Here is a 55959-nt window from a genome sequence, read left to right on the forward strand (position 1 = left end):
CTCGGGAAAACGTGTCGCGCCCCAACTGGTCGGTACCCATCAGATGGGCGCCGCTCGGCCCCTGCAACCGGTCCGGCACGTTGAGCGCGATCGGGTCATAAGGCGCGATCCAGGGCGCGAAAAGCGCCGAGGCAAGGATCAGCACCACGATCACCAGTCCGGTCAGCCCCAGCGGGTCGCGCACAAGATGGTACAGGATTTCACCCAGTTCGGACCGGGGCTTTGGCATCGTCGTATCGGTCATGTCCCTGCCCTCATTTCCCGGCCCGGATCCGGGGATCCAGAATGGCGTTGACGATGTCGGCGAGCGTGGTCGAGGCGACAAAGATCAGGGTGGAAAACAGGACCGAGCCCATCACCACCGGGTAGTTTCGCGTGGTGATGCTGTCGATCACCAGTTTGCCCAGGCCGGGGCGCGAGAACACGATCTCGGTAAACACCGCCGCCGACAGCAGGAACCCCATGCCAACCCCGATCACCGTGACCGTGGGCAGGATGGCCAGCCGCAGCGCATAGCCGAACACGATCCGCCGCTCGGGCAGGCCAAAGGCGCGCGCGGTGCGGATATGCCCCTCGCCCATCACCTCCAGCATCGAGGCCCGCACCAGGCGTGCGATATAGCCCACCCAGCTGAGGCCGATGGCAAGGCTCGGCAGCACCAGATGGTGCAGCTGATCGCCCCAATCCCCCGCATCCCCGGCCCCGATGGCCGGGAACCATTGCAGTTTCACCGCAAAGATCAGCAGGGAATAGAGCGCCACCACGAAGGCAGGCACCGCGATCACCGAAACCGACAGGATACCGGTCAGCCGGTCACCCAGCGAATTGCGGTTCACCGCCGAATAACAGCCAAGCGCGATCCCCAGAACCGCGGACCATGTGATCGAGAACAGGATCAGTGTCAGCGTAAAGGGCACCTGGTTCAGCACGATCTCTGTCACGGGGCGGTTGGAAAACACATCCATCCCCAGGTCGCCGCGCAGCATGTTTGCAAAGAACAGCCCGATCTGCACGATCAGCGGCTTGTCCAGCCCCATCCGCGTCTCAAGCGCGGCACGCATCTCGGGCGTGGCGCGCGGCCCCAGCATGGTGGACACCGGATCGCCCGGGATCATGTGGACGATCAGGAACAGCGACGACACGGCCAGAACCGTGATCACCGCCGCCAGCCCGATCCGTTTGAAGATGAAGGACAGCATGGGGTACCCCGTCTTTCAGGGAAAAGAAGGGGGCACAGCTCTGACCTGCGCCCCCAACGGCCTTTGGGAGGATATTCAGGCCGTGCCGAAGTAGCGATAAAGCGGCAGCCCGTCGGGCCGCAGCGCCGGAGTGACACTGTCGCGATAGATCACCGGCGTCGCCTCGTGGGTCAGGAACTTGTAGGCGCCGCTTTCCTCCATCAGGTCCTGTGCCCGGGCATACATCGCCGCGCGCGCGGCCGGGTCGCCCTCGGATTGCGCCGCCAGATGCAGCTTGTCGAACTCTTCCGAGCGGAACCGCTCCCAGTTCCACACGCCCGCCTGCTCGGTGATGAACCACGAGGTCGCGTAATAAGGGTCGGGCGTCATCGAATAACGGTTCAGCACCAGTTCCAGCTCCTCGTTCGACCCCAGCTCCCAAAAGGTCGCGCCCTCGTGCAGGCGAATTTCCAGCGTGACGCCGATGGCCGCCAGATTGGCCTGGATGATCTGCGCCGCCGTCACGTTGGCCGATTTGTTCAACACGTCGATGGCCAACGAGACCCCGGCTTCGCCGGACTCGGCCATCAGCGCCTGCGCCTTTTCCAGATCCGCCGACATACCGGTCAGCGGCGCGTCGCGATGCCCCGACAGACCCGGCGCAATGATCCCGGTCGAGGGTTCCGCCGCCCCGAAATAGGCCGCCGCCATGATCGTGGGCACGTCGATCGCATGCTGGATCGCCTGCCGCAGCTTCAGATTGCCCAGCTTGGGATTATCGAGGTTCATGCCGACCCAGACATAGTAGAGCGACGGGAATTCCTCCAGCGTCGCCCCCGCGATCGGGTTCGACTTCAGCCGCTCGACACTGTCCAGGCTGACGCGGGTAAAGTCGATCTCGCCCGCCTCGAACGCGATCTCGGCGGCTTTCTCATCGTCGATGTGATAGATCTGGATCTCGTCAAACGCGGCCGCCTCCCCCTTCCAGTCGGGGTTGCGGCGCAGGGTGGTTTTCTGCTTCGGCTCCCAGCCCGCATGCAGATAGGGGCCCGAGGTCGCCACCGGCTGGGTGTCGATCTTGCCGCCGACGCTGTCAAACGCGGCCTTGGACACGATATTGCCCGCGATGTAAGGCAGCGTGATCGACCACAGCGGCTGGAACGCGTTCTTCAACACGATGGTGCCGGTCCGCTCGCCCGTCACCTCCACATGATCCAACGGCCCCCAATCGGGCTTGTTGGTCGATTCCAGCGTATCGTCGATGATCCGCTCGAACGAGAACTTGACGTCCTCGGCGGTCATCGCACCGAACCCGCCGGTGAACCCGATGTTGTCCTTCAGCGCAAAGTTGATGTGGGTGTCGTCCACCTGCTCGATCATCGCGGCCGCGTCCAGCTGCCAGCCCCATTCGCGGCCCGGCTTGTACTGGATCAGCTTGTTATAGATCGCGGCGTGGATTTCCTCGTCCACCACCCCCTGGCTGAACGCCGGGTCCATCGAGCGGATATCGGCATAGGTACGCGTTTTCAGCGTGCCGCCCGCGGCATGGGCCATGCGCGGCATCATCATGCCGGTGGCGGCCAATCCGCCAAGCGCGGTCGCGCCCTTCAGGAAGGACCTGCGCGGCAGGCCGACCTTGGTCCAGGATATATTGGGTTTGTTCATTGAGTGTCTCCCTGACTGAATGAGCGCCTTTGGGACGCCTTTGTTGGATGGGAGTTCACCTCAGTCGAACAGCCTCAGCAATTTAGCAAGCATGAGTGTCTTTTAGCGATTTTAAGCTTTCTTGGCGTCAATTCGCAAACTATGTTGGCATCAAACCTCTCAGTTGGTTGGCCAATGCAAATCGATGACTTCGCGAGCAACCTGCGGCTTCTGTGTTCTACCGAATCTTCGGTCTCGGCGGTCTGTCGCCAAATCGGTGTTAACCGGCAGCAGTTCAGCAAGTACCTGAGCGGCGCAGCCCGGCCTTCGCCCTCCAACATGCGCAAGATCGCGGTTCATTTCGGCGTGCGCCCGGCAGAATTCATGCTGCCTGCTGACGAGTTCGAAAGTCACCCCTCGGTGGCAGGCAAGCTGGTCGGCCCGAGCGTTACCCATTCGGACCGCGACGGGTTCGAGTCCGCGTTTCGCGGTCAGACCATCCCGCTGCGCCGCTATCTGGGCTACTATCTCAGCTATTTCCTGACCCAGAGCTGGGAAAACTCGATCATCTGCGCAATTGTCCGTCTGGATGAAGTGAACGGCCTGATCCGCTGCCGGTCACTGGAACGGTCCATCGATCCCGACGATGGCAGTCTCTACCTGTCGAAATACGACGGTCGCGTCGCAATGCTGGGCAACCGCATCTTTGTGATGGAATACCAGACGCTGGCCCGGGACGCGCTGGTCGAAACGGTGCTTTACCCCGTCGGGCGGGGGCAGTTGCAATATCTGCGCGGAACGACATTCGGCATCACCAGCCGCCAGCGCACCCCCTTCACCTCGCCGGTTGTGTGGCGCTATCTGGACGATTTTCCCACCCTTCGCGATGTCATGCGCAAGGTGGGACGCTACGACATCAACTCGGCAAAGCTGGACCCGACGGCTCGCTCCATCCTCTTGGGCGGGCACAACAAGGGCACAGACTAGGTCGTGGTAGAGACGCCGGACAACCGGGTAATGATGTCCCAGCGCGAGGTCTATCGCGGGCCATCCTTCCTTCGAAGTCGTGCTCTGCTTTTGCGCCGCCGCCGCGATATGGTAGGGGTTTGCATTGAAATGGGCCGAGAGGACAGTTCTGGATGAGCAAACCGGGCCGGGCAGCCGTCATCTGACGCTCCGGTTTCGTGGAGGCGGAACTGCTGCCTGACGGCGGCTCTACAGCTCAGGGGACGATGGGCGAAGAACTAGCCCGTTTTCTGTAAAACAGGCCCGGTTCCGCGTGCCGCCCAGTCGCGCACCGCGTCGCCAAAGGCGGCGAACAGCGGCCGCGAGACCGGATCGCTCGCCGCGTCCCATTCGGGATGCCATTGCACCGACAGGGTAAAGCCCGGCGCGTCGCGCACATAGATCGCCTCGGGGGTGCCGTCCGGGGCAAGGCCGTCAATCTCGATCCGGGCGCCGGCGGTCTTGATCCCCTGCCCGTGCAGCGTGTTGGTCATCACCTCGCGGGCACCGAAGACGCGGTGGAACACGCCGCCTTCGGTCACGCTGACGATATGGCGCAGGGCGAATTTCTCTTCCAGCGTGCCGTCGGGCGGCATCCGGTGGTTCATCCGCCCCGGCAGATCGCGGATCTCGGGGTAGAGCGTACCGCCCATCGCCACGTTCACCTCCTGAAAGCCGCGGCAGATGCCCAGGAACGGCTGGCCCCGCTCGACGCAGGCCCTGACAAGCGGCAGGGTGATCGCGTCGCGGGCACGGTCGAAATCGCCGTGCGCAGCGGTCTCGCATTCGCCATATTCCTCGGGATGGACGTTGGGCCGCCCGCCGGTCAGCAGAAACCCGTCGCAGACCTCAAGCAGTTCGGCCACCGACACATAGCGCGGATCGGCCGGGATCAGCAGCGGCAGACAGCCCGAGACATTGGCCACCGCGTCCGAATTCATCGTTCCGCCCGCATGGGTCGGATACTGATCGTTCAGCAGATACGAGTTGCCGATGATCCCTACAACGGGCCGCGCCATGTTTTCCCTCTTGTCACATGTCTGAAACAGAGGTTATCCCGCAGCCCCGCGCCCCGCAACAGCAACGGCGAACCCATTGGGGCGCAAGCCCCTGTTCAAATGCGCACAATTGCCGCGCCGCCTCAGATTTCACCGGCAAGCCCGGCGGCGTCGATCCCGGACATTGCCGCAATCGCATCGTTGTCCGAGGTGTCGCCCGTCACGCCCACCGCCCCGATCACCGCGCCCTTCTTGTCCCGCACCAGCACGCCGCCCGGCACCGGGATCACCTTGCCGCCATAGACACCGTTGACCGCCGCCATGAAATAGGCCTGCGCCTCGGCCCGCGCCATTTGCGCGGTCCCCGCCATGCCCAGCATGACCGATCCATAAGCCTTGCCCTGCGCGATACCGAAGCGACCCGGCGCCGCCCCATCCTCGCGCTCGAACGCGATTACATGCCCCCCCGCATCCAGCACCACCACCGACAGCGGCTTGAGCTGCATCTCGCGCCCCTTCTCCAGAGCCTTGCGGATGATCATCCGCGCACGCCGCAAACTGATTGCCATCTTTCCGCTCCCTGTTTCTTTCTGGTCGAAAATACTCTCGGGGGAGCGCGAGGGGGCAGACGGCCCCCTCGCTCCGCCCTCTCAATCACGCACCAAGGCTGGCTTTCAGCTCCAGCCGGCGGGCATGCAGCACCGGCTCAGTATAGCCCGAAGGCTGCACCCGCCCCTTGAACACCAGATCGCAGGCCGCCTGAAAGGCAATCCCGTCAAACCCGGGCGCCATCGGATGATAGGCCGGATCGCCCGCGTTCTGCTCATCGACCACCGCCGCCATCTTGCGCATCGCGGCCATCACCTCCTGGGCATCCACCACATCGTGATGTAGCCAGTTGGCGATATGCTGGGCCGAGATCCGGCAGGTGGCGCGGTCTTCCATCAGGCCCACATCGTTGATATCGGGCACTTTCGAGCAGCCCACCCCCTGATCGACCCAGCGCACCACATAGCCCAGGATGCCCTGCGCGTTGTTTTCCACCTCACGCCGGATCTGCTCGGATGACCATTTGCGGAAGCTGGCCAGCGGAATCTCCAGAATCCCGTCCACATGCGCCCGCCGCCCGCCGGACTTGAGCGCCCCTTGCACCGCAAAGACATCGACCTTGTGATAATGCAGCGCATGCAGGGTGGCCGCCGTCGGGCTGGGCACCCAGGCGCAATTGGCGCCCGCCTTGGGATGTTCGATCTTGGTCTCGATCATCGCGGCCATCCGGTCGGGCATCGCCCACATGCCCTTGCCGATCTGGGCCTTGCCCGACAGCCCGCAGTCCAGGCCGATATCGACATTCAGGTTCTCATAAGCGGTGATCCAGGATTTGCGTTTGATGAAATCCTTGCGGCTGAACGGCCCCGCCTCCATCGAGGTATGGATCTCGTCGCCGGTCCGGTCGAGGAACCCGGTGTTGATGAAACAGACCCGCGATTTCGCGGCGCGGATACATTCCTTGAGATTGACGCTGGTGCGCCGCTCCTCGTCCATGATGCCGATCTTGACCGTATTGCGCGGCAGGCCGAGGATATCCTCGACCATGTCAAAGGTCTCGACGGCAAAGGCGACCTCTTCGGGGCCGTGCATCTTGGGCTTGACCACATAGACCGAACCGGTGAGCGAATTGCCGCCCGCGCGTTTCAGGTCATGCATCGCGATGGCAACGGTGACCAGCGCGTCCATCAGCCCCTCGTAGATCTCGGCCCCATCAGCATCCAGCACCGCCGGGTTGGTCATCAGGTGGCCGACATTGCGCACCAGCATCAGCGCCCGGCCCTTGACGCTCATCGCGCTGCCGTCGGGAGCCAGATAATCCAGATCGCCGGCCAGCGCGCGGGTAAAGGTGGCACCGCCCTTGGTCACCTCCTCGCTCAGATCGCCGCGCATCAGGCCCAACCAGTTGGAATAGGCCTGCACCTTGTCCTCGGCATCGACACAGGCGACCGAATCCTCGCAATCCATGATCGCCGATATCGCGCTTTCCAGCCTCACGTCGGCCAGCCCGGCCTGATCGTGGCAGCCCACCGGATGGGTGCGGTCGAACACCAGCTCCACATGCAACCCGTTGTTGCGCAGCAGCACCGCGTCGGGGGCCTTGGGATGGCCGCGATAGCCCGCGAATTTCGACGGGTCGATCAGCGGCTGACCATCGACCAGCAGCGCGCCGTCGCGGATGTGATAGCGGCGGGCATCGGCATGGCTGACGCCCTGCACCGGGAACGCCTCGTCCAGGAACACCCGGGCCCGCGCCACCACCCGGGCGCCCCGGCCCCGGTCATATCCGCCCGCTGGCACCGGCCCCGCCATGGCATCGGTGCCATAGAGCGCGTCATACAGGCTGCCCCAGCGGGCATTGGCGGCGTTCAGCGCATAACGGGCATTGGTGATCGGCACCACCAGCTGCGGCCCCGGCACCGAGGCGATTTCGGGGTCGGTATTTGCCGTTTCGATCTCGAAGGCCGCACCTTCGGGCAGCAGATAGCCGATCTCGGCCAGGAAGGTCTTGTAGGCCTCGTGATCATGCGGCTTGTCGCGATGGGCGACATGCCAGGCGTCGATCTGCGCCTGAAGCGCCGCGCGCCGATCCAGCAGCGCGCGGTTCTTCGGCCCCAGTTCGGCCACCATCCGCGCCATCCCGGCCCAGAACGCGTCCGGTTCTACCCCGGTGCCGGGCAAAGCACGCGTTTCCACAAACGCCGCCAGTTCCCCAGCGATTTCCAGCCCGTTCCGTTCCACTCTGCCGCTCATGATCGCGTCTCCACCTTATCGCCTGTGTACAATTGCATACCCCGGTTATCGCGAATGCGCGCGCACAGGGCAACACGGCCCGGTCCGGCGATCCCGCTCTGTCAGAAGAAAGTTCTTCCCACATTTCAAGAAAATCACATCGAGGGCGCCGCGACTGAAACCGGAATTGAGTAAATTTGCAGGAAACCGGAACGCCACAGTTAAGAGCCTGGCAAGCAAGCCGTGCAGAATGGTCATGAAATCGATCGCAGGGCTGCATTGACGTGAGAATCAACACCCGCCGCAAGAAATGGGCCGCAGTGGCCGTTGTCACCCTGGTTTCGGTGATCGCATCGGTGATCGTCACAGTGATCGTGGTCGGTACACTCGATCCCCAGTCGCTGCGCCCCGCGATCATCGTGCCTTTGCTGGTGGCGCCGCTGGCCACGCATTGGGGCGCCGAAAGATTGCTCGAGATCGACAAGCTCAACCAGCAGCTGGCCCACCTCAACCGCATCGACCAGATGACCCAACTCTACAACCGCGCCTGTCTGCTCGAGAAACTGGAACAGGAGCCGGAAGAAGCCGGCATGATCCTGATCGCCGATATCGACCACTTCAAGCAGATCAACGATACCTACGGTCACGACGTCGGCGATCTCGTCATCATCGAGGTCGCCCGTGTCCTGCAAAGGTCCAGCTTGCCCGAAGGTATCGCCGCCCGCTTTGGCGGCGAGGAATTCGTGATCTACGTGCCCCGCCTCGACCTCGAAGCGGCCGAATTCCGGGCCGAGGCGATTCGCCAGGCGGTCGAAGCACAGTCCGTGATGATCGACGGGCGCAAGCTGTCCTGCACGATTTCGATCGGTATCGAAATACGGCAGATGCAAGAGAACGTGGGCGATGTTCTGAAACGGGCCGATGAGGCGCTCTATCGCGCCAAGGCCCAAGGCCGCAATCAGGTGGTCGCCGCCAGACGGCTTGCACGTGCGGGAAAGTCCCGGGAAACGGCCCAGGCGCGGCGCGCGCCCTGACGCCCCCCGGGCGCGCGAGGACGCCCGCAGGGCGGAGGAGCGCCGCTTGCGCCCCCGGCGCGTTCTACCTAACGTCTCGCCAAAGCGACAGCAGCCGAGGTTCCCATGCGCGACGCCGCCCCCACCACCATCCACCTCAAGGATTACACCCCGTTCGGATATCTGGTGGACGAGGTGCACCTGACCTTTGACCTGGCGCCCGATGCCACGCGCGTCACCTCGCGCATCGCCTTTCGCCCCAATCCCGAAGCCCCGGGTCACCGCTTCTTTCTGCATGGCGAAGAGCTGCGCCTGATCCGCGCCGCCATCGACGGCGCCGAGGTCACGCCCGAGATCACCGATGCCGGCCTGACCTGCGCCGCGCCCGATACCCCCTTTGTCTGGGAGGCCGAGGTCGAGATCGCGCCAGCCGCCAATACCGCGCTCGAAGGGCTCTATCTCTCCAACGGCATGTATTGCACCCAATGCGAGGCCGAAGGGTTCCGCAAGATCACCTATTACCCCGACCGCCCCGATGTGATGAGCACCTTCACCGTGCGCATCAACGGCACGCATCCGGTGCTCCTGTCCAATGGCAACCCGGTCGACAGCGGCGAGGGCTTTGCAGAATGGCACGACCCTTGGCCCAAACCGGCCTATCTCTTTGCGCTGGTGGCCGGAGATCTGGTGGCCCATTCCGACAGGTTCACCACCGTCTCGGGCCGCGAAGTCGATCTGAACCTCTGGGTCCGCCCCGGCGACGAGGACAAATGCGCCTTCGGCATGGAGGCGCTGAAAAAGTCGATGCGCTGGGATGAAGAGGTCTATGGCCGCGAATACGATCTGGACGTGTTCAACATCGTCGCGGTCGACGATTTCAACATGGGGGCGATGGAGAACAAGGGGCTTAACATCTTCAACTCGGCCGCCGTGCTGGCCAGCCCAGAAACCTCGACCGACGACAATTTCGAACGGATCGAGGCGATCATCGCGCATGAGTATTTCCACAACTGGACCGGCAACCGCATCACCTGCCGCGACTGGTTCCAGCTCTGCCTCAAGGAAGGGCTGACCGTGTTCCGCGACGCGCAGTTCACCTCGGACCTGCGCAGCGCGCCCGTCAAACGCATCCGCGACGTGATCGACCTGCGCGGGCGCCAGTTCCCCGAGGATCAGGGCCCGCTCAGCCATCCGGTGCGGCCCGAGAGCTTTCAGGAGATCAACAACTTCTACACCGCCACCGTCTATGAAAAGGGCGCCGAGGTGATCGGCATGCTCAAACGGCTGGTGGGCGATGCCGCCTATGCCGAGGCGCTGGACCTCTATTTCGCGCGCCATGACGGGCAGGCCTGCACGATCGAGGACTGGCTCAAGGTGTTCGAGGATGTTACCGGGCGCGACCTGGCGCAGTTCAAGCACTGGTACAGCCAGGCCGGCACCCCGCGCCTGACGGTCGAGGAGGCCTGGCAGGACGGCACCTTTACCCTGACCCTGTCGCAGGACACGCCCGCCACCCCCGGCCAGCCCGACAAGCTGCCTCAGGTGATCCCGGTTGCCGTGGGCCTGCTGAACCCCAATGGCGACGAGGTGCATGCAACCGAGGTGCTGGAGCTGACGCAGGCGCGGCAGAGCTTCTCCTTCGAGGGGCTGGCGGCGCGGCCCGTTGCCTCGGTGCTGCGCGATTTCTCGGCGCCGGTGGTGCTGGACCATGACCTCTCGCCCGAGCAGCGCGCCTTTCTGCTGGCCCATGACACCGATCCCTTCAACCGGTGGGAGGCTGGCCGGTCGCTGGCCGGGCAATGCCTGCTCGACATGATCATCGAGGGCACCGCCCCAGATACCGCCTATCTGGACGGGTTGGTGGCGGTGTTGCGCGACGATGGGCTGGACCCGGCCTATCGCGCGCTGATGCTGGGCCTGCCCAGCCAGTCGGAACTGGCCGCCAGCCTGCAGCAGCGCGGCCTGACCCCCGATCCGCAGGCGATCTGGGATGCAACCGAGACCCTGCGCCAGGCCACCGCCCAGCATATGCAGGATCTGCTGCCCCGGCTCAGGGCCGAGGCCCAGGTCGACGCGCCCTTCCGCCCCGATGCGGACCAGGCGGGCAGGCGCGCGCTGGGCAGCGCGACGCTGGCACTGCTGTCGCGGCTCGATGGCGGCGCGCAGGCGGCGGCGGATTTTACCCGCGCCGACAATATGTCGCTGCAACTCTCGTCGCTGTCCTGCCTGCTCAAGGCCGGCAAGGGCGAGGTCGAACTGGCGGCCTTCTACGATCAATGGCGCGGCGACCGGCTGGTGATCGACAAATGGTTCGGCCTTCAGGTGGCGATGGCCGCGCCCGGGCAGACGGCCGAGACCGCCCGACGTCTCAGCGCGCATGCCGAGTTCAACTGGCGCAATCCGAACCGCTTCCGCGCTGTGTTCGGCGCGCTGGCCATGCATCACGCGGGGTTCCACCATGCCTCGGGCGCGGCTTATCAGCTGCTGGCCGACTGGCTGATCCGCCTTGATCCCGTCAATCCGCAGACCACGGCACGCATGTGCGCGGCCTTCCAGACATGGCGGCGCTATGACGAGGGGCGGCAGGCGTTGATCGGCGCCCAGCTGGACCGCATTCTGGCGCAACCAAACCTCAGCCGCGACACCACCGAGATGCTGACCCGCATCCGGGGCAGCTGAGCGATGCGCCCGACCCTCCTCATCACCGGGGCCAGCGCCGGGATCGGCGCCGCAACCGCCCGCCTTGCCGCGACGCGCGGCTATGACCTCGCGCTCAACTACCGGCAGGACCGGGCCGGGGCCGAGGCGGTGGCCGAGGCCGCCCGCGACGCGGGCGCCCAGGTGATCCTGTGTCCCGGCGACGTGGCCGATCCCGAAGACATCCGGCGCATTTATGCCCGGGTGGATGAGGGCTTTGGCCGGCTCGACGGGCTGGTCAACAATGCCGGCATCGTCGATCACGCCGCCCGGGTCACCGATCTGACCCATGCGCGGCTGAGACGCATGTTCGATGTCAACGTGATCGGCGCCATTCTGGTCGCCAAAGAGGCGGTGCTGCGGATGCAGGCCCATGGCCAGGGCGGCGCCATCGTCAATCTCTCTTCCGCCGCCGCCCGGCTGGGCTCGGCCAATCAATATGTCGACTATGCCGCCAGCAAGGCCGCCATCGACATCTTTACCAAGGGCCTCGCCGACGAGGTCGCCGCAGAGGGTATTCGCGTGAACGCCCTGCGCCCCGGCCTGATCGAGACCGCCATCCACGCCAAGGGCGGCGAGCCGGACCGGGCACAACGACTGGCTCCGGGCGTGCCGATGCGGCGCACCGGCACCGCGACCGAGGCGGCCGAGGCGGTGCTTTTCCTGCTGTCGGATGCGGCGTCTTATGTCACTGGCACCACGCTGGATGTCAGCGGCGGAAGGTGACCCAGCGATGACCGAACCGCTCCGTTATGTCCGCCACGCCCGCAGCCCGCGCAATCTGGCCCTGCTGGCGGCGATCTGGGCGGGGCTGGTTGCGGCGGTGGTGCTGTTTGATGCCGCCTGGTGGCTGATCGCGCTTTTCGCCCTGCCGACACTGCCGCTCCTGTTCGAGATCCTGAGCGACCGCCGCGCGGGGCTCGATCTGGACGCCACCCGGCTCAGCTGGTTTTCCGGCCGGCTCGACGGCGCCGTCGCGCTGGACGAGATCGCCCAGGTCCGGCTCGACACCCGCTGGGATTTCACCGTCCGCGCCACATTGTACCTGCATTCGGGCAAACAGGTGCGCCTGCCCCAGGAATGCCTGCCGCCGCATCGCCGGTTCGAGGAAATCCTGACCGCGCGCGGACTGGTCGTTGTTCGGCATCATTTCGCCGGTCGTTAGCGGATTGATGCCGGTGCAGGCCCAATCGCCCAGGCTTGCCGCAAAACCTGTCCCGAAACACCCTGCCGCGGCCTTCTTTGTGCCGCAAATCAGCGTCAGCTTGAGACCAATTCGACACCAAACAGGCCAAGCGTTAACCAGTATGCTGAAACACTCCCGCACCTTGCTGAGTTCCTTGCCTGACCTGACCGCGCGGCTTTTCGGTCGCGCGGTCGATTTGTCAGCACAGAAACAGCCGCGCAGCCCCGTCCGGCTTGAAGATTTCCTCTCCATTCCGGTGGCCGAACATGGCCGCGACGAAGCCGATTGCGCCCGGCTGCGGGCACATGGCCAGTTTCTGGCCCGCCAGGAACGCTGGCAGGATCTCTCGGATGCGATCCGGGCCGCCGATGCCACCCGCGAGACCACCGAGGGCGGCACGCCGGTCGCCGATCTGCTGGCCTTTGGCGCGCGCTCGGATGTGGTGCTGGCGGTAGAGGAGGCCCTGCAAGACAGCCACCGCACCGACCAGGCGCCGCTGATCGACGGCATCCGGGCGCTGGAGTTCGTGCGTCAGGACCATCCCGACGACCCCTATATCGCACTGATCGTCGCGCTGACCCATATCGACCTGGCCTGGGCCTGGCGCGGCACCGGCTGGGATACCATCGTGCCCCGGCTGAACCGCGAGAAATGCGCCGCCCATTTCGACCGTGCCATCGAGATCCTGTCGCCCTGGTGCGGCGTCAAGATGGACAGCCCGATACTGCAGGCGGCCTGTTGCGCGCTGCTCGCCGGGCGCCGGACGTCGCAGCGCAGGGTCGCCGATTGTTACGAGGCGCTGATCGACCTCGATCGGCATAACTCCCGCCACATGCGCGCGCTGGGCAACCACCTGCTGCCGCGCTGGTTCGGTTCCTACGCGGAACTGGAGCTGGAGGCCCGCCGCACCGCCGCGCGAACGCAGGATATCTGGGGGGCCGGAGGCTATACCTGGGTCTACCTGGACGCCATCGCCCAGGACGAAGAGGCCTGTGCCCGTGTCGATGTCGACTTCTTCATCGACGGGCTGCGCGACATCGCCCGCGCCCGCCCCGAACAGGAAACGATCAACCTGCTGGCGGCCTATTGCACGGTGACGCTGCGCGGCAATATCGGCCTGCATGAAGAGGCCGACCTGAACCGCATGCAGATCTGCGATGCCGCCGACTGGCTGATCCGCGACCATCTGACCGAAGTGCATCCGATGATCTGGGCGCATGCCTCGGAAGGGTTCGACAACAATATGCGCGTCAGCTCTCCCAGCCGCTTTGCCGCGCGCGGGCGGGCGGATGCCTTGCAGATCATCGCCAGCCTGTTTCGCGACGAGATCCGCAACGGCAACCGGGTCGTGTTCACCCCCGAGGGCCCGCAACTGCACGGCGCCTGACCTCACAGGCTGTGGGTGACATCGTCAAAGCGCGGGCACCAGCCCAGCGCGCGCAGCCGGGGCGCGGCCAGCCTTTGATCCAGCATTGGCCCAACCGCGCTATCACCGTAGCGCGCCAAGGCCTCGGCCCGGTCGAGCACCCGGATCGGCACGTCCGGGCCCGCCACGGAGCGTGCGATCTCGCCCACCGGGCGGCCCGGTTCGGCGGTGGCCAGGAAATGGCCGCCCTGCCCCTGCATCCCCGCCAGCAGCAGATAGGCCTGTGCCAGATCATCGGCATGCACCAGCGGCCAGCGGATCGCCGGGTCTCCCAGGATCTCGACCTCGGGCACACGGAACCGTTCCAGCATGCCACCCCCGTCGCTGTCATAGACCGCGCCGGGGTGCAGCACCGCCAGATCGGTGGCATCGCTGGCCTCTAGCATCGCAACGGTGCCGAGCATCCAAGCCCAGGGGGTGGCGGGATCAAAGGGCGCGCTCTCATCCCTGATCTGCCCGCAAGTATCGCCGTAAAGCCATATGCCGCCAGTATAAATCAGACGTGGACGGCGCCCGGCCCGGCGCGCTGCCCTCACCAATGCCTCCATCGCGGCGCGATCGACGTCGCCCATATCCGGGCCGAACGTGGCCGCGGCATGGATCACCGCATCCGCCGCAACCGCCTCTGCCACCCAACCCCCGGGCAACCGCAGGTCGCCGCGACAGACCTGCCCGCCGTCGCCGCTGACCTGCTCCGCCGCACGGTCGGACCGGGCCAGTCCCGCGACCTGATGCCCCGCCGCCACGCCAGCGCGCAGCACCGCGCCCCCGACCAGCCCGCTGGCCCCTGTTACAAACAGCTTCATTCTCATGCCTCCTATCCGGATTCGGTCCAACCTGCCGCCTCAACCATGATTGAGATCAAGCCCCTTTCCCCTTGCCCCCTTGCCCAACGCCGCGCGCGGGCCTAGAAGGCGGTTTGAACCAAGCGGACAAGAGGCACACCCATGCTGGACCTGACCTTCGAGACCCCCAAACCCAAGACCATCGCCGGTGCCAAGCACGACTGGGAACTGGTGATCGGCATGGAGGTGCACGCTCAGGTCGCGTCACAGGCGAAACTGTTCTCGGGCGCCTCGACCGCCTTTGGCGCCGAGCCCAATTCCAACGTCTCTTTTGTGGATGCGGCGATGCCGGGCATGCTGCCTGTCATCAACGAGTTCTGCGTCGAACAGGCGGTGCGCACCGGGCTGGGGCTGAAGGCCGAGATCAACCTGAAATCGGCCTTTGACCGCAAGAACTATTTCTATCCCGACCTGCCGCAGGGATACCAGATTTCCCAGCTTTATCATCCCATTGTCGGCGAAGGCGAAGTGCTGGTCGAAATGGGTGACGGCACCGCGCGCCGGGTCCGGATCGAACGGATCCACATGGAGCAGGACGCGGGCAAGTCGATCCATGACATGGATCCGAACATGTCCTTTGTCGACCTCAACCGCACCGGCGTCTGCCTGATGGAGATCGTCAGCCGCCCCGATATCCGCGGCCCCGAAGAGGCCGCCGCCTATATCGCCAAGCTGCGCCAGATCCTGCGCTATCTGGGCACCTGTGACGGCAACATGCAGAACGGCAACCTGCGGGCCGATGTGAACGTGTCGATCTGCCGTCCGGGCGCCTATGAGAAGTATCAGGAAACACAGGACTTTTCGCATCTGGGCACGCGCTGCGAGATCAAGAACATGAACTCGATGCGGTTCATCCAGGCGGCCATCGAATACGAGGCGCGCCGCCAGATCGCCATTGTCGAAGCGGGCGGCGAGGTGGATCAGGAAACCCGGCTGTACGACCCGGACAAGAACGAGACCCGCTCGATGCGGTCCAAGGAAGAGGCGCATGATTACCGCTACTTCCCCGACCCCGACCTGCTGCCGCTCGAGATCGAGCAGGCCTGGGTCGATGACATTGCGGCCAGCCTGCCGGAACTGCCGGACGACAAGAAAGCGCGCTTTATCAAAGAGTTCGGCCTGACAGACTATGACGCTTCGGTACTGACCGCCGAGGTGGAATCGGCGCGTTACTTCGAAGAGGTGGCACAGGGGCGCAACGGCAAGCTGGCGGCCAACTGGGTCATCAACGAGCTGTTCGGACGGCTGAAGAAGGAAGACCACGACATCACCGACAGCCCGGTCAGCCCAAGCCAGCTGGGCGGCATCATCGACCTGATCGCGTCGGATGCAATCTCGGGCAAGATCGCCAAGGACCTGTTCGAGATCGTCTATACCGAAGGCGGCGATCCTGCTGAAATCGTCGAGGCGCGCGGCATGAAGCAGGTGACCGACACGGGCGCCATCGAGGCCGCACTGGACGAAATCATCGCCGCCAACCCGGCGCAGGTGGAAAAGGCCAAGGTGAACCCGAAACTGGCAGGCTGGTTCGTGGGTCAGGTGATGAAGGCCACCGGCGGCAAGGCCAATCCGGGCGTCGTCAACCAGATGGTTTCAAAGAAACTGAATGGCTGACACACCCCGCGCGGTAGCATGATCCAGAGGATCGTGCGAGAGCGCGCCAAGGCGGTCAACGATCTGGTCAGCAGGAAACTGTCTGACTGTATCATCAGACCGTCGAAGCGCACGAGGCGCGGAGCGAACCGCGTTCCGGCACCAATTGCAATGGAACGCGAACACTCGGAAACACGGGCCAGAGCGCGTTGAACGCCGCCTTTGAGCCGTCTCGGGTAGGGGCCGGCGAGACATCGCTCTGCCCGTCCGCCGCCTCTGGCCTTTTTGCATCCGCCTGGAGTAGTCTGCGCCCGATCCAAAGAGGCTCTGAGCATGATCCGCTACGAATACAAGGTTGTCCCCGCCCCCGAAAAGGGCATCAAGGCCAAGGGCGTCAAGACCGCGCCGGCGCGGTTCGCGCTGTCGGTGGAGCAGGCGCTGAACCAGCTGGCCGCCGAGGGCTGGGAATATCAGCGGGCCGAACTGCTGCCCAGCGAGGAACGCTCGGGCCTGACCGGGTCGACCACCAACTGGCGCAACCTGCTGGTGTTCCGCCGTCCGCTGCCCGCCGGCCCCGAAGTGCTGCCCGAAACAGAGGCAAAGGCAGAGGTGGAGGCGCCGGCCCCCGCGAGTGACAGCGCCGATACCCCGCCGCTGGCCCGCCCGGTCCCCGGCCCGGCCGAGGCCGATCGCCGCGCCCCAGCACCCATCGCGGCCCCGGTCAACGACCCGCCGATGCATGGCGCCAAACCCGCAGACACGCCCAGCGCCGAGCCTGAACCCGATCGTGAGGCCAAACTCGACAGGGACTAGGTGCCGATATCGAGCGCCAGCGCATGGATGCGCGGCACGATATCGCCCAGCGCCGCATGTACCGCGCGGTGCCGCGCCACCCGGCTTTGCCCGGCAAAGGCGGCGGCGCGGATGCGGATGTTGAAATGGCTCTGCCCGCCCTCGCGAAACCCGGCATGGCCGCGGTGGCTTTCGCTGTCGTCGACCACCTCCAATTCGGTCGGCGCAAATGCCGCCTGCAACCTTGCGCGCATTTCCTCTGCGATCGTCATGCCTGTCTGCCCTCTCGTTGCCGCGCAATCTGCGCTCTTTTCCGCGCGGAGGCGATTTTCTTGCCGCCGCCCTCTTCTATCTGGCGTGACTTAGACTAAACTCCTGCCTCCGAGTCGAGAAGCCGCAACCGAAAGGGCCCGTCATGAGCAAATCAGATCCGTTCGGATTCGATATGTCCGTCTCTTCCGCCAAGAAGAAGAACCCGCGCGGGCGCCGGGGCATGTCGGGCGCCTCTGAAACATCGGTCCGGGTCTGCGAACACGAGGGCTGCACCGAGGCGGGCAAGTTCCGCGCGCCCAAGGCGCCCGATGTGCTGGACGACTATTTCTGGTTCTGCCAGCAGCATGTGCGCGAATATAACCAGAAATGGAACTTCTTCGACGGCACCACCGAGGCCGAGATGAACGCCCAGATGTCCAAGGACAAGGTGTGGGAGCGCAAGACACGTCCCATGACCGACCCCGAGGCACGCGCATGGGCACGGCTGGGCATCGAGGATCCGCATCAGGTGCTTGGCGCCAACGCCACCCAGAATCCGGGCCGCGCCAATACCGGCCGCCGCCTGCCGCCCACCGAGCGCCGCGCCATCGAGATTCTCGAGGCAAAGGACAGCTGGACCAAGGCCGAGGTGCGCGCCGCTTACAAGAAACTGATCAAGGTGCTGCATCCCGACATGAATGGCGGCGACCGCAGCCAGGAAGAACAGCTGCAAGAGGTGGTCTGGGCCTGGGACCAGATCAAGGACAGCCGCAACTTCAAGTAATCGCAGATTGCGGCGCGCGGGGCTGGCCCCGCCGCCCAGGCCCCGAGCGCGCACCTGCAAGGCGCGCTTCGCTGCCCGTCAGGCAGCGCAGGCGGGTTCGCGAGGCATCCCGTCCGGTTCTGCTGCGCAATTCGGGGAACAGCACCAGCAATTCCTCGACATCGCTGCGCCGCAACGCAAGGAAGGCAATGTCACCGAGAAAAATGCTCTCGGACAGCAGCCCATGGGCGCGCAGCAGCAAATGGCGCTCGAAGGCCAGATGATAATAGGTCACCGCCCGGTTGGGACGGCATTGGCGAATGGTGTCGTCATTGGTCAGGTGGATGGCGGCGGCAAAGACCTGCGCCTCGCCGAAAAACAGCTCGGCCCGCCAACCCTGCAAGACGATCCGGTGTTGCGGCGACACCCAGAGAGTCCGGTGTGGACAGCTCGGCCCCAGCGCGTCGCGCCGGATGCGGACGGGCCTCAGATGGGGATTGGCCCCAAGGTCCGCGATGCTCAGGGTACGTTTCCCGATCCAGAGGATCGGCTGCGGTGGTCCATCCTCGACCGGCACCAGATCACCCACCGCCAGCGTCTCGACCGGGCGTGGCCCCTCTACCGTATCGATCAGACTGCCCGCGACGAAACAGGGCACCACGCCCGCAGGAAGGTTGACGGTGACGTTGAGCGACCCGTTGTTGCCGGCGCCCGGGCCACTGCTGGCCGAGATGGTCAGCGACAGCGCGGTGCCCGGCGGCACGATCACACCCGGCATCAGGGTGACGGTCAGCAGGCCGCTGCCCGAGATCGTCACCGAATAGTCCGCCGGTGTCAGCGCCCCATCCCCGGTCACCACAACCGACCAGGCCGCCGGTTTCGACGCCGTATACAACTGGGTGATGGTCTCGGTCGCGGGCGGGACGTTGATTACCGGCGGGCCGAAAATGTTCAGCGCCATCTGGCCTTCCTCGCGGGGCACGAAAGTTACCCATACCTTAACGCCAATCCGCGTCAGACAGAAACTTATAATGAACAGGCACCGCCCTGCCATCCGATTGCGGCGGAAAACCGCTGTGCCGGGCCGCTCTGGCGCGCCAGACAAACTGTTACAATCGCGCGATATTCTTGCCGAGATGATACGCGGGCGCCCCGCCCGCAGACAAACAACAGCCAAGACCGCCTTTCAATGGATATTCTGCCTCTCCTCGCCCCGTTTGCCCTGGCCCTTTCCCTGTTCTCGGCGCTTCTGCTGGGCGGATACCTGGCCCTCAATCTCTGGCGTCCTGCGCTCGCTCTCTGGCCCAGCGCCAGCGGCTGGCGGCACCATCTGGCCTTTGGCCTGTTCCGGCTGTTCTGCGGCGCCACCATCGTGTTTGCCCTGAGCGAGGCGGCCGTCAACGGCTGGGGCCACTGGCTGCGCTTTGCCCTCGGAGTGCCGGTGATGCTGGCCGCCTTCGCCATCACGCTGTGGGGATACCGGTTTCTTGGTCTCGACAACACCTATTGCAACAGCGGCGGGCTGGTCACCGGCGGCATCTATGCCTGGTCGCGCAACCCGCAATACGTGACCTCGGTCATGGCCACGCTGGGCCTGGCGATCGCGGCGGGCTCGGTTCTGACCGCTCTGTTGGCGGGCTTGCTCTTCCTGCTCTATTTCCTGTTCATCCTGAACGAGGAACGCTGGCTGCTCGCCGGTTACGGCGCCGCCTTTCGCGACTATATGCGCGCGACACCCCGTTTCGTCGACACCCGCAGCCTGATGCGGATGCGCGCGGCGCTGCTCGGCTGACGGACCCCCCGCTTTCGTGACGGCAAAAAGCGCCCACGCGGCGCTTTTCGCCTTTTCCTTGCGGCTGGGGGCGATATGGTGCACCCCGACAAGATTGGCCCGCCCCGATCGGCGCGGGAAGGCGATAAGGACGATTGGTATGGCTGACGGAACGATCCCGATGAACGCAAAACCCACCGAGGAGATTTCCGTCCGCGAAGTCTTTGGCATCGACACGCCCATGCTGGTCAAGGGCTTTGCCGAGCGCAGCGACCGGGTGCCCGAAATCGACCAGACCTACAAGTTCGATCCCGACACCACGCTGGCGATTCTGGCCGGGTTCAGCCACAACCGCCGTGTCATGGTGCAGGGCTATCACGGCACCGGAAAATCGACCCATATCGAACAGGTCGCCGCGCGGTTGAACTGGCCCTGCGTGCGCGTCAACCTGGACAGCCATATCAGCCGGATCGACCTGATCGGCAAGGACGCCATCAAGCTGCGCGACGGCAAACAGGTGACCGAGTTCCACGAGGGCATCCTGCCCTGGGCGCTGCGCAACCCCGTTGCCATCGTGTTCGACGAATACGATGCGGGCCGCGCCGACGTGATGTTCGTGATCCAGCGGGTGCTGGAACATGACGGCAAGCTGACCCTGCTGGACCAGAACGAGATCATCACGCCGAACCCCTGTTTCCGCCTGTTCGCCACCGCCAACACGGTGGGTCTGGGCGACACCACTGGCCTCTATCACGGCACCCAGCAGATCAACCAGGCCCAGATGGACCGCTGGTCGCTGGTGGCGACGCTGAACTATCTCAGCCATGACGCCGAGACGATGATCGTGCTGTCCAAGGCGCCCCATTACAACACCGAGAAGGGCCGCAAGCAGGTCAGCCAGATGGTGACCGTGGCCGACCTGACCCGGACTGCGTTCATGAACGGGGATCTTTCGACCGTGATGTCGCCCCGGACCGTGATCAACTGGGCGCAGAATGCCGAGATCTTCCGTGATGTGGGCTATGCCTTCCGGCTGACCTTCCTCAACAAATGCGACGAGCTGGAGCGCCAGACGGTGGCCGAGTTCTATCAGCGCTGCTTCGACGAGGAACTGCCCGAAAGCGCGGCCAGCACGAGCCTGGGGTGATCCGGGCGGCACTGGTCGCGGCGGTGGTCCTGGGCGGCTGCACGCCCTTGCCACCAACGGCGGTGGCCTACGTACCAACCCGGGCAAACGCGGTCTGCGCGATCACCGAGGTTGTTGATGGCGACACGCTGCGCCTGTCCTGTACCGAAGGGCGCGGCGGCACCGTCCGGCTGGTGGGCTTTGACACGCCCGAAACCTACCGCCCCGGCTGCGCCGCCGAAAAGGCGCGCGGCGAGATGGCCAAACGGTTTCTGGAGGCGCACTTGCGGCAAGCCCGGGTGATCCGGCCGGATTACCAGGGCAAGGACAAGTACAAGCGGCTGTTGGTGCGGTTTGAGGTGGATGGCACTAATCTGGCCAAGACCATGGTCGATGCCAGACTGGCCGTACCCTATGCGGGCGGCAAACGGATTGACTGGTGCAGGAAACTGGCCGCCTGAGGCCCCTCCTCCAGCCCTGCCGGGCTGTCCTCGGGAGGGAGAGGACAGACAGCAATGCCTCTGGCCATCCATTTGGGTTGGCCCTAGGCTGACAGAGACGAAGAAGGCGAACCGAGAGCCATGAGCAAACCGACCGACAACCCCGCCGATCCGTTCAAGAAGGCGCTGGCCGAGGCGACCAAGGTGATGGCCGACGACCCGGACCTGTCGGTCAGCTATACGGTCGATCCCTCGGGCGTCAGCGGCGATGCGATGCGCCTGCCCCAGGTCAGCCGCCGGATGACCCGCGACGAGGTGTTGCTGGCGCGGGGCACGGCGGATGCGCTGGCGCTCTATCGGCGCTATCACGACGACGCGACCCACAGCCGCTATGCCCCGCCGGGCGACATGGCGCGCGACCTCTACGAGGCGATGGAGACCGCCCGATGCGAGGCGATGGGCGCCCGCGACATGCCCGGCACCGCATCGAACATCGACGTCAAGATCACGCATGAGGCGCTGCGGCGCGGCTATGACCAGTGCAAGCAGCCTTCGGAGGCACCGCTGCCGGTGGCTGCGGGCTATCTGGTGCGCCACCTGGCCACCGGGCGCGACCTGCCCGCGGCGGCCGCCAATGTGATGAACCTGTGGCGCGGCTTCATTGAGGAACAGGCCGGCGGCACGCTCGAGAACCTGAGCGATATCCTGTCCAATCAGGCCGAATTCGCCAAATTTGCCCGCCAGGTGATCAAGGACCTCGGCTATGGCGACCAACTGGGCGACGACCCGGACGAGATGGACGAGGATCAGGAGGATCAGGCCGAGGACGACGCCGACGAGCAGCCCGATCCCGACAGCACCGGCCAGGATGATCAGGACGATCAGGACGCCGACGCCGATCCCGAGCAGAGCCAGGAACAGCAGCAGGACGAAAGCCAGGCCCAGGTCTCGATGGACGAACTGGCCGACGAGGAGCTGGCCGAAGAGACAGAGATGCCCGATGGCGAGGCGCCGCTGGAACCGCCGCCGCCGCCGCCCGCCTCCGAGGCCGATCCGAACTACAAGGTCTATCTGGATACCCATGACGAGGAGATCGCCGCCGAGGAGCTGGCCGAACCCGCCGAGCTGGAACGGCTGCGCGCCTATCTCGATCAGCAGCTCGAGCCGCTGAAAGGCGCGGTGAGCCGCCTTGCCAACAAGCTGCAACGCCGCCTTCAGGCGCAGCAGAACCGCAGCTGGGAATTCGACCGCGAAGAAGGCATTCTGGACGCCGGACGGCTGGCGCGGGTTGTCGCCAACCCGACCACGCCGCTGTCGTTCAAGGTGGAGAAGGATACCGAATTCCGCGACACGGTGGTGACGCTGCTGCTCGACAACTCGGGCTCGATGCGGGGCCGCCCGATCTCGATCGCGGCGATCTGCGCCGATGTGCTGGCGCGCACCCTGGAGCGCTGCAACGTCAAGGTCGAGATTCTGGGCTTTACCACCCGCGCCTGGAAGGGCGGGCTGGCGCGCGAGGCCTGGTTGAACGAGGGTCGCCCGCAGCAGCCCGGCCGCCTGAACGACCTGCGCCACATCATCTACAAGGCCGCCGACGCGCCGATGCGGCGCACACGGCAGAACCTGGGCCTGATGATGAAAGAGGGGCTCTTGAAGGAAAACATCGACGGCGAGGCGCTGGAATGGGCGCATCGCCGGATGCTGGGGCGCCGCGAGCAGCGCAAGATCCTGATGGTGATCTCGGACGGGGCGCCGGTGGACGATTCCACGCTCAGTGTGAACCCCGCCAATTATCTGGAAAAACACCTGCGTGACGTGATCGCCATGGTCGAACGGCGCAAGCAGGTGGAACTGCTGGCCATCGGCATCGGCCATGACGTGACCCGCTATTACCAGCGCGCGGTTACGATTACCGATGTCGAGCAGCTGGCGGGCGCCATGACCGAACAACTGGCCGCCCTGTTCGACAGCGACCCGCGCGCGCGGGCACGGGTGATGGGGATGAAACGCGCCAGCTGACCCCCGGCGGTGGCGTGTGCCGCTATTGCGGGCGCCTCCGGCGGGAGTATTTGTGACCAGAAAGAAGCAGGGGGATTAGCCCCTTCATTCCGCGAGAATACCCCAGAGGCGCCTGACGACTGGCGCTGCCGGTGGGCTTGCGTGCGCTGGGTCCAACTGTGGACAATCCGGTCACTCTTCCAGCATCTCCTTGAAGGGTTTGTATTCGGCACCGTAGCAATGAGACAAAAGACCGGTCACGTTGCGCGTTCGCAGCACGGTCTTGCCATCACTGCTGAGCGTGACCTCCCAATAGTCGCGGCCGATATAGGTGCCTCGGGCATTGCGGGCATCCGATGTGGCGCAGAGCCTGATGGTTTCACCATCCTTGATCAGCCGCGAGACCCGCGCCTGTCCGGGATTTGCCGGGTTCGCCAGTTTCTCGCTGATCGCATCGGCAGCGTTGCGGCGGGCGGTTTCGGGTGTCGGCGGTTCCTCTTCCTGCGCGGCCAGCGGCAGGGCGAGGCACATAGAGACGAAAAGGGCGGCAAGACGGATCATGGCCGCATGATAGGCCAAGTCGCGTGCTTCTCAAGAGCGTCGCGCAGGTGCTGGACATTTCCGGCCCCACGCCGCACCTTTCGCGCCGAAACATGAAGGAGGCCGCAGCATGTATCAGTCGTTCGAGGTGACCGCCCGCCCGGAACAGGGGCCGCCGCGGCTGGAGCAGCTGCGCGCGCAGATGCGGGCCGAGGGGTTGAGCGGCTTTCTGGTGCCGCGCGCGGACGCCCATCAGGGCGAATATGTCGCCGCCCATGACGAGCGGCTGGCCTGGCTGACCGGTTTCACCGGCTCGGCCGGGTTCTGCGCGGTGCTCATGGATGTGGCGGGCGTGTTCATCGACGGTCGCTATCGCACCCAGGTCAAGGCGCAGGTTGCCGATGTCTATACGCCCGTCCCCTGGCCCGATGTGACCCTGACCGCCTGGCTAAAGGAGCAATTGCCACAGGGCGGGCGCGTTGGGTTCGATCCCTGGCTGCATGCGGCCGGGCAGATCCGCACTGCCACGGGTGAGTTGAAGGGCAGCGGGATCGAGCTGGTGCCTTGCGACAATCTGGTGGACCGGATCTGGCAGGACCAGCCACCGCCGCCGATGGAAGCCGTCAAGGCGCATCCAATGGAGTTCGCAGGTGAAAGCGCCCCTGACAAGGCCGCCCGGCTGGCCGAGGACCTGCGCAAGGCGGGGCAACAGGCTGCGGTGATCACTCTGCCCGATTCCATCATGTGGCTCTTGAACATTCGCGGCGCGGATATTCCGCGCAACCCGGTGGCGCATGGCTTTGCCATTCTGCACGCTGACGGGCGGGTCGATCTGTTCATGGCAGCGCAGAAGCTGACCGGGCTGGGCGACCATCTGGACGCAAGCGTGACGCAGCACGAACCCGATGGGTTCCTCGACGCGGTGGCGGCCTTGACTGGGCCGGTTCGGGTGGACCTGAACACGCTGCCCCAGATCGTTGCCGACCGGCTGGGCGACCGGATGAGCGACGGGGGCGATCCCTGCGCCCTGCCGAAAGCCCGCAAGAACGCCGCCGAGATCGCGGGCGCCGCCGAGGCGCATCTGCGCGACGGGGCGGCGATGGTGGAACTCTTGGCCTGGCTCGACGCGCAGGCGCCGGGCAGCCTGACCGAAACCCAGGTGGTCACCCGGCTGGAACAGTGCCGCCGTCGTGACAACGGCCTGCAGGAGATCAGCTTCGAGACCATCTCGGGCACCGGCCCAAATGGCGCGATCATGCATTACCGCGTCACCGAAGAGACCGACAGCCGTCTGGAGAACGGGCATCTCTTGGTGCTGGACAGCGGCGGTCAGTATCTGGACGGCACCACCGACGTCACCCGCACCATCGCCATTGGCGCGGTGGGGGACGAGGAAAAGGCCTGTTTCACCCGGGTGCTGAAGGGCATGATCGCCATGTCGATGCTGCGCTGGCCGGTGGGGTTGGCGGGGCGCGACATCGAATGCGTTGCGCGCCTGCCGCTGTGGCTGGCCGGGCAGGATTTCAACCATGGTGTCGGCCATGGAGTCGGCGCCTATCTCAGCGTTCACGAGGGGCCGCAGCGGCTGGCCCGCACCAGCCATGTGCCGCTGGAACCGGGCATGATCCTGTCCAACGAACCGGGATACTATCGCGAAGGCGCATTCGGCATCCGGATCGAAAACCTGGTGGTGGTGCAAGAGGCCGCCCCCCTGCCCGGCGGCGACGGCGAACGCGCGATGCTGGATTGGCGCACGCTGACCTATGTGCCGATCGACCGGCGGCTGATCGTCGCGGATATGCTGACGGCAGAGGAACGGCGCTGGCTGAACGCCTATCATGCCGACGTTGCGGCAAAGATCGGCCCACGACTGGGCGCCGAGACGCGGATGTGGTTGGATGCCGCAACCGCGCCTCTTTGACACGCGGCTGTTACACCGGCGGGGAACACTTGCCGCCGGAACGAAGAATTCGACATACGAGACATGGGGAAGGAACGGAAAACATGAGCGATCACATCACCATCCGCAAGGCGCCGGGCAAATGGAGCGTCCGCTCGGGCGGCGCCATCCTGGGCGAAAGCAGCGACGCGCTGGAGCTGAGCGAGGGCGATCTGCCGCCGGTGATCTATTTCCCGCGCGCCGATATCGCCATGGCCTTCCTGGACCGCAGCGACAAGACCACCCATTGCCCGCACAAGGGTGACGCCAGCTATTATTCAATCGTCAACCGCTCGTCGGTGACCAAGGATGCGGTCTGGAGCTATGAGGACCCGCTGCCCGCGATGGAGCGGATCAAGGGCTATCTGGCCTTTGTACTGAGCGACAGCGTCAAGGTGGAACAGATCTGAACGAATGGAAACGCCGTGCAGGAACATTCTCCTGCACGGCGTCATGCGTTTTTGAGGTGTAGTCCCCTTAGCCCGCCTGGCGTTCGAGCCCCTGCGGAACCACCTCATAGCCTGGCTCTTCGGGCTCGTCGTCCACCATCTCGGGCGGGAAGCCCGGCGCGGTGATGTCAAGCCCGGTCGCCTCTTCCAGACGGCGGATGATGTCGTCGGACTGGGCCCGCATGCCATAGCGGGCGATCCCGTCCTCGAAAATGCTGATCATGAGCGGCGAGATTTCCAGCGGCACTCCGGTGCGCTCGGCAATCGACTGGAACAGGCCGATATCCTTTTTCACCAGGTCCATGGTAAAGTTGATGTCGCGGCTGCCGTTCAGAATCACCTGGCTTTCGGTCTCGTGCACGAAAGAGGTGCCCGAGCTGATCTTGATTGCCTCGTAAGTGGTGTTCAGATCCATGCCAGCGGCCTTCATCGTCACCAGCGCCTCGCAGCAGGTCAGCAGGTTGGCGGTGGCCAGATAGTTGGTCATCACCTTCAGCACCGAGGCGCTGCCCAGCGGGCCGGTATGCAGGATCCGCCGCCCCATCACGGTCAGGAAGGGCAGGATGCGCTCGAACGTGGCCCGGTCGCAGCCCGCGAAGATCGAGATATTGCCGGTATCGGCCCGGTGACAGCCGCCCGAGACCGGACAGTCGACAGCGGCACCGCCGCGCGCAATCACCTGTTCGCCCAGCCGCTTGACCTCGGCTTCGTCGGTGGTGGACATTTCCATCCAGATCTTGCCGGGTCCGACCTCGGGCAGCATCTCCGCCATCACCGCGGCACTGGCCGCCGGCGAGGGCAGACAGGTGATCACCGCGTCGCAATCGCGCATCATCTGCGCAGGCCCTTCGGCCGCCTTGGCGCCGCGCGAGACGAAACCCGCCACCAGATCGGGGTTGAGATCATGCACCGTCAGATCGATGCCATTGCGCAGAAGCGAGCCCGAGAGCTTGCCGCCCACATTGCCCAATCCGATAAAGCCTACTTTCATTCCATCCTCCCTTGCCGGACCTGCCGGAACCTGTGTTCGCGCGCAGTATGAAAGCTGGATTTAACCAAGAGAAACGAATAAAAACTATCAAGATGCCATGGATTTTTTGGTGATATATGTCAAACCAGCGCAACCGACAAAATTTCCCCGGAAATTTTGCCCCAGAAAATTTGAATTTTCTGGCCCCCGCCCAGGTCAACGGCCCGGAGCCTTGCTGAGATGGCCCGCCTGCCCAACCCGGTCTGGCTGCGGACGTTCGAAGCCGCCGCGCGCCATCTGAACTTCACCGAGGCCGCGCGCGAGCTGGGGCTGACCCAGACCGCCGTATCGCTGCATATCCGCTCGCTCGAGGCGGAACTGGGCGAGCCGCTGTTCACCCGTGCCGCGCGGCGGCTGGGCCTGACCGAGCTGGGGCGGAGCTATGCGCTCTCCGTGCGCCAGGCGCTGGCGGATGTGGCGCTGTCGACCTCCAGCCTGTTCGGCCCGGCCCGGCGCGGCATCCTGCGGCTGCGCGCGCCAATCTCCTCGGCCGCCTACTGGCTTGCCGCCACCCTGCCGGATTTTGCCGCCGACCATCCCGGCATTCCGGTGCGGCTGGTCTCGAACATCTGGGATGATGGCCCGGCAGCGGGCGGCGTGGATGTGGATATCCGGCTGGGGCGCGGCGACTGGGCGGGGTTGGTGACCGAAAAGCTCTGCGACGAGACCATTGTGCCGGTGATCCGGGCCGGGGCGCCGGAGCAGCCCCTCCCGGCGCTGCAGGCGCATCAGCTGATCCACATCCTCGGATACGAGGACAACTGGCCGCGCTGGTTCGCGGCGCAGGGCCTGCCCGCCCCGACCGGTGGCAGCCTCTATTCGGTCGATACCACCGTCGCGGCGCTGCAGCTGGTGATGGCGGGCGCCGGGCTGGCGATCGTGCTGACGCGCTTTGCCCAGGGCGCCATCGCCCAGGGCGCACCCCTGCGGCTCGCGGGTCCCCCGATTCCCTTTTCCCAGGCCCATTACCTGGTCCGCCCCGAACGTGCCGCCCCGCCCGGTGCTCCGGCGCAGCTCTATCTCGACTGGCTGCGCGCGCGGCTGGCAGCGGATGCCGCTGGGTGAACGTCAGAGGTCGCTTTTCCCCTCCCCCTCGGGGTGCACCGCCAAGCGCGCTTGACAAGGCCCCCGCCCATGCCGCATGTCCGCCCTGTTGGTGTCCGGGCAACCGGATGAAAAGGGAATGCGCCAGCGGTTCCGGGACATGATCCCGGGCAGCCGTCAAGCGCAGCCGCCCCCGCGACCGTGACCGGAGAGGGTGCCCAAGCCACTGGCCAAATGGCCGGGAAGGCGGGACATCCGCCAGAGCAGCGCTCTGACATCCGCAAGCCGGGAGACCTGCCAGCACCCGAACTGCAACCGGACGGGGTGTTTCCGGTGACGGGTCACGGTCCATAGGGGCCGGCCCGCGCATACCCCGTCCCCCATGATTGGACCCTGGGGGGATGAGAGAGATGAGCGAACACGCTCCGGTCGAGCTGTTGGTCTGCACCACCTGCCGCCGCGGATTGCCGGTCGAGGACGATGCCCAGCGCCCGGGCGCCCTGCTGCACCGCGCGCTGAGCGCGGCGGAGCTGCCCGAAGGGGTCATCCTGAAACCGGTCGAATGCCTGTCCAATTGCGATCAGGGCTGTTCCATTGTGTTGCGTGGTGGCCCGGCGCGCTGGACCTTCGTTTACGAAAACCTCAACGAAGCCGATGACGTGGCCACCATCGTCGAAGGCGTCACCAAGTATCACGCTACCGCTGACGGGCTGGTCCCCTGGCGCGAGCGTCCCGTCCATTTCCGCAAGAACTGCGCCGCGCGCATCCCCCCGATCGGAGCCTGAGCCATGAGCACCCTTGAAAAACTTCCCGTTACCGTGATCACCGGCTTTCTCGGCGCGGGCAAGACCACGCTGATCCGCCACCTGATGCAGAACCCGCAGGGCAAGCGGCTGGCCGTCGTGGTCAACGAATTCGGCGATGTGGGCGTCGATGGCGAGATCCTGAAAAGCTGCGCCATCCCGGAATGCCCGGCGGAAAACATCATGGAACTGGCCAATGGCTGCATCTGCTGCACCGTGGCCGATGATTTCATCCCTACCATCGAGGCGCTGATGGCGCTGGAGCCGCGCCCCGATCACATCCTGATCGAGACCTCGGGTCTTGCGTTGCCGAAACCGCTGCTCAAGGCGTTCGACTGGCCCGATATCCGCTCGAAGATCACTGTGGATGGTGTGATCGCGCTGGCCGATGCCGAGGCGGTGGCGGCGGGCCGCTTCGCGCCCAATGTGGCCGCGGTGGATGCTCAGCGTCTGGCGGATGACTCGATTGACCATGAAACGCCCCTGTCCGAGGTGTTCGAGGATCAGATCAGCTGCGCCGATATCATCCTGCTGACCAAGCCCGATCTGGCCGGCCCCGAGGGCGTGGCCCGCGCGCGCGAGGTGATCGCGGCCGAGGCGCCCCGCCCGCTGCCGGTGGTCGAAGTGGCCGAGGGCGCGGTGGATGTGCGTGTCATCCTGGGCCTTGGCGCCGCTGCGGAGGACGACATGGACGCGCGCCCCAGCCATCACGACGGCCATGACGACCACGAGCATGACGATTTCGAAAGCATCGTGGTGGAACTGCCCGAACAGTCCGACCCGGCCGAACTGGTCGCGCGGATCGAGCGGCTGGCCAACGAGCTGAACATCCTGCGGGTCAAGGGCTATGCCGCTGTTGCGGGCAAGCCCATGCGCCTGCTGGTGCAGGCGGTGGGCGCGCGGGTGCGTCACCAGTATGACCGCCCGTGGCAGCCGGGCGAGGAGCGCCGCTCGCGCATGGTGGTGATCGCCGAGCATCACGATATCGACCCGGCCGCGATCAATGCCATCCTGACCGGCGTTTCCGAGCCTGCGGAGTAAGCGCGCGCCATGCATGTCGTTTTCCGCGAAAGCCACGGGCTGGAAGAGACCGAGACCCCGACCGACCTGGGCCAGAGCCCGGCGGATCTGGTGGTGTTGTCGTTCTCGGACAGTGACCTGGGTGCTTTTGCGGCGGGCTGGCATCGCGGTGGCGGGGCGGTGGGCAAACTGCCCACCCTACGCCTGGCCAATCTGACGGCGCTGAAGCATCCGCTGTCGGTCGATACCTATGTCGACAATACCCTGTCGGGGGCCAAGGGCATCCTGATCCGGCTGATCGGCGGCGTGCCCTATTGGGCCTATGGGCTGCAACAGGTGCTGGCGCTGGCGCAACAAAAGGGGTTGGCGCTGGCGGTTCTGCCGGCGGATGGGCGCGAGGATACGCGGCTTGACGCCTATTCAACCCTGCCCGTCTCGACCCTTCGGCGGCTGCAACATCTCTGCGACACCGGCGGCGAGGTGGCGGCGCAGGCCGCGCTGGCGCAGATGGCGCTGGCGACCGGGCTTTATGCCGGGCCGGTGATCGGGTCCAAGATACTGCCCGAATGCGGCTTCTGGTGCCCCGAGCGCGGCGTGATCGCGCCCGAGACCGTGTTCGAGGGCAACGCCCCGCGCATTCTGGTGACCTTCTACCGCGCCTATCTGACTTCGGCCGACACGGCCTCGGTCGCGGCGCTGATCCGGGCCTTTCGCGCGCGCGGATTTCAGGCGATGGGCATGTTCGCGCCCTCGCTGAAGGCGCCCGCCGCTGCCGACTGGATCGCCGGGCAGATGCCGGGGCTGGCCCCGGCGGCCATCGTCAATGCCACCTCGTTTTCCGGCAAGGGCGCCAATGGCGCCTCGCCGCTCGACGCCGCTGGCGTGCCAGTGTTCCAGGTGGCGCTGGCCACCTCGCGCCGCAAGGCCTGGGCCGAGGCCGAACGCGGGCTATCGCCCGCCGATCTGGCCATGCATGTGGTGCTGCCCGAGGTCGACGGGCGCATCGACGCCGGGCTGATCTCGTTCAAGGAGCCGGGCAAGCGCGACCCGGCGCTGGAGTATTCCCGTTTCGCGCACCGGCCTGAACCCGACCGGATCGAGGCGGTGGTGAACCGGGTGTCGGGCTGGCTGCGGCTGGCGGCCAAACCCGTCGCTGAACGGGTGCTGGCGCTGGTTCTGTCCACCTATCCCGGCAAGGACTGGCAGATGGCCCATGCGGTTGGTCTGGACGCGCTTGCCTCGGCCGAGGCGATCCTGTGCGATTTGCAGGATGAGGGGTATGACATCGCATCCGGGCAGCCGATTACGGAAGAGCTGCAAACTGTGTCGATTTCGTGGCCAATCACGGAATACCGCAAAGCTTTGGCCAGCATTTCGCCACAATTGCACCAGGATTTGCAAAGCGCTTGGGGTGACCCCGAGAGTGATCCGGCATTTTCGCAAGGCAATTTGCAGTTTCGCGCGATCCGGCGCGGCAAGGCGCTAGTCGCCCTGCAACCGGAGCGGGGCACGCCCGAGGCGCGCGATGATGACTATCACGATCTCTCCCGCACCCCGCGCCACGGCTATGTCGCCTTCTACCTCTGGCTGCGGCAGGCGCTGGGGGCCGATGCGCTGATCCATATCGGCGCCCATGGCACGCTGGAATGGCTGCCGGGCAAGGCCGTGGCGCTGTCGGGGCAATGCTGGCCCGAGGTTCTGATTGGCGATCTGCCGGTAATCTACCCCTTTATCGTCAACGATCCGGGCGAGGCCGCGCAGGCCAAGCGCCGCATCGGCGCGGTGACGCTGGGCCATATCCCACCGGCCCTGCGCGTCAGCGGCACGCCGGACCGGATGGTGCAGCTCGAGGCGCTGCTTGACGAGTTTTCCAATGCCGACGGGCTGGACCCCAAGCGCCGCGACCGCTTGCAGGGCGATATCCGAGCCGAGGCGCAGGCGCTGGGACTGGAGGATGATCTGGGCCTTGATCGCGCCACCTCGACCGCCGAAGCGATCACCCGCATCGACCGCTTTGTCTGTGACGTGAAAGAAAGCCAGTATGGCGACGGGCTGCATGTCTATGGGCGTGTGCCCGAGGTGACCGGCCCGTTCGATCCCACCCCTTCGGCGCAGGGCGAGGCGCGCGCGCTGCTGGACGCGCTGGCGGGCAAGCGGATTGCGGCGGGGCCATCCGGCTCGCCCTATCGGGGGCGCAGCGATGTGCTGCCCACGGGGCGCAACCTTTATACCACCGATCCGCGTTCCGTGCCGACCCGCGCGGCCTATGCGCAGGGCGTGAAACTGGCCGAAGAACTGGTGCGCCGGCATTTGCAGGAAGAGGGCGATTACCCCAAGGGGCTGATTGTCGATCTCTGGGGCTCGGCCACCATGCGCACGGCGGGCGAGGAATTCGCTATGGCGCTGCATCTGTTGGGCGTGAAACCGGTGTGGGATCAGGGCTCGGAACGGGTTTCGGGGATCGAGGTGCTGCCGATCACCGATCTGGACCGGCCACGCCTCGATGTGACCTTGCGTGTTTCGGGCCTGTTCCGCGATGTGTTCCCGACGCTTTCGGCGCTGTTCGGTCAGGCGGTGCGCGCGCTCAGCGCGCGTGACGAGGCGCCCGACTGGAACCCCTATGCCGGGCACGCGCCCGCCGCGCGGGTCTATGGCCCGGCGCCGGGCAGCTACGGGCTGGGCATGGGGCACCTGCCCGAGACCTATACCGACGAGGCCCGCCAGCAGGCGGGCGAGGCCTGGCTGGCCGCCAGTTCCTTTGCGCTGGAAGGCGAGAACATCGCCCGCGACGCCGAAGGCATCCGCGCCCGGGTCGCCAATGCTGACGGGTTTGTGCATTTGCAGGATCTGGCCGAGACCGATCTGCTGCTGGCGGCTGACTATGCCACGCATGAGGCAGGCTTTGCCGCCGCCAAGCGGGTGACTGGGGGCGAGGCGCAGCTCTATCACCTCGACAACACCAATCCCGATACCCCGCGCGCCCGAACCCTGCCCGAGGAAATTGCCCGCGTGGTACGCGCCCGCGCCGCCCATCCCGGTTGGATCGCGGGGATGATGCGGCACGGGTTCCGGGGCGCGGCCGAGATCGCGGCAACGCTCGACCACATGGCCTCGTTCGCGCATCTGGCCGACAGCGTGGCGCCGCATCTGTTTGACCTCTACCACGATGCCACTTTGGGCGACGCGAAGGTTGCGGCCTTTCTGCAAGAGGCCAACCCGCAAGCCTATCAGGCCATGCTGGACCGGTTCCGCGCTCTGTACGAGGCGGGTCTGTGGCAGACCCGGCGCAACTCGATCCGGGCCGATCTGGAGGGGTTGTCATGAACACGCCCATCGTCCAGGGCTGGTGCCCCGGCGCACATCGCCCGATGATGTCGGGCGACGGGCTGGTGGTGCGGGTGCGCCCGCGTCTGGCCCGGTTGAGCGCGACGCAGGCGCTGGGTCTTTGCGCCCTGGCGGAGCGATTCGGCAATGGCACCATCGACCTGACCAACCGAGCCAACCTGCAACTGCGCGGGGTGGCAGAGGCGGATCATCAGCCGCTCTTGGCGGAACTGGCGGCGCTCGATCTCTTGGACGGTGAACCGGGGATCGAGGTGCGGCGCAATATCCTATTCTCGCCGCTCTATCGTGACGGTGACATGGCCGACCGGCTGGGATGCGAATTGACTGCGCGGCTGGGCGAATTGCCCGCGCTGCCCGCAAAGTTCGGCTTTGCCATCGACACCGGGGCGGGTCGTCTGCTGAACGCGGATTCGGCGGATATCCGGCTGGAACGGAGCCCGGACGGCCTGATCCTGCGCGCCGATGGCATGGCCACAGGGCGCGAAGTGACCGAGGGCGAGGCAATCGACCGCCTGATCGAACTGGCGCGCTGGTTTGCCGACCGATTTGACCCAGACACCCGCCGCATGGCGCGGCTGGTGCAGGCCGTGCCCTTGCCCGCGATTTGGCAGGGTGCGGAACCGGTGCCGGTTGGTGAACCCTTGACCCCCGGTGAGACAGCCCTTGGCCCGCTTTATGGCGCGGCTTTTGGTCAACTGCCCGAACCGGCGCTGGCTGCGCTGCTGCGCGACAGCGGCGCAGTCGCTTTGCGGGTTACCCCCTGGCGGTTGATCCTGCTGGAAGGCGCGCAGGCCATCCCTGCCCCCGATTTCGTCACCCGAGCGGGCGATCCGCTGTTGACCACCGATGCCTGCCCCGGCGCGCCCTTTTGCCCGCAGGCCCAGGCCGAAACCCGCGACTTGGCGCGCACCCTGGCCGGGCGCGTGAGCGGCAGCCTGCACGTCTCTGGCTGTGCCAAGGGCTGCGCTCGTATGCGTCCCGCCGATATCACGCTTGTCGGGAATGGTGGGCGATTTGACCTTGTAAAACAGGGCCGCGCGGGGGATGAGCCCTGCCAGCGCGGACTGACACCCGAAACACTGAAGACGATGGACCTGACCTGATGCCCTATGAATACGAAACCGATGGCGCGGCGATCTACAAACAGTCCTTTGCCACCATCCGGGCCGAGGCCGATCTGGCCCGTTTCGACGCGGACGAGGAGCAGGTCGCGGTCCGCATGATCCATGCCGCCGGCATGGTCGGGCTGGAAGAGTTCGTTCATTTCTCGCCCGGCTTCGTCACCGCCGCGCGGGATGCTCTGGAGGCGGGCGCGCCGATCCTGTGCGATGCGCGCATGGTGAGCGAGGGCGTGACCCGGTTCCGCCTGCCCGCCGATAACACGGTGATCTGTACCCTGCATGACGAGCGCGTGCGCCCGCTGGCCGCCGAGATGGGCAACACCCGCTCGGCCGCCGCGCTGGAACTGTGGCGCCCGCATCTGGCAGGCGCCGTGGTGGCGATCGGTAATGCGCCCACCGCCCTGTTCCACCTGCTGAACATGCTGGAAGACCCCGATTGCCCGCGCCCCGCCGCGATCATCGGCTGCCCGGTGGGCTTTGTCGGCGCGGTCGAGTCGAAAGACGCCCTGTGGGAGGCACAGCCGGTGCCCTGCTGCATCGTCAAGGGCCGCCTGGGCGGCAGCGCCATCACCGTTGCGGCGATCAACGCCATCGCGAGCCGCGCCGAATGAGCGCGGGCACAATATACGGGCTGGGCCTTGGCCCCGGCGACCCCGACCTGATGAGCGTCAAGGCCGACCGGCTGTTGCGCGGCGCCCGCCATGTGGCCTATTTCCGCAAACCCGGCCGCAGTGGCCAGGCCCGCAAGATCGTCAATGGCATGCTCTCCGAGGGCGCGGTCGAGTTTCCGATGGAATACCCGGTCACCACCGAGATCCCGGTCACCGATCCGCGTTACAACCAGCTGCTGTCCGAGTTCTACGAGGCTGCCGCCGCCCATCTGCGCACGCTGGCCGACGCCGGCGAGGATGTGGTGGTTCTGTGCGAGGGCGACCCGTTCTTCTACGGCTCGTTCATGCATCTTTATACCCGCCTGCGCGATCTGGTCCCGGTCGAGGTGATCCCCGCCATCACCGGCATGTCCGGCGCCTGGACCGCCACCGGCACCCCGATCACCTGGGGCGACGATGTGCTGACCGTGCTGCCCGGCACCCTGCCCGAGGATGTGCTGGCCGCCCGCATGGCCGAAACCGACGCGCTGGTGGTGATGAAGCTCGGTCGCAACCTCGACAAGGTGGTGCGCGCGCTCAAGACCGCCGGCCTGTTCGAACGCGCCTGGATCGTCGAATACGCGCAGATGGCCAATCAGCAGGTCTCACGCCTGTCCGAGAAATGCAGCGGCGTGACCCCCTATTTCTCGATCATCATCGTACATGGTCAGGGGCGGCGGCCATGAGCGGCTGGCTGCGGATCGTCGGCCTTGGCCCGGGCTCGGAGGCGCTGGTCACCCCCGAGGTGACGGCCGTGCTGGAAGAGGCCACCGATGTGGTGGGCTATATCCCCTACGTCGCGCGGGTGGCCGAGCGGCCCGGCCTGACGCTGCATGCCAGCGACAACCGGGTCGAGATCGACCGCTCGCGCCACGCGCTGGAGCTGGCCGCCGACGGGCACCGGGTGGTCGTGGTCTCGTCGGGCGATCCCGGCGTGTTCGCCATGGCCTCGGCAGTATTTGAAGCGGTGGAAGCTGGGCCGCGCGCATGGCGCGATCTGGACATTCAGGTGCTGCCGGGGATCACCGCCATGCTGGCTGCCGCTGCACGGGCGGGCGCGCCGCTGGGCCATGATTTCTGCTGCATCAATCTGAGCGACAACCTGAAGCCCTGGCCGCTGATCGAACGCCGGTTGCGGCTGGCCGCACAGGCGGATTTCGCGATGGCGTTCTATAATCCACGCTCGAAATCTCGGCCCGAAGGGTTTGAAAAGACACTGCAAATCCTGCGCGAGGAATGTGAACCCGAGCGGTTGATCCTGTTTGCCCGCGCGGTCTCGCGCCCTGACGAGGCCTTGCGCATCGCGCAGCTGGCAGAGGCGACACCCGAGATGGCCGATATGCAGACCGTGGTCCTGGTCGGTTCCTCCCGCACCCGTGTCATCGAAAGAGACGGTACCCCAATCGTTTACACGCCGAGGTTCACGCCGGAATGACGCAGCCAGCGCAGCACATCGGTGGGGGTGGCAAGCTCGGTCCGGGGCGGCAGAACGGGACGGTCGATCATCAGCACCGGCAGGCCCAGGTCGCGCGCCGCGTCCAGCTTGGCCCGCGCCCCGGTGCCGCCGGCGTTCTTGCTGACCACAAGCTGCGTTTTATGCTTTTGCATCAGGGCCTTGTCCCCCTCTTTTGTGAACGGACCCCGCGACACCACGACCTGCGCCTTGGGCAAGGGCAGCGGATCGCTGGGCGCATCCACAAGGCGCAAGAGATAGTCGTGCTGCGGCTGGGCGGCGAACGCCTCCAGATGCATTCGGCCCACCGCGAGAAACACGCGCTGCGGAACGCCCTCCAGCGCGGCAACAGCGGCGGCGATATCGCGGACTCGGCGCCAATTGTCCCCGGCACCGGGCTGCCAGGCGGGCCGCGTCAGCGCGGCCAGCGGCGTGCCGGTCTGTGTGCAGGCCGCACAGGCATTGACGCTCATCTGCGCGGCGAAAGGGTGCGTTGCATCAACAAGATGCGTGACATTGTTCGTGTGGATAAATTCCGCCAGACCCGCCGCACCGCCAAAGCCGCCGACACGCACCGGGATCGGCTGGTCACGCGGCGCCTCGACCCGACCCGCATAGGAATAGGTGGCGCGCAGCCCGGTTTCGGCCACGGCGCGCGCCAATGCGTTAGCTTCGGTGGTACCGCCCAGGATCAGGAGGTGGGACATGTCTGATGCTCCGTGGCTGAGCGTGATCGGCATGGGCGAGGATGGACTGGATGGCCTGCCGCCCGCAAGCCGTCAAGCCCTGGACGCGGCCGAGGTGATCATGGCGCCGCCCCGGCACCTGTCGCTGCTGCCCGAGGGGCCGCAGGAGCGCATCGCATGGCCGGTCCCGTATTCCGACGGCTTGGAGATTCTCTCCGGGCTGCGCGGGCGCCACGTGGCAGTGCTCGCCTCGGGCGATCCGTTCTGGTTTGGCGCGGGTTCGGTCATTGCCCGCCATTTTGATGCGGGCGAATGGCGCGCGTTGCCCGGAGTCTCGACCTTTTCGCTGGCAGCGGCGCGGCTGGGCTGGCCGCTGGAGAAGACCCTCACCCTGGGTCTGCATGCCGCACCGCTGACCCGGCTGCGGCCCTATCTGGCATCCGGCCTGCGCGCGCTGATCTTGCTGCGCGACGGTGCGGCGGTATCCGAACTGTCGCGCTACTTGGATCAGACCGGCTTTGCCGCCACCCGCCTGCATGTGATGGAGGCGCTGGGGGGCCCGCGCGAGCGCCTGCAAACCCTGTCGCTGGCCGAGGCGCAAGCGGGCGATTTCGCCCACCCCGTCTGTGTCGGGGTCGAAGTGGCGGGCGAAGGTCGGGCGATTCCCAAGGCAAGCGGCAGGCCCGACGCGATCTTCGAGACCGACGGGCAGATCACCAAGCGCCCGGTGCGGGCGCTGACGCTTTCGGCGCTGGCGCCGCAGCGGGGCGAGCACCTGTGGGACATCGGCGGCGGCACCGGCTCGATCGGGATCGAATGGTTGATGAGCGATTCGACGCTGCGCGCCACCACCGTCGAACCCCGCGCCGACCGCGCCGCGCGCATCCGCGCCAATGCCGACGCCCTGGGGCAAGACCACCTGCGCGTGGTCGAGGGCAGCGCGCCCGAGGTTCTGGGCAGTCTTGCGCGGCCCGATGCGGTGTTCATCGGCGGCGGTCTCAGCACGGCGCTGCTGGAATGGCTTTTTGCCGAACTGCCCGCCGGCACCCGGCTTGTCGCCAATGCGGTGACGCTGGAAAGCGAGGCGTTGCTGGCCCTCTGGCAGGCCGACAAGGGCGGCGAGCTGCTGCGGATCGAACTGGCGCAATCTGCCCCGCTGGGGCCGCGCCGGGGCTGGAAATCGGCCTATCCGGTGGTGCAGTGGAGCGTGACGCTATGATCGTCGCGGGACTGGGCTTTACCACCACGGCAGAGGCGACCAGCCTGCGCGCGGCCTATGACAAGGCCGCCGCCGGGCAGGCGGTGGCCGCGCTCGCCACCGTCGCCGACAAAGCCGGGCACCCGGCGCTGGAGGCGCTGGCCGCCGATTTGGCGCTGCCGTTACACCTGATCCCGGCCGCCGAACTTGCCGGGCAACGCACCCTCACCTGCTCACCGCAAAGCCGCGCCAGCTATGGCACCGGCAGCGTGGCCGAGGCCGCGGCGCTGGTCGCCGCCGGACCGGGCGCGCGGCTGATCACCCCCAGACAGATATCGGACGACCGGCGCGCCACCTGCGCCCTCGCCATCGGAGACAAGACATGACCGTTCATTTCATCGGCGCCGGACCCGGCGCTGCCGACCTGCTCACCCTGCGTGGCCGCGACATCATCGCCTCCTGCCCGGTCTGCCTTTATGCCGGGTCGCTGGTGCCCGAGGAGATCCTGAGCCATTGCCCCGAGGGGGCTAAGATCGTCAACACCGCGCCGATGGACCTGGATCAGATCATGGCCGAGATCGAGGCCGCGCATGAGGCAGGGCAAGATGTGGCGCGGCTGCATTCGGGCGACCTGTCGGTCTGGTCGGCCATGGGCGAGCAGATCCGGCGGCTGAAACAGATGGGGATCCCGGTCAGCGTGACGCCCGGCGTGCCGTCGTTTGCCGCCGCCGCCGCCGCGCTGGGCACCGAGCTGACCCTGCCCGGACTGGGGCAATCGGTGGTGCTGACCCGCACGCCGGGGCGGGCCTCGTCCATGCCCGAGGGCGAGAGCCTAGAGAATTTTGCCCGCACTGGTGCCACGCTGGCCATTCACCTGTCGATCGGCAATCTGGACAAGGTGATCGCCGATCTGGTGCCGCATTACGGCGCCGACTGCCCCGTCGCGGTGGTCTATCGCGCCAGCTGGCCGGACGAGCGCATCATCCGCGCCACGCTGGAAACTTTGAAAGACGCGCTGGACGAGGATATCTCTCGCACCGCGCTGATCCTGGTCGGTCCGGTGCTGAAAGGCGAGGGTTTCGACGAAAGCTGCCTTTATTCCCGGGAATACGACCGCCGTTACCGGCCGCAAAGCGCCGACAGCCCGTGGTCGAGCTGGAGCCATGGCGATGACTAACCCCCCCGGCCTGATGATCTCGGCCCCGGCCTCGGGAACCGGCAAGACCACGGTCATGCTGGGGCTGTTGCGCGCGCTGGCGGAGGACGGGCTGACCGTGCAGCCCTTCAAGAGCGGGCCCGACTATATCGACCCGGCCTTTCATTTGGCGGCGGCGGGGCGGGCCTCGTTCAACCTCGACAGCTGGGCGATGGGCGAGCGGCTGCTGGGTGCCGTTGCCGCGCAGGCAGCGGGCGCCGATATCGTGGTGGCCGAAGGGTCGATGGGCCTGTTCGACGGCGTCGCCAAGCCGGGTGAAACCGGCCACGGGTCAAGCGCCGAGACCGCGCTGCGCATGGGCTGGCCGGTGGTGCTGGTGCTGGATGTGGGCGGACAGGCGCAATCGGCGGCGGCGACCGCGCTGGGGTTCCGGATGTACAATCCCGACCTGCCCTTTGCCGGGGTGATCCTGAACCGTTGCGCCAGCCCCCGGCACGAACGGTTGACCCGGCTGGGGATGGAGCGCGCGGGCCTGCCGGTGCTGGGCGTACTGCCCCGGCGTGGCGACCTGACCCTGCCCGAGCGGCATCTGGGCCTCATTCAGGCAGTGGAGCATCCCGATCTGGAGGCGGCCATCGCGGGCTATGCCGCATTCCTGCGCGAGCATGTGGATCTGGGCGCGATCCGCGCTGCCGCCTCTTCAAGCCCTGTCGGGCTTTCCTCGGCACCGCTGCCGCCGCCCCCCGCCCAGCGCATCGCGCTGGCGCGGGATGCGGCGTTTTCCTTCACCTATCCGCATCTGCTGGAAGGCTGGCGCGCGGGCGGTGCCGAGATCCTGCCGTTTTCGCCGCTGGCCGACGAGGCGCCCGCGCCGGATGCCGATCTGGTCTGGCTGCCCGGCGGCTATCCCGAACTGCATGCCGGGCGCCTTGCGGCGGCAGAGACCTTTCTGAGCGGGTTGCGCAAACATGCCCAGACCCGGCCGGTGCATGGCGAATGCGGCGGCTACATGGCGCTTGGCGAAGCGCTGGTCGACAAGGACGGCAGCCGCCACCGGATGGCGGGGCTTCTGGGCCTCGTCACCTCGTATGAAAAGCGTAAGTTTAACCTGGGCTATCGCCGGGCCGAACTGCTGGCGCCCCTGCCCGGTTACGGCACCGGCGCCACCCTGCGCGGGCACGAGTTCCACTATTCCTCGATCCTGGAACAGCCCGACGCGCCGCTGGCGCGCGTGTTCGATGCCGAGGGCGTCGAGGGGCCGCAGACCGGATCGCGGCGCGGAAATGTCACCGGCACCTTCTTTCACCTGATCGCAGAGGCGGGATCATGAGCGGCTTTGTCTCTTTTGTCGGCTCGGGGCCGGGCGACCCGGAGCTGTTGACGCTGAAGGCGGTGGACCGGCTGGGCAAGGCCGATGCGGTGCTGTTCGACGATCTGTCGAGCGGTCCGATCCTGGCCCATGCCCGCCCCGACGCCGATCTGGTGGGGGTGGGCAAACGGGCGGGCCGCCCCTCGCCCAAACAGGACCATGTAAGCCGCCTGCTGGTGGACTATGCCCAGACCGGCGCGCATGTCGTGCGGCTGAAATCCGGCGATGGCGGCCTGTTCGGCCGGCTGGAGGAGGAACTGGTCGCCCTGCGCGCGGCCGGGATCGGCTACGAGATCATTCCCGGCATCCCCTCGGCTGTGGCTGCGGCGGCGGCAGCGGGTATCCCGCTGACCCGCAGGCTGACCGCGCGGCGGGTGCAATTTGTCACCGGACATGACATCAGCGGCAAACTGCCCCCCGACCTGAACCTGCCCGCGCTGGCCGATCCGCAGGCCACAACGGTCGTGTTCATGGGCAAGCGCACCTTTCCGCTGCTGCTGGATGCGCTCGAGGCGCATGGCCTGCCGCGCTCGACACCCGCGCTGATGGCCGAAAGTGTCTCGACCCCCGAACAGCGCCTGACCCGCGCCACCATGGGCGAACTGGCCGAGCGGCTGGCAGAGGAGGTCGGCACCGCGCCCGCCCTGATCCTGTATGGCCCGCTGGCGGAGTTTAGCGATGACTGAGCTGCTCTTGATCGGGATCGGCACCGGCAATCCCGACCACATCACCCGCGAAGGCATCGCCGCCATTCGCGCCGCCGATCTGATCCTGATCCCGCGCAAGGGGGCGGGCAAATCCGATCTGGCCGGGCTGCGCGAGCGCATCATCGCCGAGGCCACCGACACGCCGCCACAGATCGCCTATTTCGACATCCCCGCGCGCCGGGCCGAGGATGGGTATCTGAAGGGCGTCGACGACTGGCACGATGCCATCGCCCTGCGCTGGCAGGCGGCGATCGAGGAATACCCCGCCGCGGCGCGGGTGGCGCTGCTGATCTGGGGCGACCCGTCGCTCTATGACAGTTCGCTGCGAATCGCGGCGCGGCTCGACCCGCAGCCAAAGGTGCGGGTGATTCCCGGCATCACGGCGCTGCAGGCGCTGACGGCGGCGCATGGCATTCCGGTCAACGAGTTGGGTGCGCCGTTTCTGGTCACCACCGGGCGGCGCCTGCGCGACGAGGGCTGGCCCCCTGCCACCGACACCGCCTCCGTGATGCTGGACGGCGAATGCTCGTTCCAGGCGCTGGAGATGGCCGATTATCACATCTGGTGGGGCGCCTATGTGGGCATGGAGGAACAGATTCTGGTGGCCGGGCCGCTTGACAGGGTCGCAAGCCGGATCATCGAAACCCGCGCCCGCGCCCGCGCCGATCACGGCTGGATCATGGATATCTATCTTCTGAAAAAGCGCGGAAACTGACCGGAAAGGTCGCAAATGGCGATTGCACCGGGCGGGCGTTCGCGGCTAAATGAAGGGGTCTGGTCCTGCCGGAGCAATCCGGATGCTAAGAGGGAATTTGGTGCGACCGCCCGTCGGTTCAGGCCAAAGCCGCCCCCGCGACTGTAAGCGGTGAGCCTCTGTTCAACCAGCCACTCCCGGGTTCGCCCCCGGGGGGAAGGCGAACAGAGGCACTGACCCGCGAGCCAGGAGACCTGCCAGACAGGCACTGTAACACCGGCCGTCGGGTGCGGCGGCAAGGAGGAAATGACATGACGACCAAAACTCTCAAGGTATCGGCCACCGGTTCCGCAATCCTGCCGGCCCTGTTCGCCGTGATCCTGGGCCTGGGCATCGTGACCCTGGCGGGCCATGTGCAGGCATCCGCGCTGCATGACGCCGCTCACGACGTGCGCCACGCAACCGGCTTTCCCTGCCACTGAACCATGTTCAGTCGCATTCTGACCAGCGCGTTGTTCGCTGGCGCTGCAGCAGGGCTGATTGCCGCCCTGCTGCAGTTTCTGTTCGTGCAGCCCGTGTTGCTGCATGCCGAGCTGTATGAAACCGGCGAACTGGTGCATTTCGGCGCCGAGGCGGTAAGCGCCCAGCCCGACCTGCCCGGTATGTTCGCCGATCCGATGCGCGATGCGCTCACGGTCGTTTTTGCGATGCTCACCTATACCGGCTATGCGGTGGTGATGGTCGCCCTGATGTCGGTGGCCGAGGGGATGGGCCATGCCATCACCGCCCGCGCGGGTCTGCTTTGGGGTCTGGCCGGGTTCATCACCTTTCACTTCGCGCCCGGCCTGAGCCTCGCGCCCGAGGTGCCCGGTGTGTCCTATACCGACATCACCGCCCGCCAGATCTGGTGGACAGCAACCGTGGCCGCGGCGGGTATAGCCATGTGGCTGATCGCCTTTGGCGGCAACCTGATGGCCTATGGGGCCGCCGCGCTGCTGCTGATCGCACCGCATCTGATCGGCGCGCCAGAACCCGAGAGCTTTGCCGGCCCTGTCCCCACCGAGCTGGGCGCGCTGTTCGCCGCCCGCGCCTTTGGTGTCGGGATGGCGGCCTGGGTGCTGCTGGGCGGTTTCGCTGGGCATTTCTGGCAGACCGAGGGCAAGCGCGCCAACGCGCACGCCTGATCCGTCAACTCATATGCCCCGCCGGACCCGTCCGGCGGGGTTTTCCTTTGCTAGGAGACTGATATGTCCCGCTCTCTCGCTCTGTTCGCCATCGGCCTGGTCTTTGGCGGTGGCGCCGGTTTTGTCACGGCTGCGGCTTATGGCGTCACCTTTGACGGGCACGACCATGGCGACGCGGCCCAGCATGGCGCCCATGACGCGGCCCAAGCCGGTCACGACCACGCAGAGGCCACCCATCTGCCCGCCGGTCCGGACGCGCCCGGTGTCTCGCTGGCGCTGACCCGCGATGCCATGTCAGGCTGGAACCTGCGTGTGAGCCCGCAGAACTTCCGCTTTGCCCCCGAAAACGCCTCGGCCATGGATCATCCGGGCGAAGGTCACGCCCATGTCTATGTGAACGGGGTGAAACTGGCCCGGCTTTACGGCGAATGGCTGCATATCCCCGATCTGCCCAAGGGTCCGGTCGAGGTGAAGGTCTCGCTGAATGCCAACAGCCACAGCCCGCTGATGGTCGATGGGACCCCGGTCGAGGCCTCGCTCATCGTTCAGGTGGAATAGGCCGGGATCCGGGCCAGCAGGCACTGGCGCAACCGTCCACAGGGACGGGCATCGGCAATCCAGCCGCCGGGGCTGTCCAGATAGACACGGCAGGTGGCGGCGATGTCGTCGGCATCCGCCACCACGTCGAGATCCGAGAACACATAGCTGGCCCGCCCCACCCCCTGAAGGGCCAGCGCCACCGGGGTGGCGCAGGCCCCGAAACAGGCATGCTCCACCAGCTCCACCCGCCCGTTCAGCCCGGCGCGCGCCAGCGCCTCGGTCACGGCGGCCCGCTCGGCGGCGAGATCACGGTCCCGGTCGCCCAGACAGCTGGAGCAAAGGGAAAGGCGCATGTCGCTCATGGTGACTCCTTGATGGGTGCCGCAGATGTGGCGCATCGGGCGCGCCGGGGCAAGCTTATCGCGTCATTTGCGCGGCCTCGGCGCGAAGCGCATCCAGCACCCCGGCAACCGAAGGCGACAGGCTGGCGGATTTGCGCATCGACACGCCCACCGGTCCGATCGGGATCGGCACCGGCCAGTCGACCCGCGCCAGCGCCCCCGCGCTGATATCGTGGCGCGGCACATGCGCGGGCATCACGGCCAGCATGTCCGACCCCACCAGAAGGCCCCGATTGGCCAGGTACGACACCGATTCCACCGCATAGGGCGGTGCGCCACCGCCCAGATCGACAAAGACCTGATCCAGCTGGCGGCGCAGCGTGGTTTCCGCCGGTGGCAGGATCCAGGGGTACCCCATCAGATCGGTCAGCGCGGGTGCGGCGTGGCGATGCACCGGATGGCCGGTGCGGGCGACACAGATCACCTCTTCGTCAAACAGCCGCTCCTGCATGATCTCGGCCCGGTGCCGGTGCATCGGCAAGCGCCCGACCACCAGATCGACATCGCCCGAGCGCAGCGCCGGCATCAGCACCTCGTTGGTGCCCTCGACCAGTTTCACCACCAGCCCCGGCTTGTCGGTCAGAAGCCGGGTCAGCACGCGGGGCAGGAACTCGGCCGAGGCGGCCAGCAGCGTACCCACCACCACGCGCCCGCCATTGCCTTCGTTCAGATCGTCAAGCTCCTGGGCCGCATGGGAAATCTGCGCCAGGATCAGCTTGCCATGCCGGATCAGGGCCGCCCCGAACACGGTGGGCACCATGCCGCGATTGGTCCGGTCGAACAGCTGCACGTCGAAATCCAGTTCCAGATCCTTGATCAGCTTGGTGGCGGCGGGCTGGGACATGTTCAGCGCCTGCGCCGCGTGCAGGATCGAATGCCGCTCGCCCACGGCGACCAGCAGGCGCAGCTGTTTCAGCTTGAGCCGGGTCAACACGCGCTCGACGATGCGGATCTGGGTGCGGTTCATGGGTTTTGCGATATCACGAAGCGTGGCTATCGGTCAAAACGATGGCCGGATCGCCGCGCCGCGCTGCCGCAGCGCCGCCAGCAGGCTGAGCGCGGTCAGCGCCGAGGAGCGCGGATTGCCCGGCAGCGGCAACCCCTCGATCTGAAACCGGAACCGGCCAAAGGCGCCCTCCGCCGCGATCTCGTGAATATTGGCAGCGGCGCCCGGATCAGCGATCAACTCGGCCCGGGTGGCATCCAGCCCAGCCCCGGCCAGCGCCACGGCGGCGGCCACGTTGGCATTCTTGGGATAGGCCTGCGCCGCCGCGCGCGCGGTGCCGGTGAAATGGGTGACAGGGCCGGTAAGTGCCTTCAGATCCAGCACCTTTTCGGCGCGACTGCCGCGCCAGCCCTGCGGCGGCTTGCGCCCGGTATAGGTCACCTGCAAGCCCGTCCCCATCGCCGCCGCCGCCAGCGCATCCAGCGCCCCGATCGCGCCCGACGCTAGGCACAGCCTTGTCCCACCAGCGCGGGCGGCATCCTCCAGCTCGGCACAGAACACCGCGTCGGCCAGCGCACCGACCGAGACGGTCAGCACCTCGACCCCCGCACCCAGCGCCGTCAGCCCATGGGCGCGCAGGCCGGAATGCCCTGCGCAATCGACCAGCAGATCGGGCCGCTGGGGCAGGCCCTCCAAGGCCTGCGCCACCGACACACCCAGCGCCGCGCGCGCGGCATCATCCCGCCCGGGCCGGCAAAGCGCCCCGGTCAGCTGCACGCCGACAGGCAGATGCGCCGCCACATGGGCGGCAATGGGTCCATGCCCGATCAGTGCTATCCTCACCCTGTCCCCCTCTGGCCAACTGCCCCATAGTTTCCACATATCAGCCCCCTAGTGATATGCCGATTGTGGATAGCAGGATGCAATTTCGCGATTTGTGCCCGCCCGGTCAGGCTTGCAGGATCAAGGCAACCGACACCGTAGCCGAGACCCCCGTGACCCGATCCGCGCCCTATACCGGACAAGCGCTGCCCCGGCGCGAAGACCCCCGCCTGCTGCGGGGCGAAGTGCGCTATGCGGGCGATATCCACCTGCCGGGGGCGCTGCATCTGGCCTTTCTGCGCAGCCCCTATGCCAGCGGTCAGCTCGTTGCCTGCGATACCTCTGCAGCACGGGCGATGCCGGGCGTGGCGGCAGTGCTGGGTGTGGCCGACCTGGGCGCGCTGGGCGGGCTCCAGGTCAACCCGGTGCTGCCGCTCGACCATGCCACACCTTACCCGATCCTGGCCGGCGACACGGTATCGGCGGTGGGCCAGCCGATCGCGGCGGTGCTGGCCGAAACGCCGGACCAGGCGCTGGATGCAGTCGAGGAGATCTCGGCAGAGATCGAGGAGACCCCCGCCCCGCCCCCCGAACTACTGGCCATGCAACACTGGCAGAGCGGCGATGCGGCGGTGGAATTCGCCCGCGCCGCGCATGTGGTCGCGGTCCGGGTCGCCCATCCCCGCCTTGCCCCCAGCCCGATGGAGCCGCGCGCCATCGCCGTCCTGCCCGAGGGCGGCGGCCTGACCGTCTGGCTCTCCACCCAGACACCGCACCGGGCGCGGGCCGACCTTGCGCGCATTCTGTCCCTCGACCCGGCCCAATTGCGGGTGATCGCCCGCGATGTGGGTGGCGCCTTTGGCATGAAGGCCTCGCTTTACCCCGAAGAGGTGCTGGCGGTCTGGGCCGCGCATCACCTGGGCCGCCCGGTGCGCTGGACCGCCTCCCGCAGCGAAGAGTTCCTGTCGGCCACCCATGGCCGGGGGCTGTCAAGCGAAGGCCAGCTTGCCATTGACGCCGAGGGGCGGTTTCTGGCGCTCAAGGCCCGCGTCGAGGCGCCGCTGGGCCATTGGCTGCCCAACTCGGCGCTGATCCCGGCCTGGAACGCCGCCCGCATCCTGCCCGGCCCCTATGACATCCCTGCCACCGATCTGGGCACCAGCGCCCGCCGCGCCCATACTGCGCCCACCGGCATCTATCGCGGCGCAGGCCGCCCCGAGGCCTGCGCGCTGATGGAACGTCTGGCCGATGCCGCCGCCCGCGCCACCGGCCTTGATCCCGCCGAGATCCGCCGCCGTAACCTGCACCGTGCGAACGGCCCGCGCGACCTGCCCGCGGGCCGGGTCGAGGGGGCCGATTATGTCACAGCCCTCAACCATTTCCTGACGCTCGCGGATTACCCCGCCTGGCGCGCCCGGCGCGACGCCCTGCGCGCCGGTGGGGCCTTGGCCGGGATCGGCCTCGGCTTTTACGTCGAACCTTCGGGCAAGGGCTGGGAAAGCGCCCGTGTCACCCTTGAGGCGGGCCGCGCCACGGTGGAATTTGGCGGCAGCAGCCAGGGCCACGGGCGCGAAACCGCGCTGGCCCAGATTGCCGCCGATGCGCTGGACCTCACGCCCGCCGATATCACCGTGCAGCATGGCGACACCGCCACCTGCCCGCCCGGTATCGGCGCGCTGGCCAGCCGCAGCACCCCCATCGGAGCCAGCGCCGTGCTCGAGGCCTGCGGCGAGATCACCCGCCGCCGCGACGCGGGCGAGACCGGACCGATCACCGCCGACACCATCTATACCGCCCCGGGCGAGGCCTGGGGCCATGGCTGCTACCTCGCCGCGATCGAGATCGACCGCGACACCGGCGCCCCGCATCTGACCCGCATGGCCTGCCTTGACGATGCCGGGCAGCTGATCAACCCGCTGCTGGCCGAGGGGCAGGTGATGGGCGGCTTTGCCCAGGGCCTGGGCGAGGCGATGATGGAGGCGCTGCATTTCGACGACGGCCAGCTGCTGACCGGCTCGTTCATGGATTACGCGATGCCGCGCGCGGCTGACCTGCCGCCGCTGACCATCCACAAGACAGAGACGCTTGCCACCACCAACGCGCTCGGCGCCAAGGGGATCGGCGAGGCCGGCACCATCGGCGCCCCGGCGGCGATCCTGAACGCCGCGCTGGATGCGCTGGCCCCGTTGGGCGTGAGCGAGTTGCAGATGCCGCTTACCAGCCTGTCGCTCTGGCAGGCGATCACCGATGCAAGCAAGGGATGCGAGACATGAAATACGCCAAAAGCGAGGCCAAGGACCATGCCCGCGAACATATGCGCGGCATCTGGGCCGCCGCCCTCAACCCCTTTGCCGAGGATCTGTCGTTCGACGAGGCCGGTTTTCGCCGCAACATTCGCCACTGGGTCGATGATCTGGGCATCGAGGGCCTCTTCATCTGCGGCAAACAGGGCGAGTTCTTCTCGATGTCGCTGGAGGAGCGCAAGCGCAACCTCGAGGTCGCGGTCGAGGAATGCGCCGGGCGCGCGGGCACCATGATGTCGGTCTCGGACCAGAACTTCGACACCGTGCTGGAACTGGCCCGCCATGCCCAGGATGTGGGCGCCGACTATATCGTGGTGCACGCGCCGGTGCTGCATTTCGTACACGACCGCGACGCGCTGCTCTACGAATACTACAAGGCCATCAGCGAGGCGGTCGATATCGGCATCGCCATGTGGAGCCACCCTGACAGCGGCTATCTAATGAGCCCCGAGCTCTGCACGCGCATCGCCGATCTGCCCAATGTGGTGGCGATCAAATACTCGGTCCCGCGCGAGATGTATGCCCGCCTGACCGAGTTGGCGGGTGACCGGATCCAGGTCTCCACCGCCTCCGAGGAGGAATGGTTCGACAATATCGTGGAGCTTGGCTGGCGGCTCTATCTCTGCTCTTCGCCCCCCTACCAGCTGCAAACCGCAAACGACCGGCGCATGCATGACTATACCCAACTGGCCTTTGCCGGCCGTATCGACGAGGCCCGCGCCATCCGCGACAGCCTCGACCCGGTGCGCCAGGCGATCAAATCCACCAAGCCGGGCGGCAAGCCGCAGGCGCATGGCAAATACTGGCAGGAGCTGCTGGGACAGACCGGCGGGCGCGTGCGCTTTCCGATGCAGGAACTGACCGAGGCTGAGAAATCCGCCACCCGCGCCGCGTTTGCGGCCTGCGGGCTGCGCCTCTGACCCTTCATTTCGCGCAAGATACTCCGGGGGAGTCGCGCAAGGCGCGACGGGGGCAGCGCCCCCTCCCCCCGCTAAAGCAGAACCTCGATCAGCTTCGGACCCGCCTCGGCAAATCCCCGCTCCAGCGCCACGGCGAACTCTTCGGCCCGCTCAACCCGGACAGCAGGCACACCAAGGCTTTGCGCCTGTGCGACCCAGTCGATGGCGGGCCGCTCCAGGCTCAGCATATCCAGCGCGCGGGGGCCGGGGTTCATCACGCCCACACCCGACAATTCGCCCAGCAGGATGCGATAGCTGCGGTTGGCCCAGATCACCACGGTGATATCCAGACCTTCACGCGCCATGGTCCACAGGGCCTGTGGCATGTACATGGCCGAGCCATCGCCGGTCAGCGTCATAACCCTGCGGTCGGGGCAGGCGATGGCCGCGCCGATGGCGGCGGCCAGGCTATAGCCGATGGAGCCGCCGCAATTGTTGATCCATGTATGCGGCGCGGCGCCCAGCGTGGCTCCGTGAAAGGCGCGCCCGGTGGTCACCGACTCGTCTACCACAATGGCACCTTCGGGGATGTGTTGGCCCAGCACGGCGGCGACACTTTCGGGCGTACAAGGGCCACTAACTGTTCCCGGTGCGACAGGCGGCGCGAGCACCGGCACGACACCCGCAGCGCCCACCGCCCGTTCCAGCCCTGCCAGTGCGCCATCCAGATCGGCGGCCCAATCGGCCAGCGCAATGATTTCTGCCTCGGGATGGGTCAGAACCGCAGGTTTGCCCGGATAGGCAAAAAAGCCGATGGGAGGACGGGCGCCCAGCAAGACGATGCGCCGAAACCGCGACAGCGCCTCAAGCGCCATGTCGATCGGATAGGGCACCCGCGCCACCGGCACCCGGCCCGCGCCACGTTCCACCCGCGCATTGGCCCATTCCGACAGCAGCGCGCAGCCGGTCGCCGCCGCGATCCGCCCGGCGCGCTCCAGATTTTCCGCGCTCAAAGCCTCACCACCCAGCAGCAACAGGCTGTCGGGCCCGCTCAGCGCGGCGACGGCCTGTTCCAGCATCTCCGCCTCGACCGGCTCTCGTGTAGGCACCGGCAGGGCGGGCGCGACCTGCCCGCCCGGCGTCCAGGCCGTGTCCGAGGGCAGGATCAGCGTTGCCACCTGCCCCGGCGCGCTGCGTGCCGCCTGTACCGCGCGGGCGGCATCGCGCCCCACATCCGCCGCAGACAGCGAGGTTTCGACCCAATGCGAGACCGGCCGCGCCAGCCCCTCGATATCCGCTGTCAGTGGCGCGTCCAGCTCGAGATGGCTGGCTGCGTGCTGACCCACAATATTGACCACGCCCGACCCGGCCTTCTTGGCGTTGTGCAGGTTCGAGATACCGTTGGCCAGGCCCGGCCCCAGATGCAGCAAGGTCGCCGCCGGTTTGCTCGCCATCCGGTAATATCCATCCGCCGCCCCGGTCGCGACCCCCTCGAACAGCGCCAGGACCGAGCGCATGCCCGGCACCTGATCGAGCGCGGCCACGAAATGCATCTCGGACGTGCCGGGATTGGTGAAACAGGTATCGACCCCGCTTTGCAGCAGGCTGCGCACCAGGCTTTCGGCGCCGTTCATTTCGCTCATCACCCTCGCTCCTCGCAATTGGGGCGAGCCTAGGCGCAGAGCCGCCCGGCGTAAACGGTGCACGATATCGTGAGCACCGGGGGGCGGTGAAATCTGGCATCAAGGGACAAGCAAAGGAGAGACCCACCATGCGCCTTGCCATCCTCGCCCTGATCACCTGCCTTGCCCTGCCCGTATTGGCGGGCGACCTGAACCCGCGCCCGGGCTGGGCGGTGCACGCCACGGCCAAGACCCATGCACAACTGGTCGAGGATACCCGCGCCGCGATCACCGCAAACGGCTTGGGCATCGTCACCCAGGCAGGCCCGACCGAGGCCGCCGCCCGGCGCGGCATCACCATTCCCGGCAACCGGGTCATTGGCGCCTTCAACAACGATTTTGCGGTGCGGATACTGGCTCTGTCCACCGCCGCAATGATCGAGGCGCCGATCCGGTTCTATGTCACCGAGAACGCCGACGGCTCTGCCACGCTGGGCTACAAGCTGCCCTCGCAGGTGTTTGCCCCCTATCTGGACGAGGCTGGCGCCGAACTGGCCGCCATTGCCGCCGAGCTGGACGCGCGGTTTGCAGCGGTGGCGGCGCAGGCAATCGCCTCACAGTGACGTGACCCCCCTTGCCTTCGGACGCAGGCTCCGCAATCTCGGCCAGAACCGATGCCTGTAACGGAGCCCCACCATGTCAGACCCCCTTCCCCGCGCCGCCGACCTGCTGGCCCGGCGGCTGTACGAGGCGGGCTGCCGCCATGCCTTTGGCATGCCCGGCGGCGAGGTGCTGACGCTGGTCGATGCGCTCGACAAGGCCGGGATAACCTTTCACCTGGCCAAGCATGAGAATGCCGCAGGTTTCATGGCCGAGGCGGTGCATCACCGCGACGGCGCGCCCGCGATTCTGCTGGCGACGCTGGGGCCGGGGGCGATGAACGGGGTCAATGTCGTCGCCAATGCGCTGCAGGACCGGGTGCCGATGATCGTGCTCACCGGCTGTGTCGATGCCGATGAGGCGCTGACCTATACCCATCAGGTGATGGACCATGCCCAGGTGTTCCGCCCGATCACCAAGGGCAGTTTCCGCCTGACCGCCGAAGGCTCGGATATCATCGCCGACAAGGCGGTGTCGCTGGCAATGCAGCCCCGCCCCGGCCCGGTGCATATCGACGTGCCGATCGGCGTGGCCGCTACCCCGGTGCGCGAGACAAGGCGGCGGCGGCTGACACCGGCGGCCCCCGTGGCGCCCGGCGGCACCTGTCTGGAAAGCGCCCGCCGCTGGGTCGCCGAGGCACGCCACCCGCTGGCGGTGATCGGCCTCGACGTGCTGGCGGACGGGTCGAAATGTGTCCTGCAAGCCTTTCTGGAACATTTCGAAATTCCCTTTGTCACCACCTACAAGGCCAAGGGCATCCTGCCCGAGGATCACCGACTTTGCCTGGGTGGCGCGGGCCTGTCACCACTGGCCGACGGCCACCTGCTGCCGCTGGTGCAGGCCGCCGACCTGATCCTGTGCCTGGGCTATGACCCGATCGAAATGCGCCCCGGCTGGCGCGAGGTCTGGGACCCCGAAAGCCAGCGGGTGATCGACATCTCGGCGGTGGTCAACGACCACTACATGCATCAGGCCGGGATCAATATCGTCGCCGATACCGGCGCCACACTCGAAGCCATCGCCAAGGGGACAACCGGGCACGCCACCTGGCCCGGGGGCGAACCGCAGGCGGCCCGTGCCGCGCTGGCCCGCGCCTTTCCGCAGGACGAGGTCTGGGGCCCCGCCGCCATCATCGCCGAGACCCGCGCCACCCTGCCCGAAGGCACATTGGCCACCGCCGATAGCGGCGCCCATCGCATCCTGCTGAGCCAGATGTGGCGCTGTGACGAGCCGCGCGGGCTGATCCAGTCCTCGGGCCTGTGCACCATGGGTTGCGCCCTGCCGATGGCAATCGGGCTCAAGCTGGCCGAACCCGACCGCCCGGTGATCAGCTTCTCGGGCGATGCCGGGTTCCTGATGGTCGCCGGAGAGCTGTCGACCGCCGCCGAGATGGGCGGCAACCCGATCTTTCTGGTGTTTGTCGATGCCAGCCTGTCGCTGATCGAGCTGAAGCAGCGCGGCCGCCAGTTGCCCAATCGGGGCGTCGATTTCGGGCATCACGACTTTGCCGCCATCGGCCGCGCCTTTGGCGGGCATGGACACACCGTGCGCTCGCGGGCAGAGTTGCGCGCGGCGCTGGAGGCGGCGCAGGCAGCGGACCGCTTCACGGTGATCGCCGCCGAAATTGCACGAGGGGATTACGATGGCCGGATCTGAACAACCCAAAGGGCCGCTCGACGGGGTGCGCGTGCTGGACCTCAGCCGCATTCTGGCGGGGCCGACCTGCACCCAGCTCTTGGGCGATCTGGGCGCCAATGTGATCAAGATCGAGAACCCCGGTTCGGGCGGCGACGACACCCGCCAATGGGGGCCGCCCTATGTCACTGACGCCGAAGGCAACCCCAGCGATCTGAGCGCCTATTTCATGGCCGCCAACCGCAACAAGAAATCGGTGACGCTGGATATCTCGACGCCCGAGGGGCAGGCACAGATCCGGCGTCTGGCGGCACATGCCGATATCCTGATCGAGAATTTCAAACCCGGCGGGCTGGCCAAATACGGGCTGGACTATGCCAGCATCGGCCCCGAGTTCCCCAGCCTTGTCTATTGCTCGATCTCAGGCTTTGGCCAGACCGGCCCCAATGCCTCGAAACCGGGCTATGACCTTATGGCCCAAGGGTTTGGCGGTGTAATGTCCCTGACCGGAGAGCCCGAGGGCGCGCCCATGAAGGTGGGCGTGGGCATCGCCGACGTGATGTGTGGCATGTATGCGACCGTGGGCATCCTTGCCGCGCTGCATCACCGCGAGCGCACCGGCGAGGGTCAGCATATCGATCTGGCGCTGGTCGATGCGCAGGTGGCCTGGATGATCAACGAAGGCGTGAACTATCTGACCAGCGGCGCCCTGCCCCAACGGCGCGGCAATGCTCACCCCAACATCGTGCCCTATGACCTTTATGCCACCTCGGACGGGCATGTGGTGCTGGCGGTGGGCAATGACAGCCAGTTCCGCCGGGTCTGCGAGTTTCTCGACCTTGCCGCGCTGGCCGACAATCCGCGCTTTGCCACCAACCAGGCGCGGCTGCAGAACCGCGCCACGCTGGATGCGCTGCTGCGCCCAGCGCTGGCGGCGCGCAGCAAGGCCGAGGTGATCGCGGGGCTTGAGGCGCGCAAGGTGACGGTGGGGCCGGTGCAGACCATCGATCAGGTCTTTGCCAGCGACCAGGTCGCGGCCCGCCAGATGCAGATCGACATGGAATCACAGGCCGGTCCGGTGCATCTGATCGGCAACCCGCTGAAACTGTCGCGCACCCCGGTAACCTACCGCAGGGCGCCGCCGCGCTGTGGTCAGGACACCGAAACCGTACTTTCCTCGGACGATCCCTTCGCGGACTGAAACATCGCCGGGCCCTTGGCGGCAAATTGCTGAAACAACAGGGGCCTTCGGCGGCTTTTCCCCCATTTTCCGCACACGGGTTTTCACCAATTCGCGAGCGGCGTCGATCCTGATACGGGGCTCCAATAGACTTGGCAAAGGCGCGAACAGCCACCCTTTGCAAGGAACGGACCCGGTATGAGAGACGATGTTTTTGGACAGAGCAACAGCCTGACGCGCGCGGACAGCGCCGAGGCGTGGGACGGCGTTCTGCTGGGCTTCATGGCCCATGCGGCCGTGACCCCGCAGCATCTGGCCCGGGTGTTGGAGCTGGAGCCCGATTTCGCCCTGGCGCATGCCATCAAGGGCCTGTTCATGCTGCTTCTGGGCCGGCGCGAGATGACCCCGGTCGCAATCGAGGCCATGGCCGCCGCCGAACGCGCAGCCGCCGCGCGCGCCATCACCGCGCGCGAAGGGCATTACCTGGCCGCCCTGCGCCATTGGCTGGCGGGCAATCCCAGCCGCTCGGTGCAGGAATTCGAGGCGATCCTGCGCGCCCATCCCGACGATACCCTGGCCATGAAGCTGAGCCACGCGACCCGATTCGTACTGGGCGATCCCGCTGGAATGCGCCGCTCGATCGAGCGGGTGATGCCCGCTTATGCCCCCGATCATGCCGGGCGCGGCTATCTGCTGGGCTGCCATGCCTTTGCCCTCGAAGAAACCGGCGCCTACGACAAGGCCGAGATCGCCGGGCGGCAGGCGCTGTGGATGGTCTCGGACGATGCCTGGGGCCTGCACGCGGTTGCGCATGTGCATGAAATGAAAGGACAATCCGAACTTGGTCTGGATTGGCTTGCCGGGCGCGAAGCGGCCTGGTCGCATTGCAACAATTTTCGCTATCACGTCTGGTGGCACAAGGCGCTGATGCATCTGGACCAGGGCCAGATTGATCAGGTATTCGATCTTTACGATTCAGCGATTCGCAAGGACAAGACAGACGATTACCGTGACATATCAAACGCCACCTCGCTGCTGTCGCGGCTCGAGCTCGA

General features: G+C 66.5%; 54 protein-coding genes, 1 pseudogene and 2 riboswitches (2 of these 57 running past the window's edge). Of the genes and pseudogenes, 39 read left to right on the forward strand and 16 right to left on the reverse strand.

All coding sequences use genetic code 11. The features are described from left to right. The 3 genes from SPO_RS14390 to SPO_RS14400 form a co-directional block, all read right to left on the reverse strand. Window positions 1–244, reverse strand: the beginning of a protein-coding gene (locus tag SPO_RS14390; RefSeq protein WP_011048533.1) for an ABC transporter permease. It extends 635 nt beyond the left edge of the window; the window shows 244 of its 879 coding nt (coding positions 1–244); it begins with the start codon at window positions 242–244; the stop codon falls past the left edge of the window. A 10-nt stretch (window positions 245–254) separates the two neighbouring features. Further along, window positions 255–1199 carry an ABC transporter permease gene (locus SPO_RS14395; RefSeq protein WP_011048534.1) on the reverse strand — a complete coding sequence of 315 codons (945 nt, stop codon included), beginning with the start codon at window positions 1197–1199 and terminating at the stop codon, window positions 255–257. Between the two features lie 75 nt (window positions 1200–1274). Continuing rightward, complete coding sequence (locus SPO_RS14400; protein WP_011048535.1) at window positions 1275–2843, reverse strand: ABC transporter substrate-binding protein; 1569 nt, start codon at window positions 2841–2843, stop codon at window positions 1275–1277. A gap of 174 nt (window positions 2844–3017) precedes the next feature. Here SPO_RS14400 and SPO_RS23515 point away from each other — a divergent pair. Then, window positions 3018–3149: pseudogene (locus SPO_RS23515) on the forward strand (XRE family transcriptional regulator); the annotation flags it as partial. A 12-nt stretch (window positions 3150–3161) separates the two neighbouring features. Further along, complete coding sequence (locus SPO_RS14405) at window positions 3162–3809, forward strand: hypothetical protein (RefSeq protein ID WP_230981743.1); 648 nt, start codon at window positions 3162–3164, stop codon at window positions 3807–3809. 257 nt (window positions 3810–4066) lie between these two features. Here the strand turns inward: SPO_RS14405 and SPO_RS14410 are convergent, their stop codons facing one another. The 3 genes from SPO_RS14410 to SPO_RS14420 all read right to left on the reverse strand — a co-directional run bounded on the left by SPO_RS14410 (window position 4067) and on the right by SPO_RS14420 (window position 7627). Further along, window positions 4067–4846, reverse strand: coding sequence for a gamma-glutamyl-gamma-aminobutyrate hydrolase family protein (locus SPO_RS14410; RefSeq protein WP_011048537.1), 780 nt, complete (start codon window positions 4844–4846; stop codon window positions 4067–4069). 122 nt (window positions 4847–4968) lie between these two features. Beyond that, window positions 4969–5394: a GlcG/HbpS family heme-binding protein gene (locus SPO_RS14415; RefSeq protein ID WP_011048538.1), complete on the reverse strand. Its 426-nt coding sequence runs from the start codon at window positions 5392–5394 to the stop codon at window positions 4969–4971. Window positions 5395–5479: 85 nt separating this feature from the next. Continuing rightward, window positions 5480–7627, reverse strand: coding sequence for a malate synthase G (locus tag SPO_RS14420; protein WP_011048539.1), 2148 nt, complete (start codon window positions 7625–7627; stop codon window positions 5480–5482). Between the two features lie 263 nt (window positions 7628–7890). Between SPO_RS14420 and SPO_RS14425 the strand changes: the two genes are divergently transcribed. The 5 genes from SPO_RS14425 (at window position 7891) to SPO_RS14445 (ending at window position 13889) form a co-directional block, all read left to right on the forward strand. After that, window positions 7891–8640 carry a GGDEF domain-containing protein gene (locus tag SPO_RS14425; RefSeq protein WP_011048540.1) on the forward strand — a complete coding sequence of 250 codons (750 nt, stop codon included), beginning with the start codon at window positions 7891–7893 and terminating at the stop codon, window positions 8638–8640. A gap of 105 nt (window positions 8641–8745) precedes the next feature. Continuing rightward, on the forward strand, window positions 8746–11298 hold the full coding sequence (gene pepN, locus SPO_RS14430; protein WP_011048541.1) for an aminopeptidase N: 2553 nt from the start codon (window positions 8746–8748) through the stop codon (window positions 11296–11298). Between the two features lie 3 nt (window positions 11299–11301). After that, window positions 11302–12042 (forward strand): SDR family oxidoreductase, encoded by a 741-nt coding sequence (locus tag SPO_RS14435; RefSeq protein ID WP_011048542.1) that lies wholly within the window; start codon window positions 11302–11304, stop codon window positions 12040–12042. A 7-nt stretch (window positions 12043–12049) separates the two neighbouring features. Beyond that, the gene (locus SPO_RS14440; protein WP_051420386.1) at window positions 12050–12481 is read left to right on the forward strand and encodes a hypothetical protein; all 432 of its coding nucleotides are present in this window, start codon (window positions 12050–12052) and stop codon (window positions 12479–12481) included. Between the two features lie 142 nt (window positions 12482–12623). After that, the gene (locus SPO_RS14445; RefSeq protein WP_230981744.1) at window positions 12624–13889 is read left to right on the forward strand and encodes a hypothetical protein; all 1266 of its coding nucleotides are present in this window, start codon (window positions 12624–12626) and stop codon (window positions 13887–13889) included. 2 nt (window positions 13890–13891) lie between these two features. Here SPO_RS14445 and SPO_RS14450 read toward each other — a convergent pair whose 3' ends face one another. Then, on the reverse strand, window positions 13892–14734 hold the full coding sequence (locus SPO_RS14450) for an SDR family oxidoreductase (protein ID WP_011048546.1): 843 nt from the start codon (window positions 14732–14734) through the stop codon (window positions 13892–13894). Between the two features lie 141 nt (window positions 14735–14875). Here SPO_RS14450 and gatB point away from each other — a divergent pair, with 141 nt between their 5' ends. Next, on the forward strand, window positions 14876–16387 hold the full coding sequence (gene gatB, locus SPO_RS14455) for an Asp-tRNA(Asn)/Glu-tRNA(Gln) amidotransferase subunit GatB (RefSeq protein ID WP_011048547.1): 1512 nt from the start codon (window positions 14876–14878) through the stop codon (window positions 16385–16387). A 312-nt stretch (window positions 16388–16699) separates the two neighbouring features. Then, on the forward strand, window positions 16700–17179 hold the full coding sequence (locus SPO_RS14460; RefSeq protein ID WP_044028574.1) for a DUF4177 domain-containing protein: 480 nt from the start codon (window positions 16700–16702) through the stop codon (window positions 17177–17179). Here SPO_RS14460 and SPO_RS14465 read toward each other — a convergent pair. Then, window positions 17176–17430 (reverse strand): BolA family protein, encoded by a 255-nt coding sequence (locus SPO_RS14465; RefSeq protein ID WP_011048549.1) that lies wholly within the window; start codon window positions 17428–17430, stop codon window positions 17176–17178. The genes SPO_RS14460 and SPO_RS14465 overlap by 4 nt on opposite strands. A 143-nt stretch (window positions 17431–17573) precedes the next feature. On the opposite strand from SPO_RS14465, the gene SPO_RS14470 reads away from it, so the two are divergent. After that, window positions 17574–18194: a J domain-containing protein gene (locus SPO_RS14470; protein ID WP_011048550.1), complete on the forward strand. Its 621-nt coding sequence runs from the start codon at window positions 17574–17576 to the stop codon at window positions 18192–18194. Here SPO_RS14470 and SPO_RS22275 read toward each other — a convergent pair. Further along, window positions 18187–19134, reverse strand: a complete 948-nt coding sequence (locus tag SPO_RS22275; protein ID WP_051420387.1) for a Hint domain-containing protein — start codon at window positions 19132–19134, stop codon at window positions 18187–18189. The genes SPO_RS14470 and SPO_RS22275 overlap by 8 nt on opposite strands. A 228-nt stretch (window positions 19135–19362) precedes the next feature. Here SPO_RS22275 and SPO_RS14480 point away from each other — a divergent pair, with 228 nt between their 5' ends. From SPO_RS14480 to cobT, 4 genes are all read left to right on the forward strand, one after another. Further along, the gene (locus tag SPO_RS14480; protein WP_011048552.1) at window positions 19363–19965 is read left to right on the forward strand and encodes a methyltransferase family protein; all 603 of its coding nucleotides are present in this window, start codon (window positions 19363–19365) and stop codon (window positions 19963–19965) included. Window positions 19966–20104: 139 nt separating this feature from the next. Further along, on the forward strand, window positions 20105–21091 hold the full coding sequence (gene cobS, locus SPO_RS14485) for a cobaltochelatase subunit CobS (protein ID WP_030003239.1): 987 nt from the start codon (window positions 20105–20107) through the stop codon (window positions 21089–21091). Further along, a complete protein-coding gene (locus SPO_RS22280) occupies window positions 21088–21531 on the forward strand; it encodes a thermonuclease family protein (protein WP_011048554.1) in 444 nt (147 codons plus the stop codon). The genes cobS and SPO_RS22280 overlap by 4 nt, the downstream gene beginning before the upstream one ends. Window positions 21532–21651: 120 nt before the next feature. Beyond that, window positions 21652–23529: a cobaltochelatase subunit CobT gene (gene cobT, locus SPO_RS14495; RefSeq protein ID WP_011048555.1), complete on the forward strand. Its 1878-nt coding sequence runs from the start codon at window positions 21652–21654 to the stop codon at window positions 23527–23529. A 171-nt stretch (window positions 23530–23700) separates the two neighbouring features. Here the strand turns inward: cobT and SPO_RS14500 are convergent, their stop codons facing one another. Further along, window positions 23701–24069, reverse strand: coding sequence for a hypothetical protein (locus SPO_RS14500; protein WP_144084016.1), 369 nt, complete (start codon window positions 24067–24069; stop codon window positions 23701–23703). A 109-nt stretch (window positions 24070–24178) separates the two neighbouring features. Between SPO_RS14500 and SPO_RS14505 the strand changes: the two genes are divergently transcribed. Continuing rightward, window positions 24179–25969, forward strand: coding sequence for an aminopeptidase P family protein (locus tag SPO_RS14505; RefSeq protein WP_011048557.1), 1791 nt, complete (start codon window positions 24179–24181; stop codon window positions 25967–25969). An 83-nt stretch (window positions 25970–26052) separates the two neighbouring features. Continuing rightward, a complete protein-coding gene (locus SPO_RS14510; protein ID WP_011048558.1) occupies window positions 26053–26397 on the forward strand; it encodes a DUF427 domain-containing protein in 345 nt (114 codons plus the stop codon). 67 nt (window positions 26398–26464) lie between these two features. On the opposite strand, the gene SPO_RS14515 is transcribed toward SPO_RS14510, so the two are convergent. Further along, on the reverse strand, window positions 26465–27427 hold the full coding sequence (locus SPO_RS14515; RefSeq protein ID WP_011048559.1) for an NAD(P)-dependent oxidoreductase: 963 nt from the start codon (window positions 27425–27427) through the stop codon (window positions 26465–26467). A 219-nt stretch (window positions 27428–27646) separates the two neighbouring features. On the opposite strand from SPO_RS14515, the gene SPO_RS14520 reads away from it, so the two are divergent. From SPO_RS14520 to cobJ, 8 genes are all read left to right on the forward strand, one after another. Continuing rightward, the gene (locus tag SPO_RS14520) at window positions 27647–28531 is read left to right on the forward strand and encodes a LysR substrate-binding domain-containing protein (protein ID WP_011048560.1); all 885 of its coding nucleotides are present in this window, start codon (window positions 27647–27649) and stop codon (window positions 28529–28531) included. A gap of 72 nt (window positions 28532–28603) precedes the next feature. Next, window positions 28604–28826: riboswitch (cobalamin riboswitch) on the forward strand. A 94-nt stretch (window positions 28827–28920) separates the two neighbouring features. Then, entirely contained in the window at window positions 28921–29295 is a 375-nt protein-coding gene (locus tag SPO_RS14525; RefSeq protein ID WP_044028577.1) for a DUF1636 family protein, read from the forward strand. 3 nt (window positions 29296–29298) lie between these two features. Continuing rightward, window positions 29299–30354 (forward strand): cobalamin biosynthesis protein CobW, encoded by a 1056-nt coding sequence (cobW, locus tag SPO_RS14530; protein WP_011048562.1) that lies wholly within the window; start codon window positions 29299–29301, stop codon window positions 30352–30354. A 9-nt stretch (window positions 30355–30363) separates the two neighbouring features. After that, entirely contained in the window at window positions 30364–33657 is a 3294-nt protein-coding gene (gene cobN / locus SPO_RS14535; RefSeq protein ID WP_011048563.1) for a cobaltochelatase subunit CobN, read from the forward strand. Continuing rightward, window positions 33654–34781, forward strand: a complete 1128-nt coding sequence (locus SPO_RS14540) for a precorrin-3B synthase (RefSeq protein ID WP_011048564.1) — start codon at window positions 33654–33656, stop codon at window positions 34779–34781. Before cobN ends, SPO_RS14540 begins: the two co-directional genes overlap by 4 nt. Further along, entirely contained in the window at window positions 34781–35410 is a 630-nt protein-coding gene (locus SPO_RS14545; protein ID WP_011048565.1) for a precorrin-8X methylmutase, read from the forward strand. Before SPO_RS14540 ends, SPO_RS14545 begins: the two co-directional genes overlap by 1 nt. Continuing rightward, the gene (locus SPO_RS14550) at window positions 35407–36135 is read left to right on the forward strand and encodes a precorrin-2 C(20)-methyltransferase (protein WP_011048566.1); all 729 of its coding nucleotides are present in this window, start codon (window positions 35407–35409) and stop codon (window positions 36133–36135) included. The genes SPO_RS14545 and SPO_RS14550 overlap by 4 nt, the downstream gene beginning before the upstream one ends. After that, entirely contained in the window at window positions 36132–36884 is a 753-nt protein-coding gene (gene cobJ / locus SPO_RS14555) for a precorrin-3B C(17)-methyltransferase (RefSeq protein ID WP_011048567.1), read from the forward strand. Before SPO_RS14550 ends, cobJ begins: the two co-directional genes overlap by 4 nt. Here cobJ and SPO_RS14560 read toward each other — a convergent pair. Then, window positions 36857–37609, reverse strand: coding sequence for a cobalt-precorrin-6A reductase (locus SPO_RS14560; protein WP_011048568.1), 753 nt, complete (start codon window positions 37607–37609; stop codon window positions 36857–36859). The two genes, cobJ and SPO_RS14560, sit on opposite strands and share 28 nt — an antisense overlap. Between SPO_RS14560 and SPO_RS14565 the strand changes: the two genes are divergently transcribed. The 9 genes from SPO_RS14565 (at window position 37608) to SPO_RS14600 (ending at window position 44454) form a co-directional block, all read left to right on the forward strand. Next, complete coding sequence (locus SPO_RS14565; protein ID WP_011048569.1) at window positions 37608–38807, forward strand: bifunctional cobalt-precorrin-7 (C(5))-methyltransferase/cobalt-precorrin-6B (C(15))-methyltransferase; 1200 nt, start codon at window positions 37608–37610, stop codon at window positions 38805–38807. The two genes, SPO_RS14560 and SPO_RS14565, sit on opposite strands and share 2 nt — an antisense overlap. Next, on the forward strand, window positions 38804–39172 hold the full coding sequence (locus SPO_RS14570) for a cobalamin biosynthesis protein (RefSeq protein ID WP_011048570.1): 369 nt from the start codon (window positions 38804–38806) through the stop codon (window positions 39170–39172). Before SPO_RS14565 ends, SPO_RS14570 begins: the two co-directional genes overlap by 4 nt. Then, the gene (cobM, locus tag SPO_RS14575) at window positions 39169–39963 is read left to right on the forward strand and encodes a precorrin-4 C(11)-methyltransferase (protein WP_011048571.1); all 795 of its coding nucleotides are present in this window, start codon (window positions 39169–39171) and stop codon (window positions 39961–39963) included. The genes SPO_RS14570 and cobM overlap by 4 nt, the downstream gene beginning before the upstream one ends. Beyond that, the gene (locus SPO_RS14580; protein ID WP_084791005.1) at window positions 39950–41272 is read left to right on the forward strand and encodes a cobyrinate a,c-diamide synthase; all 1323 of its coding nucleotides are present in this window, start codon (window positions 39950–39952) and stop codon (window positions 41270–41272) included. Before cobM ends, SPO_RS14580 begins: the two co-directional genes overlap by 14 nt. Next, window positions 41269–41997 (forward strand): uroporphyrinogen-III C-methyltransferase, encoded by a 729-nt coding sequence (gene cobA / locus SPO_RS14585; protein WP_011048573.1) that lies wholly within the window; start codon window positions 41269–41271, stop codon window positions 41995–41997. The genes SPO_RS14580 and cobA overlap by 4 nt, the downstream gene beginning before the upstream one ends. Continuing rightward, a complete protein-coding gene (cobF, locus tag SPO_RS14590; protein WP_011048574.1) occupies window positions 41990–42733 on the forward strand; it encodes a precorrin-6A synthase (deacetylating) in 744 nt (247 codons plus the stop codon). The genes cobA and cobF overlap by 8 nt, the downstream gene beginning before the upstream one ends. Before the next feature lie 43 nt (window positions 42734–42776). Beyond that, window positions 42777–42988: riboswitch (cobalamin riboswitch) on the forward strand. 35 nt (window positions 42989–43023) lie between these two features. Beyond that, on the forward strand, window positions 43024–43194 hold the full coding sequence (locus SPO_RS22595; protein WP_084791007.1) for a CbtB domain-containing protein: 171 nt from the start codon (window positions 43024–43026) through the stop codon (window positions 43192–43194). 3 nt (window positions 43195–43197) lie between these two features. Further along, entirely contained in the window at window positions 43198–43896 is a 699-nt protein-coding gene (locus SPO_RS14595; RefSeq protein ID WP_011048576.1) for a CbtA family protein, read from the forward strand. A gap of 63 nt (window positions 43897–43959) precedes the next feature. Next, window positions 43960–44454 carry a hypothetical protein gene (locus tag SPO_RS14600; protein WP_011048577.1) on the forward strand — a complete coding sequence of 165 codons (495 nt, stop codon included), beginning with the start codon at window positions 43960–43962 and terminating at the stop codon, window positions 44452–44454. Here the strand turns inward: SPO_RS14600 and SPO_RS14605 are convergent. Genes SPO_RS14605 through SPO_RS14615 form a run of 3 tightly spaced genes read right to left on the reverse strand, consistent with a single transcriptional unit; the run spans window position 44442 to window position 46665 of the window. Next, complete coding sequence (locus SPO_RS14605) at window positions 44442–44798, reverse strand: DUF1636 family protein (RefSeq protein ID WP_044029311.1); 357 nt, start codon at window positions 44796–44798, stop codon at window positions 44442–44444. The two genes, SPO_RS14600 and SPO_RS14605, sit on opposite strands and share 13 nt — an antisense overlap. 55 nt (window positions 44799–44853) lie before the next feature. After that, window positions 44854–45804 (reverse strand): LysR substrate-binding domain-containing protein, encoded by a 951-nt coding sequence (locus SPO_RS14610; protein ID WP_044028580.1) that lies wholly within the window; start codon window positions 45802–45804, stop codon window positions 44854–44856. Window positions 45805–45837: 33 nt separating this feature from the next. Continuing rightward, on the reverse strand, window positions 45838–46665 hold the full coding sequence (locus tag SPO_RS14615) for an aspartate dehydrogenase (RefSeq protein ID WP_011048580.1): 828 nt from the start codon (window positions 46663–46665) through the stop codon (window positions 45838–45840). 113 nt (window positions 46666–46778) lie between these two features. On the opposite strand from SPO_RS14615, the gene SPO_RS14620 reads away from it, so the two are divergent. Together SPO_RS14620 and SPO_RS14625 are read left to right on the forward strand one after the other, a co-directional pair. Beyond that, entirely contained in the window at window positions 46779–48878 is a 2100-nt protein-coding gene (locus SPO_RS14620) for a xanthine dehydrogenase family protein molybdopterin-binding subunit (RefSeq protein ID WP_044029312.1), read from the forward strand. After that, on the forward strand, window positions 48875–49828 hold the full coding sequence (locus SPO_RS14625) for a dihydrodipicolinate synthase family protein (RefSeq protein WP_044028585.1): 954 nt from the start codon (window positions 48875–48877) through the stop codon (window positions 49826–49828). Before SPO_RS14620 ends, SPO_RS14625 begins: the two co-directional genes overlap by 4 nt. Window positions 49829–49899: 71 nt before the next feature. Here SPO_RS14625 and SPO_RS14630 read toward each other — a convergent pair whose 3' ends face one another. Next, window positions 49900–51450 (reverse strand): acetolactate synthase large subunit, encoded by a 1551-nt coding sequence (locus tag SPO_RS14630; RefSeq protein ID WP_011048583.1) that lies wholly within the window; start codon window positions 51448–51450, stop codon window positions 49900–49902. 128 nt (window positions 51451–51578) lie between these two features. Between SPO_RS14630 and SPO_RS14635 the strand changes: the two genes are divergently transcribed. The 4 genes from SPO_RS14635 to SPO_RS14650 all read left to right on the forward strand — a co-directional run. Then, a complete protein-coding gene (locus tag SPO_RS14635; RefSeq protein WP_044028589.1) occupies window positions 51579–52052 on the forward strand; it encodes a DUF302 domain-containing protein in 474 nt (157 codons plus the stop codon). Window positions 52053–52125: 73 nt separating this feature from the next. Further along, a complete protein-coding gene (locus tag SPO_RS14640) occupies window positions 52126–53745 on the forward strand; it encodes a thiamine pyrophosphate-binding protein (protein WP_011048585.1) in 1620 nt (539 codons plus the stop codon). Beyond that, window positions 53732–54925, forward strand: coding sequence for a CaiB/BaiF CoA transferase family protein (locus SPO_RS14645; protein ID WP_011048586.1), 1194 nt, complete (start codon window positions 53732–53734; stop codon window positions 54923–54925). Before SPO_RS14640 ends, SPO_RS14645 begins: the two co-directional genes overlap by 14 nt. Window positions 54926–55102: 177 nt before the next feature. Continuing rightward, window positions 55103–55959: the 5' portion of a tetratricopeptide repeat protein gene (locus tag SPO_RS14650; protein WP_011048587.1), read on the forward strand. The gene runs 514 nt beyond the window's last position; 857 of the gene's 1371 nt are visible here — the first part of the coding sequence; its start codon is at window positions 55103–55105; its stop codon lies beyond the right edge, outside the window.

It is taken from the genome of Ruegeria pomeroyi DSS-3 (assembly GCF_000011965.2).
Classification (GTDB): domain Bacteria; phylum Pseudomonadota; class Alphaproteobacteria; order Rhodobacterales; family Rhodobacteraceae; genus Ruegeria_B; species Ruegeria_B pomeroyi.

What these genes read in the sequence shown, in the direction of transcription:
- cobW (WP_011048562.1), top strand. Translation starts at nt 29,299, where the DNA reads ATGAGCACCCTTGAAAAACTTCCCGTTACCGTGATCACCGGCTTTCTC.
- SPO_RS14645 (WP_011048586.1), top strand. Translation starts at nt 53,732, where the DNA reads ATGGCCGGATCTGAACAACCCAAAGGGCCGCTCGACGGGGTGCGCGTG.
- gatB (WP_011048547.1), top strand. Translation starts at nt 14,876, where the DNA reads ATGCTGGACCTGACCTTCGAGACCCCCAAACCCAAGACCATCGCCGGT.
- SPO_RS14515 (WP_011048559.1), bottom strand. Translation starts at nt 27,427, where the DNA reads ATGAAAGTAGGCTTTATCGGATTGGGCAATGTGGGCGGCAAGCTCTCG.
- cobF (WP_011048574.1), top strand. Translation starts at nt 41,990, where the DNA reads ATGACTGAGCTGCTCTTGATCGGGATCGGCACCGGCAATCCCGACCAC.
- SPO_RS14550 (WP_011048566.1), top strand. Translation starts at nt 35,407, where the DNA reads ATGAGCGCGGGCACAATATACGGGCTGGGCCTTGGCCCCGGCGACCCC.
- SPO_RS14610 (WP_044028580.1), bottom strand. Translation starts at nt 45,804, where the DNA reads ATGAACCGCACCCAGATCCGCATCGTCGAGCGCGTGTTGACCCGGCTC.
- SPO_RS14510 (WP_011048558.1), top strand. Translation starts at nt 26,053, where the DNA reads ATGAGCGATCACATCACCATCCGCAAGGCGCCGGGCAAATGGAGCGTC.
- SPO_RS14445 (WP_230981744.1), top strand. Translation starts at nt 12,624, where the DNA reads ATGCTGAAACACTCCCGCACCTTGCTGAGTTCCTTGCCTGACCTGACC.
- SPO_RS14605 (WP_044029311.1), bottom strand. Translation starts at nt 44,798, where the DNA reads ATGAGCGACATGCGCCTTTCCCTTTGCTCCAGCTGTCTGGGCGACCGG.
- pepN (WP_011048541.1), top strand. Translation starts at nt 8,746, where the DNA reads ATGCGCGACGCCGCCCCCACCACCATCCACCTCAAGGATTACACCCCG.
- SPO_RS14525 (WP_044028577.1), top strand. Translation starts at nt 28,921, where the DNA reads ATGAGCGAACACGCTCCGGTCGAGCTGTTGGTCTGCACCACCTGCCGC.
- SPO_RS14580 (WP_084791005.1), top strand. Translation starts at nt 39,950, where the DNA reads ATGGCGATGACTAACCCCCCCGGCCTGATGATCTCGGCCCCGGCCTCG.
- SPO_RS14415 (WP_011048538.1), bottom strand. Translation starts at nt 5,394, where the DNA reads ATGGCAATCAGTTTGCGGCGTGCGCGGATGATCATCCGCAAGGCTCTG.
- SPO_RS14505 (WP_011048557.1), top strand. Translation starts at nt 24,179, where the DNA reads ATGTATCAGTCGTTCGAGGTGACCGCCCGCCCGGAACAGGGGCCGCCG.
- cobJ (WP_011048567.1), top strand. Translation starts at nt 36,132, where the DNA reads ATGAGCGGCTGGCTGCGGATCGTCGGCCTTGGCCCGGGCTCGGAGGCG.
- SPO_RS14470 (WP_011048550.1), top strand. Translation starts at nt 17,574, where the DNA reads ATGAGCAAATCAGATCCGTTCGGATTCGATATGTCCGTCTCTTCCGCC.
- SPO_RS14595 (WP_011048576.1), top strand. Translation starts at nt 43,198, where the DNA reads ATGTTCAGTCGCATTCTGACCAGCGCGTTGTTCGCTGGCGCTGCAGCA.
- SPO_RS14410 (WP_011048537.1), bottom strand. Translation starts at nt 4,846, where the DNA reads ATGGCGCGGCCCGTTGTAGGGATCATCGGCAACTCGTATCTGCTGAAC.
- SPO_RS14540 (WP_011048564.1), top strand. Translation starts at nt 33,654, where the DNA reads ATGAACACGCCCATCGTCCAGGGCTGGTGCCCCGGCGCACATCGCCCG.
- SPO_RS14545 (WP_011048565.1), top strand. Translation starts at nt 34,781, where the DNA reads ATGCCCTATGAATACGAAACCGATGGCGCGGCGATCTACAAACAGTCC.
- SPO_RS14460 (WP_044028574.1), top strand. Translation starts at nt 16,700, where the DNA reads ATGATCCGCTACGAATACAAGGTTGTCCCCGCCCCCGAAAAGGGCATC.
- SPO_RS14615 (WP_011048580.1), bottom strand. Translation starts at nt 46,665, where the DNA reads ATGTGGAAACTATGGGGCAGTTGGCCAGAGGGGGACAGGGTGAGGATA.
- SPO_RS14395 (WP_011048534.1), bottom strand. Translation starts at nt 1,199, where the DNA reads ATGCTGTCCTTCATCTTCAAACGGATCGGGCTGGCGGCGGTGATCACG.
- cobS (WP_030003239.1), top strand. Translation starts at nt 20,105, where the DNA reads ATGGCTGACGGAACGATCCCGATGAACGCAAAACCCACCGAGGAGATT.
- SPO_RS14435 (WP_011048542.1), top strand. Translation starts at nt 11,302, where the DNA reads ATGCGCCCGACCCTCCTCATCACCGGGGCCAGCGCCGGGATCGGCGCC.
- SPO_RS14480 (WP_011048552.1), top strand. Translation starts at nt 19,363, where the DNA reads ATGGATATTCTGCCTCTCCTCGCCCCGTTTGCCCTGGCCCTTTCCCTG.
- SPO_RS14630 (WP_011048583.1), bottom strand. Translation starts at nt 51,450, where the DNA reads ATGAGCGAAATGAACGGCGCCGAAAGCCTGGTGCGCAGCCTGCTGCAA.
- SPO_RS14465 (WP_011048549.1), bottom strand. Translation starts at nt 17,430, where the DNA reads ATGACGATCGCAGAGGAAATGCGCGCAAGGTTGCAGGCGGCATTTGCG.
- SPO_RS14565 (WP_011048569.1), top strand. Translation starts at nt 37,608, where the DNA reads ATGTCTGATGCTCCGTGGCTGAGCGTGATCGGCATGGGCGAGGATGGA.
- SPO_RS14440 (WP_051420386.1), top strand. Translation starts at nt 12,050, where the DNA reads ATGACCGAACCGCTCCGTTATGTCCGCCACGCCCGCAGCCCGCGCAAT.
- SPO_RS14500 (WP_144084016.1), bottom strand. Translation starts at nt 24,069, where the DNA reads ATGATCCGTCTTGCCGCCCTTTTCGTCTCTATGTGCCTCGCCCTGCCG.
- SPO_RS14400 (WP_011048535.1), bottom strand. Translation starts at nt 2,843, where the DNA reads ATGAACAAACCCAATATATCCTGGACCAAGGTCGGCCTGCCGCGCAGG.
- SPO_RS14420 (WP_011048539.1), bottom strand. Translation starts at nt 7,627, where the DNA reads ATGAGCGGCAGAGTGGAACGGAACGGGCTGGAAATCGCTGGGGAACTG.
- cobN (WP_011048563.1), top strand. Translation starts at nt 30,364, where the DNA reads ATGCATGTCGTTTTCCGCGAAAGCCACGGGCTGGAAGAGACCGAGACC.
- SPO_RS14600 (WP_011048577.1), top strand. Translation starts at nt 43,960, where the DNA reads ATGTCCCGCTCTCTCGCTCTGTTCGCCATCGGCCTGGTCTTTGGCGGT.
- SPO_RS14520 (WP_011048560.1), top strand. Translation starts at nt 27,647, where the DNA reads ATGGCCCGCCTGCCCAACCCGGTCTGGCTGCGGACGTTCGAAGCCGCC.
- SPO_RS14405 (WP_230981743.1), top strand. Translation starts at nt 3,162, where the DNA reads ATGCGCAAGATCGCGGTTCATTTCGGCGTGCGCCCGGCAGAATTCATG.
- cobT (WP_011048555.1), top strand. Translation starts at nt 21,652, where the DNA reads ATGAGCAAACCGACCGACAACCCCGCCGATCCGTTCAAGAAGGCGCTG.
- cobA (WP_011048573.1), top strand. Translation starts at nt 41,269, where the DNA reads ATGAGCGGCTTTGTCTCTTTTGTCGGCTCGGGGCCGGGCGACCCGGAG.
- SPO_RS22275 (WP_051420387.1), bottom strand. Translation starts at nt 19,134, where the DNA reads ATGGCGCTGAACATTTTCGGCCCGCCGGTAATCAACGTCCCGCCCGCG.
- SPO_RS14560 (WP_011048568.1), bottom strand. Translation starts at nt 37,609, where the DNA reads ATGTCCCACCTCCTGATCCTGGGCGGTACCACCGAAGCTAACGCATTG.
- SPO_RS14570 (WP_011048570.1), top strand. Translation starts at nt 38,804, where the DNA reads ATGATCGTCGCGGGACTGGGCTTTACCACCACGGCAGAGGCGACCAGC.
- SPO_RS14640 (WP_011048585.1), top strand. Translation starts at nt 52,126, where the DNA reads ATGTCAGACCCCCTTCCCCGCGCCGCCGACCTGCTGGCCCGGCGGCTG.
- SPO_RS14450 (WP_011048546.1), bottom strand. Translation starts at nt 14,734, where the DNA reads ATGAAGCTGTTTGTAACAGGGGCCAGCGGGCTGGTCGGGGGCGCGGTG.
- SPO_RS22595 (WP_084791007.1), top strand. Translation starts at nt 43,024, where the DNA reads ATGACGACCAAAACTCTCAAGGTATCGGCCACCGGTTCCGCAATCCTG.
- SPO_RS14635 (WP_044028589.1), top strand. Translation starts at nt 51,579, where the DNA reads ATGCGCCTTGCCATCCTCGCCCTGATCACCTGCCTTGCCCTGCCCGTA.
- cobM (WP_011048571.1), top strand. Translation starts at nt 39,169, where the DNA reads ATGACCGTTCATTTCATCGGCGCCGGACCCGGCGCTGCCGACCTGCTC.
- SPO_RS14625 (WP_044028585.1), top strand. Translation starts at nt 48,875, where the DNA reads ATGAAATACGCCAAAAGCGAGGCCAAGGACCATGCCCGCGAACATATG.